At 68.9% G+C, this 57,671-nt stretch carries 35 protein-coding genes (2 of these 35 running past the window's edge); 32 read left to right on the top strand and 3 right to left on the bottom strand.

The genetic code is table 11. From position 1 onward, the window contains the following. Positions 1-94, bottom strand: the 5' end (the start) of a protein-coding gene (locus KHF85_RS12850; RefSeq protein ID WP_284566963.1) for an AraC family transcriptional regulator. The gene continues 614 nt to the left of window position 1, outside the view; only the first 94 of its 708 coding nucleotides appear in the window; it begins with the start codon at positions 92-94; its stop codon lies beyond the left edge, outside the window. 177 nt (positions 95-271) lie between these two features. Here KHF85_RS12850 and KHF85_RS12845 point away from each other — a divergent pair, with 177 nt between their 5' ends. From KHF85_RS12845 to KHF85_RS12725, 25 genes are all read left to right on the top strand, one after another. Beyond that, complete coding sequence (locus tag KHF85_RS12845) at positions 272-1,213, top strand: 4-hydroxyproline epimerase (protein ID WP_284566962.1); 942 nt, start codon at positions 272-274, stop codon at positions 1,211-1,213. Beyond that, positions 1,210-2,310, top strand: coding sequence for an NAD(P)/FAD-dependent oxidoreductase (locus KHF85_RS12840; protein WP_284566961.1), 1,101 nt, complete (start codon positions 1,210-1,212; stop codon positions 2,308-2,310). The genes KHF85_RS12845 and KHF85_RS12840 overlap by 4 nt, the downstream gene beginning before the upstream one ends. Before the next feature lie 8 nt (positions 2,311-2,318). Continuing rightward, on the top strand, positions 2,319-2,555 hold the full coding sequence (locus KHF85_RS12835; RefSeq protein ID WP_284569553.1) for a (2Fe-2S)-binding protein: 237 nt from the start codon (positions 2,319-2,321) through the stop codon (positions 2,553-2,555). Further along, on the top strand, positions 2,548-3,888 hold the full coding sequence (locus KHF85_RS12830) for an NAD(P)/FAD-dependent oxidoreductase (protein ID WP_284566960.1): 1,341 nt from the start codon (positions 2,548-2,550) through the stop codon (positions 3,886-3,888). The genes KHF85_RS12835 and KHF85_RS12830 overlap by 8 nt, the downstream gene beginning before the upstream one ends. 4 nt (positions 3,889-3,892) lie before the next feature. After that, positions 3,893-4,798 (top strand): dihydrodipicolinate synthase family protein, encoded by a 906-nt coding sequence (locus KHF85_RS12825; RefSeq protein WP_003475399.1) that lies wholly within the window; start codon positions 3,893-3,895, stop codon positions 4,796-4,798. A 1-nt stretch (position 4,799) separates the two neighbouring features. Then, positions 4,800-6,392 (top strand): aldehyde dehydrogenase family protein, encoded by a 1,593-nt coding sequence (locus KHF85_RS12820; protein WP_284566959.1) that lies wholly within the window; start codon positions 4,800-4,802, stop codon positions 6,390-6,392. Next, a complete protein-coding gene (locus KHF85_RS12815) occupies positions 6,389-7,600 on the top strand; it encodes a M24 family metallopeptidase (protein WP_284566958.1) in 1,212 nt (403 codons plus the stop codon). The genes KHF85_RS12820 and KHF85_RS12815 overlap by 4 nt, the downstream gene beginning before the upstream one ends. Before the next feature lie 64 nt (positions 7,601-7,664). After that, on the top strand, positions 7,665-9,494 hold the full coding sequence (locus KHF85_RS12810) for a DUF885 domain-containing protein (RefSeq protein WP_284566957.1): 1,830 nt from the start codon (positions 7,665-7,667) through the stop codon (positions 9,492-9,494). A gap of 38 nt (positions 9,495-9,532) precedes the next feature. Beyond that, positions 9,533-11,326 carry a DUF885 domain-containing protein gene (locus KHF85_RS12805; RefSeq protein ID WP_409976704.1) on the top strand — a complete coding sequence of 598 codons (1,794 nt, stop codon included), beginning with the start codon at positions 9,533-9,535 and terminating at the stop codon, positions 11,324-11,326. A 115-nt stretch (positions 11,327-11,441) separates the two neighbouring features. Further along, positions 11,442-13,019 (top strand): APC family permease, encoded by a 1,578-nt coding sequence (locus KHF85_RS12800; protein ID WP_284566955.1) that lies wholly within the window; start codon positions 11,442-11,444, stop codon positions 13,017-13,019. Between the two features lie 114 nt (positions 13,020-13,133). Beyond that, positions 13,134-15,464, top strand: coding sequence for a S9 family peptidase (locus tag KHF85_RS12795; protein WP_284566954.1), 2,331 nt, complete (start codon positions 13,134-13,136; stop codon positions 15,462-15,464). 134 nt (positions 15,465-15,598) lie between these two features. Beyond that, entirely contained in the window at positions 15,599-17,152 is a 1,554-nt protein-coding gene (locus tag KHF85_RS12790) for a DUF5597 domain-containing protein (protein ID WP_284566953.1), read from the top strand. A gap of 40 nt (positions 17,153-17,192) precedes the next feature. Then, positions 17,193-17,501, top strand: coding sequence for a flagellar basal body rod C-terminal domain-containing protein (locus KHF85_RS12785; protein ID WP_284566952.1), 309 nt, complete (start codon positions 17,193-17,195; stop codon positions 17,499-17,501). Between the two features lie 261 nt (positions 17,502-17,762). Next, positions 17,763-20,132: a Tat pathway signal protein gene (locus KHF85_RS12780; protein WP_284566951.1), complete on the top strand. Its 2,370-nt coding sequence runs from the start codon at positions 17,763-17,765 to the stop codon at positions 20,130-20,132. Positions 20,133-20,542: 410 nt separating this feature from the next. Then, the gene (locus tag KHF85_RS12775; protein ID WP_284569552.1) at positions 20,543-23,278 is read left to right on the top strand and encodes a TonB-dependent receptor domain-containing protein; all 2,736 of its coding nucleotides are present in this window, start codon (positions 20,543-20,545) and stop codon (positions 23,276-23,278) included. After that, positions 23,275-27,609, top strand: a complete 4,335-nt coding sequence (locus KHF85_RS12770; RefSeq protein WP_409976616.1) for an Ig-like domain-containing protein — start codon at positions 23,275-23,277, stop codon at positions 27,607-27,609. Before KHF85_RS12775 ends, KHF85_RS12770 begins: the two co-directional genes overlap by 4 nt. Next, positions 27,606-29,198: a family 43 glycosylhydrolase gene (locus tag KHF85_RS12765; protein ID WP_284566950.1), complete on the top strand. Its 1,593-nt coding sequence runs from the start codon at positions 27,606-27,608 to the stop codon at positions 29,196-29,198. The genes KHF85_RS12770 and KHF85_RS12765 overlap by 4 nt, the downstream gene beginning before the upstream one ends. Positions 29,199-29,217: 19 nt before the next feature. Beyond that, entirely contained in the window at positions 29,218-31,536 is a 2,319-nt protein-coding gene (locus KHF85_RS12760) for a S9 family peptidase (protein WP_284566949.1), read from the top strand. Continuing rightward, entirely contained in the window at positions 31,533-31,835 is a 303-nt protein-coding gene (locus tag KHF85_RS12755) for a hypothetical protein (RefSeq protein WP_284566948.1), read from the top strand. Before KHF85_RS12760 ends, KHF85_RS12755 begins: the two co-directional genes overlap by 4 nt. A 60-nt stretch (positions 31,836-31,895) precedes the next feature. Beyond that, positions 31,896-34,943 (top strand): TonB-dependent receptor, encoded by a 3,048-nt coding sequence (locus tag KHF85_RS12750; RefSeq protein ID WP_284566947.1) that lies wholly within the window; start codon positions 31,896-31,898, stop codon positions 34,941-34,943. A 362-nt stretch (positions 34,944-35,305) separates the two neighbouring features. Beyond that, on the top strand, positions 35,306-38,311 hold the full coding sequence (locus tag KHF85_RS12745; RefSeq protein WP_284566946.1) for a TonB-dependent receptor plug domain-containing protein: 3,006 nt from the start codon (positions 35,306-35,308) through the stop codon (positions 38,309-38,311). 658 nt (positions 38,312-38,969) lie between these two features. Further along, entirely contained in the window at positions 38,970-40,829 is a 1,860-nt protein-coding gene (locus KHF85_RS12740) for an Svx/AvrXca family virulence/avirulence protein (protein WP_284566945.1), read from the top strand. Between the two features lie 405 nt (positions 40,830-41,234). Continuing rightward, positions 41,235-43,649 (top strand): beta-L-arabinofuranosidase domain-containing protein, encoded by a 2,415-nt coding sequence (locus KHF85_RS12735; RefSeq protein ID WP_409976615.1) that lies wholly within the window; start codon positions 41,235-41,237, stop codon positions 43,647-43,649. A 74-nt stretch (positions 43,650-43,723) separates the two neighbouring features. Continuing rightward, the gene (locus tag KHF85_RS12730) at positions 43,724-45,316 is read left to right on the top strand and encodes a glycoside hydrolase family 27 protein (protein ID WP_284566944.1); all 1,593 of its coding nucleotides are present in this window, start codon (positions 43,724-43,726) and stop codon (positions 45,314-45,316) included. Between the two features lie 582 nt (positions 45,317-45,898). After that, the gene (locus KHF85_RS12725; RefSeq protein ID WP_409976614.1) at positions 45,899-48,808 is read left to right on the top strand and encodes a TonB-dependent receptor; all 2,910 of its coding nucleotides are present in this window, start codon (positions 45,899-45,901) and stop codon (positions 48,806-48,808) included. 145 nt (positions 48,809-48,953) lie between these two features. On the opposite strand, the gene KHF85_RS12720 is transcribed toward KHF85_RS12725, so the two are convergent. Then, positions 48,954-49,979: an Ldh family oxidoreductase gene (locus KHF85_RS12720; protein ID WP_284566942.1), complete on the bottom strand. Its 1,026-nt coding sequence runs from the start codon at positions 49,977-49,979 to the stop codon at positions 48,954-48,956. Between the two features lie 180 nt (positions 49,980-50,159). Next, the gene (gene htpG, locus KHF85_RS12715; RefSeq protein ID WP_284566941.1) at positions 50,160-52,064 is read right to left on the bottom strand and encodes a molecular chaperone HtpG; all 1,905 of its coding nucleotides are present in this window, start codon (positions 52,062-52,064) and stop codon (positions 50,160-50,162) included. 215 nt (positions 52,065-52,279) lie between these two features. Between htpG and rsmD the strand changes: the two genes are divergently transcribed. The 7 genes from rsmD to KHF85_RS12680 all read left to right on the top strand — a co-directional run. Beyond that, positions 52,280-52,885: a 16S rRNA (guanine(966)-N(2))-methyltransferase RsmD gene (gene rsmD, locus KHF85_RS12710; RefSeq protein ID WP_284566940.1), complete on the top strand. Its 606-nt coding sequence runs from the start codon at positions 52,280-52,282 to the stop codon at positions 52,883-52,885. Further along, complete coding sequence (gene coaD, locus KHF85_RS12705; RefSeq protein ID WP_003466012.1) at positions 52,882-53,388, top strand: pantetheine-phosphate adenylyltransferase; 507 nt, start codon at positions 52,882-52,884, stop codon at positions 53,386-53,388. Before rsmD ends, coaD begins: the two co-directional genes overlap by 4 nt. A 37-nt stretch (positions 53,389-53,425) precedes the next feature. Continuing rightward, complete coding sequence (locus KHF85_RS12700; RefSeq protein ID WP_284566939.1) at positions 53,426-53,920, top strand: hypothetical protein; 495 nt, start codon at positions 53,426-53,428, stop codon at positions 53,918-53,920. A gap of 315 nt (positions 53,921-54,235) precedes the next feature. Continuing rightward, positions 54,236-54,520, top strand: coding sequence for a YfhL family 4Fe-4S dicluster ferredoxin (locus tag KHF85_RS12695; protein WP_003466018.1), 285 nt, complete (start codon positions 54,236-54,238; stop codon positions 54,518-54,520). Then, complete coding sequence (ggt, locus tag KHF85_RS12690; protein WP_284566938.1) at positions 54,517-56,262, top strand: gamma-glutamyltransferase; 1,746 nt, start codon at positions 54,517-54,519, stop codon at positions 56,260-56,262. Before KHF85_RS12695 ends, ggt begins: the two co-directional genes overlap by 4 nt. 47 nt (positions 56,263-56,309) lie before the next feature. Continuing rightward, the gene (locus tag KHF85_RS12685) at positions 56,310-57,218 is read left to right on the top strand and encodes an MBL fold metallo-hydrolase (RefSeq protein WP_284566937.1); all 909 of its coding nucleotides are present in this window, start codon (positions 56,310-56,312) and stop codon (positions 57,216-57,218) included. A gap of 53 nt (positions 57,219-57,271) precedes the next feature. Beyond that, positions 57,272-57,671 carry the start of a glycoside hydrolase family 9 protein gene (locus KHF85_RS12680; protein ID WP_345782160.1) on the top strand. 1,334 nt of this gene lie beyond the right edge of the window, so 400 of the gene's 1,734 nt are visible here — the first part of the coding sequence; its start codon is at positions 57,272-57,274; its stop codon lies off the right edge, out of view.

Raw genomic sequence — 57,671 nt, 5'->3', positions numbered from 1 at the left:
TATAGCGGCCGTCGCGGTCCTTGACGAAGAACACCACGTCCGGCAACGCGTCGAACAGCGTCTGCATTTCCAGCGCGGAAATCAAAGTATCCATCTGCACTCACCGGGCGGTAGTAGGCTGCGGCGGCAGGCAAGCCGCGGCAAGCCCACCCCTGTTTGTCGATCCTAGCCTAAGTCGGGCCTTCCAGGACGTTCGGGTTGTGCGAACTTCCGCATTTATGACAAACAAACGCTGCTAGCCGCCAGTGGCCCGGAATGTGAGCATGGACCAATGCATACACTCGATGTGATCGACTCGCATACCGGCGGCGAACCGACCCGTGTCGTCGTCGCTGGCTTCCCCGACCTGGGCACCGGCCCGCTGGCACAGCGGCGCGATCTGTTCCGCGAGCGCTTCGATCGCTGGCGCAGCGCCATCGCTTGCGAGCCGCGCGGCTCGGACACCATGGTCGGCGCGCTGCTGCTGCCGCCGATCGCGGCCGATGCCTGCGCCGCGGTGATCTTCTTCAACAACGTCGGCTACCTGGGCATGTGCGGCCACGGCACCATCGGCCTGGTGCGCACGCTGGCCGAACTGGGCCGGCTGGCGCCGGGGAAGCACCGCATCGAGACCCCGGTGGGGACGGTCGGGGTGGAACTGCACGGCGACGGCCGGGTCTCGGTGGACAACGTGGAAAGCTATCGCCACGCCGCCGGCATCGAGGTGCAGGTGCCCGGCTACGGCCGCGTGCGCGGCGACGTGGCCTGGGGCGGCAACTGGTTCTTCATCACCGAGCAGACGCCGTGCGCGCTGGAGCTGCGCAACCAGCGCGCGCTGACCGCGTACACCGAAGCGCTGCGGCTGGCGCTGGAGGCGGCCGGCATCCGCGGCGCCGACGGCGGCGAGATCGACCATATCGAGATCAACGGCCTGGCGCCTGGCGCCGGCGCCGATGCGCGCAACTTCGTGCTGTGCCCGGGCCTGGCCTACGACCGCTCGCCGTGCGGCACCGGCACCAGCGCCAAGCTGGCGTGCCTGGCCGCCGACGGCAAGCTGGCGCCCGGCCAGGTATGGCGCCAGGAAGGCATCCTCGGCAGCCTGTTCGAAGGCAGCTACGTGCCTGGCAGCCGCGGCGTGCTGCCGCGGATCACCGGGCAGGCGCATCTCACCGCGCGCGCGCAGTTGCTGATCGATGCGCAGGATCCGTTCGCCTGGGGCATCGGCGCCGGATGAGCGGCTTCGACCTGATCGTCGTCGGCGCCGGCATCGTCGGCGCGGCCTGCGCCGATGCGGCCGCGGCGGCCGGGTTGCGGGTGGCGATCGTCGAGTCGGGCACGATTGGCGGCGGTTCCACCGCTGCGGCGATGGGCCATCTGGTGGCGATGGACGAGGATCCCGCGGAACTGGCGCTGTCGGCGTATTCGCTGCGCCTGTGGGAAGAATTCGCGCACTTGCCGGCGGCCGAGTTCAGCCGCTGCGGCACGCTGTGGGTGGCGCGGCAGGCGCATGAGCTGGAGGCGATCCCGGCCAAGATCCAGCGCCTGGCGGCGGCCGGCGTGCACGCCGAGGCGATCGATGCCCAGGCGTTGTACCGGCTGGAACCGGCGCTGGTGCCGGGGCTGGCCGGCGGCATGCGGGTGGCCGCCGAAGCGGTGGTGTATCCGCCGCGGATGGCGCGGCACCTGGTCGAGCGGGCGCTCGCCGCCGGTGCGCAGCTGTATGCCGGGTACCGCGCGCTGACGCTGGCCGGCGGCGGCGTGCTGCTGGACGACGGCAGCCGGCTGAGCGGGCCGGTGCTGGTCGCCACCGGCTGCGCGTTGCCGGAGTTGCTGCCGGAATTGCCGATGCGTGCGCGCAAAGGTCAACTGGTCATCACCGACCGCTATCCCGGCTTCGTCGGCCACCAATTGCTGGAGCTGGGCTATGCCGATAGCGCGCACGGCAGCGACGGCAGCAGCGTGGCATTCAACGTGCAGCCGCGGCCGACCGGGCAAATCCTGATCGGCTCCTCGCGCGAGTTCGATGCCAACGACCGCAGCGTGTCGATGCCGATGCTGCAGCGCATGCTCGAGCGCGCGTTCGGGTTCCTGCCGGCGTTGCGCCAGCTGCAGGCGATCCGGGTCTGGACCGGGCTGCGTCCGGCCACGCCCGACGGCCGTCCCTACCTGGGCGCGGTGCCGGAGCGCGACGGCGTCTGGGTCGCGGCCGGCCACGAAGGCTTGGGCGTGACCACCGCGCTGGGCAGCGCGCGCTTGCTGCTGGATCTGCTGCTGCAGCGCACCCCTACGCTGGATCCGGCGCCGTTCGCGCCGGCACGGGCGCTGTCGTGAGCGCGCCGATGCTGCGCCTGCACGTCAATGGGCAGACCGTCGAGGTGCTGGACGGTAGCAGCGTGGCCGCGGCGGTGGCGCAGGTGGCGGTGCATTTCCGCCGCTCGCGCAGCGGCCAGCCGCGCGCGCCGCTGTGCGGCATGGGCGTGTGCAGCGAATGCCGGGTGCGCATCGACGGCGTCGGCCAGTTGCGCGCCTGCATCACCCCGGTACGCGCCGGCATGCAGGTGTGGACCGATGGCTGAGCCGCGCGCGCTGCACTACGACGTGGTCGTGGCCGGTGCCGGTCCGGCCGGACTGGCGGCGGCGCTGGCCGCGGCCGGGCATGGCCGGCGCGTGGCTCTGGTCGATCTGCAGGCGCGTGCCGGCGGCCAGATCTGGCGTCACGACGTGGCCCATGCGCCGCCGAAGCTGGCTGCGCGCGTGCTGGCGCAGCTGGCGGCGAGCAAGATCGAATTTCTGGCGCAGACCCAGTTGCTGATGGCGCAGGACCGGCAACTGCTGGCCGATGGCCCGCAGGGCGCGCGCTGGATCGGTTACGACGCGCTGGTGCTGGCCACCGGCGCGCGCGAATTGCTGCTGCCGTTCCCCGGCTGGACCCTGCCCGGCGTCACCGGCGCCGGCGGCGCGCAGGCGCTGGCCAAGCAGGGCTGGCCGCTGGCCGGCAAGCGCGTGTTGGTGGCCGGCAGCGGTCCGCTGCTGCTGGCCAGCGCGGCGACGCTGCGCCGCCACGGCGCGCAGGTGCTGGGCATCGTCGAACAGGCCTCGCTGCGCAACCTGGCCGGCTTCGCCGCGCAACTGCCGTGGCGCTGGCCGGACAAGGCGCTGCAGGCGCTGAGCGTGCGCGCGCAGTTGGCCGGCGTCGCCTATCACAGCGGCAGCGTGGTGCTGTCGGCGCATGGCGACGGCCAGCTGCAATCGGTGCAGATCGACGGCCCGCGGGGCCGCCGCCGCATCGACTGCGAGCAGCTGGCGGTCGGCTATGGACTGGTGCCGAACGTGGAGCTGGCGCAACTGCTCGGCTGCCGGCTGGCGCGCAGCGGGGCGCATCCGTGCGTGGCGGTGGACGCGTACTTGCAGACCAGCGTCGCCGGCGTGTACGCCGCCGGCGAGGCGCTGGGCATCGGTGGCCGCGATTGCGCGCGCGTCGAAGGCGCCATCGCCGGGCATCTGGCGGCCGGTCAGGGCGCCGCGGCGCAGGCCTTGCAGCCGCAGCGGCGGCGCGCACGCGCGTTCGCCGCGCTGCTGCAGCGCCAGTTCGCGCTGGACCCGCGCATCCACGCGCTGGCCGCAGCGGATACGCTGGTGTGCCGCTGCGAAGACGTGCCGCTGTCGGCCTTGCGCGGCCATGCCGACCTGCGCGACGCCAAGCTGGTGTCGCGCTGCGGCATGGGCGCCTGCCAGGGCCGCATCTGCGGCAGCGCGCTGACCGAGCTGGGCCTGGCGCCGCGGCACGACGATTTTTCCGACGACGGCCGCCGGCCGCCGCTGTTCCCGGTGCGCCTGGACGCGCTCGCCCGATCGCTTCCCGATCCACTGCTTCCCGAACCTCCACTCACAACCCTCGACAAGGTGTAATCCCATGAGCAAGGCTTCTTTCTGGTACGGCGTGCTGCCGGCCATCACCACTCCGTTCAACGCCGACGGCAGCATCGACCACGCGTTCCTTGCCAAGCATGCGCAGGTCATGGTCGACGCCGGCTGCACCGCGATCGTGCCGCTGGGCTCGCTCGGCGAGGCCGCCACGCTCAGCTTCGACGACAAGGTCGCGATCCTGAAGACCCTGGTGCAGGCGCTGGACGGCCGCATCCCGGTGGTGCCGGGCATCGCCGCGCTGTCCACCGACGAGGCCGTGCGCCTGGCGCAGGCGGCTAAGCAGGTCGGTTGCGGCGGCATCATGGTGCTGCCGCCGTACGTGTACTCCACCGACTGGCGCGAGATGGGCGCGCATGCGCGTGCGGTCATCGCCGCCACCGACCTGCCGGTGATCCTGTACAACAACCCGGTCGCCTACAAGACCGATTTCAGCCCGGCGCAGATCGCCGAGCTGGCCGCCGAATTCCCGAACCTGCAAGCGGTCAAGGAATCCTCCGGCGACGTGCGCCGTTTCGCCGCGCTGGGCGAGCTGCTCAACGACCGCCTGGTGCTGCTGGTGGGCATGGACGATGCGATCGTCGAAGGCATCAGCATGGGCGCCCAGGGCTGGATCGCCGGCCTGGTCAATGCGTATCCGAAGGAGTCGGTGAAGCTGTTCGAGCTGGCCCGCGACGGCGGCTACCCGGCGGCCAAGGCGCTGTACGACTGGTTCCTGCCGCTGCTGCGGCTGGACACCGTGCCCAAGTTCGTGCAGTTGATCAAGCTGGTGCAGGAGAAGGTCGGCCTGGGCAGCGAGCGCGTGCGCGCACCGCGCCTGGTCGTCGACGGCGCCGAGCGCGAAGCGGCGCTGAAGGTGATCGACCACGCCATCGCCACCCACCCCGGGCTCTGAGATGAGCATGCAGCCGCTGTTGCTTGCCGGCCGTTGGCAGCCCTCGCTTGAAGCGCGCGGCAGCTTCCGCGCCGAAGATCCGCGCGACGGCAACGCGTTCGGCCCGGAGTTCCCGGTCAGCGGCGCCGCCGACCTGGAAGCGGCGTTGAGCGCGGCGGTGCTGGTCGCCGACGCGCTGGCCGCGGCCGCGCCCGAGCGCATCGCCGGCTTCCTCGACAGCTACGCCGCGGCGATCGATGCCGACGTGGAGCAGTTGGTCGCACTGGCGCATGCCGAGACCGGCTTGCCGGTCGAACCGCGCCTGGCCAAGGTGGAGTTGCCGCGCGCCAGCGGCCAGCTGCGCCAGGCCGCGCAGGCGGTGCGCAGCCATAGCTGGACGCAGCCGGTGATCGATACCGCAGCCGGCCTGCGCGCGCAGCTGGGGCCGCTGCACAAGCCGGTGCTGGTGTTCGGCCCGAACAATTTCCCGTTCGCGTTCAATGCGGTGGCCGGCAGCGATTTCGCCTCGGCCATCGCCGCGCGCAATCCGGTCATCGCCAAGGCGCATCCGTCGCATCCGGCCACCAGCCAGCGCCTGGCCCAGCTCGCGCACCAGGCGCTGCTGGACAACGGCCTGCCGGCCGCGGCGGTGCAGTTGCTGTACCACTTCGACAACACGCTGGGCCTGGAACTGGCCGGCGATCCGCGGCTGGGCGCGGTCGGTTTCACCGGTAGCCGTGCCGGCGGACTGGCGCTGAAGGCCGCGGCCGACCGTTCCGGGGTGCCGGCCTACGTCGAGCTGTCCAGCGTCAATCCGGTGTTTTTGCTGCCGGGCGTGCTGGCCGAACGCGGTGCGGCGCTGGCACAGGAATTCTTCGCCTCGTGCACGATGGGCAGCGGCCAGTTCTGCACCAATCCGGGCATCGTGGTGGTGCCCGAGGGCGAGGCCGGCGATGCGTTCGTCGCCGCGGCCAGCGCGCACTTCGCCGCCGCTGCGCCGAGCCTGCTGTTCTCGCGCGGCGTGCTCGAGCACCTGCAGCGCGGCGTGCTCACGCTGCGCAATGCCGGCGCCAGCGTGCTGGCCGGCGGCGAAGCCGCGCCGGCGCCGGGCTACCGACATGCGCCGACCCTGCTGGCGGTGTCGGCGCAGGCCTTCCTGCAACAGCCCGAGGCGCTGCAGACCGAGGCGTTCGGCCCGGTCAGCCTGGTGGTGCGCGCCGCCGGCCTGGCGCAGATGACCGCGCTGGCGCACAGCCTGGAGGGCAACCTCACCGGCACCGTGTACCGTGCCGCCGACGGCAGCGACGACGTACTATTCGCCGCGCTGGCCGCTGCGCTGCGGCCGCGGGTCGGACGCCTGATCTGCAACAAGATGCCGACCGGCGTGGCGGTCAGCGCGGCGATGAACCACGGCGGGCCGTACCCGAGCACCGGCCATCCGGGGTTCACCGCGGTCGGCATGCCGGCCGCGATCCGCCGTTTCGCCGCGTTGCACAGCTACGACGGGCTGCCCGATGCGCTGCTGCCGGAACTGCTGCGCGACCGCAATCCCGGCGGCGTGCAACGGCTGATCGACGGCCAGTGGAGCAGTGCCGACGTGGAGCGCACTGCATGAGCGCAACCGCGCAGCAGATCGGCGGGCTGAGCCTGGCCATGGCGCATGCGCAGCTGGCGCCGTGGCCGACGCCGGCGCCGCCGATCCAGCCGCAGGAATACCAGCAGCGGCTGGCACGGGCGCGCGAGTTGCTGCGCGCGCAGGGCGCCGATGCGCTGCTGATCGGCGCCGGCGCCTCGCTGCGCTATTTCACCGGCGTGGCGTGGGGCGCCAGCGAGCGCCTGGTGGCGATGCTGCTGACCGCCGAAGGCGATCCGCTGCTGATCTGCCCGGCGTTCGAGGAAGGCTCGCTGGACGCGGTGCTGCGCATTCCGGTGCGCAAGCGGCTGTGGGAAGAACACGAGGACCCGCACGGGCTGGTCGCCGAGGCGCTGAGCGAACTCGGCGCGCAGGCGCTGGCGCTGGATCCTGGCATCGCTTTCGCCGTGCACAGCGGGCTCAGCGCGGTGCTGGGCCGGGTCGCGATCCGCGACGCGACGCCGATCGTGGATGGCTGCCGCATGCGCAAGTCGGCGGCGGAACTGGCGTTGATGCAGCAGGCCTGCGACATGACCCTGCAGGTGCAGCGGCTGGCCGCCGGCCTGATCCACGACGGCATCACCACCGCCGAGCTGGTGCGCTTCATCGACCAGGCGCATCGCGCGCTCGGCGCCGACAACGGCTCCACCTTCTGCATCGTGCAGTTCGGCCATGCCACCGCCTACCCGCACGGCATTCCCGGCGTACAGGCCTTGCGTGCGGGCGAACTGGTGCTGATCGATACCGGCTGCACCGTGCACGGCTACCACTCCGACATCACCCGCACCTACATCTTCGGCGAACCGAGCGAGAAGCAGCGGCGCATCTGGCAGCTGGAGCACGACGCGCAGGCGGCCGCGTTCGCCGCGGTGCGTCCGGGCGTGAGTTGCGCGGCGGTGGACCAGGCCGCGCGCGAGGTGCTGCAGGCGGCGGGCCTGGGCCCGGACTATCGGCTGCCGGGATTGCCGCACCGCACCGGCCACGGCTGCGGCATGAGCATCCACGAGGCGCCGTACCTGGTGCGCGGCAATGCCTTGCCGCTGGCGCCGGGCATGTGCTGCAGCAACGAGCCGATGATCGTGGTGCCGGGCGAGTTCGGCGTGCGCCTGGAAGACCATTTCTACGTTACCGAACACGGCGCGCAGTGGTTCACGCCGCCGTCGCCGGCGATCGACCGGCCGTTCGCCTGATGCGCGCGGCGGCCGCCGGCGCGGCGCCGCCGCAGAGGTTCCATTCGCTTACCGGAGTCCGTCGATGAGATTCGCCCGCCTGTTCGTCCCCTGCGCGCTGGCTGCGGCATTGCTGGCCGCCTGCCAGCCGGCCACGCCGCCCGCGTCGCCGCAGCCGGCGGCCGCGGCGGGCGCACCGGCACAGCAGCCGGGCCAGGCCTTCGCCGCCTTGCTCGACGCGCAGTGGCAGTACCAGCTCGAACACCATCCGGAGTTCGCCAGCATCATCGGCGACACGCGCTACAACGACCGCTGGAGCGATTATTCGCCGGCGGCGCTGCAGGCCGAGCGGCAGGCCACCGCGGATTTCCTGACGCGTTTCGAGGCGATCGACGGCAAGGCGCTGTCGGCGCAGGACCAGCTGAGCCTGCAGATGATGCTGCGCCAGTTGCGCGACCGGCTGGAAGCGATCGCGCTGAAGAACGACGAGATGCCGCTGGAGCCGGTCGGCGGCATCCAGCTTGCGTTGCCGGGTTATGCGCAGGCGTTCCCGTTCGCCAGCGTCAAGGACTACGAGGACTACATCAAGCGCCTGCAGGCAATCCCGGCCTTGCTCGACCAGGTGGTAGCACTTTCGCGGGCCGGCGCCAAGGACGGGCTGGTGCAGCCGAAATACCTGCTCGAGCGGATCCCGGCGCAGGTGCGCGCGATCGCCGCGCCGGCCGGCGCCGATAGCCCGTTCGCGCTGCCGCTGAAGAATTTTCCCGACACGGTGCCGGCGGCCGAGCGCACGCGCCTGCGCGCGGCCATGCTCGCGGCGATCGACCAGCAGGTGCGTCCGGCCTACGCCAGGCTGGCCGATTTCGTCGCCGACGAATACGCGCCGCAGGGCCGCGCGCAGGAAGGGCTGTGGTCGCTGCCCGATGGCGAGCGCCGCTACCGCTATGCGATCCATACCCAGACCACCACCGACAAATCGCCCGAGCAGATCCACCAGATCGGCCTGGCCGAAGTGGCGCGCATCGAGGGCGAGATGAGCGCCATCGCCAGCCAGCTCGGCTATGCCGACCTGGCCGCGCTGCGCAAGGCGGTGGCGCGCGACCGCAAGTTCTTCGCCAGCTCGCGCGAGCAGATCCTGCAGCGCTACCGCGACGACATCGCGCAGATGCAGCCGCAACTGCCCAAGCTGTTCGGCCACTTGCCGAAGACGCCGCTGGAAGTGCGTGCGATGGCCGAGTTCCGCAGCACCGCGCCGGGCGCCGAGTACTGGCAGAGCGATGCGCAGGGCAGCAAGCCGGCGCTGGTGATGGTCAACACCAGCGACTACGCGCAGCGTACCCTGGTCAACATCGAGGCCACCGCGTATCACGAGGGCGTGCCCGGCCATCACCTGCAGATCTCGCTCGCGCAGAGCCTGCCGTTGCCGCCGTTCCGCCAGCAATCCAGCTACAACGCCTACGTCGAAGGCTGGGCGCTGTATGCCGAGCGGCTGGGCAAGGACGTGGGGTTCTACAAGGACCCGTACAGCGACTACGGCCGCCTGTCCGGCGAACTGCTGCGCGCCAACCGCCTGGTGCTGGACACCGGCGTGCACTACAAGCGCTGGACCCGGCAGCAGATGATCGCGTTCTTCCACGCGCATCCGTCCGACGACGAGCCCAGCATCCAGGCCGAGACCGACCGCTACATCGTGTGGCCGGGCCAGGCGCTGGGCTACAAGCTCGGCGAGCTGGACATCCTGGCGCTGCGCGAGAAGGCCAAGCGCGCACTCGGCGCACGCTTCGACATCCGCGCCTTCCACGACCAGATCCTCGGCGGCGGTGCGCTGCCGCTGGATCTGCTCGACGCCCGCATCGACGCCTGGATCGCGCAGGCCAAGGCCGGCGCATCCGCCACTCCGGAGAAACCGCAATGAGCCCGACCTCCCGACGCCGTGCGCCGCTGCTGCTGGCCATGCTGTGCGCGCTGGCAGGGCAGGGCGTGGCCACTGCCGCCGAACCCGCGCGACCGGCGGCCGCAGCGGCCGGCAGCGACGCCGCCGCACGCTTCAAGGCGCTGTACCTGCGCGAGTGGACATGGCGCCAGCAGCAGTCCGCCGGCGCCGACGACGAAGACAGCCAGGGCCAGGCCGCCGACCATTTGCCGAAGGTGGATCCGGCCACCCAGGACCAGCGCACCGCGTACTGGCAGCAGGCGCTGCGCGAACTGGAGGCGATCGCCCCGGCGCAGCTGTCGGCGCAGGACCAGGTGAACTACCAGGTCTACCGCCAGCAGTTGCAGGTGCTGCTCGACCAGCAGCATTTCCGCGCCTGGGAGATGCCGTTCAACAGCGACAGCGCGTTCTGGAGCGACCTGGGCTTCACCGCGCGCAGCACCCTGCACAGCCGCCAGGACTACCAGCGCTACCTCGGCCAGCTGGCCGACATTCCGCGCTACTTCGACGAGCAGATCGCCAACATGCGCGCCGGCCTGGCGCGCGGTTTCGCGCAGCCGAAGGTCACCCTCGACGGCCGCACCGAGTCGATCGCCGAAGTGGCGCAGGCGCAGGGCGAGGACAACCTGTTCTACGCCCCCTTCAAGCAGATGCCGGCGACGATTCCCGCCGCGGTGCAGGCGCAGCTGCGTGCGCAGGCGCAAGCGGCCATCGCCAAGCAGGTGGCGCCCGCCTACGCCAAGCTGCTGCGCTTCATGCGCGAGGAATACCTGCCCAAGACGCGCCCGGCGCTGGCCATCGAGTCGGTACCCGACGGCGCCGCCTACTACCGTGCGCAGATCCGCGAATACACCACGCTGGACATGACCCCGGAACAGATCCACGAGGTCGGCGTTAAAGAAGTGGCGCGCCTGCGCAAGGAGATGGACCAGACCATCGTCGACAGCGGCTTCAAGACGCCGGCCGGGCAGCAGACCTTCCCCGCGTTCCTGAATTACCTGCGCACCGATCCGCGGTTCTACGCCAAGACCCCGCAGGAACTGCTGAAGGACGCGGCCTGGATCGCCAAGCGGGTGGACGCCAAGGTCGGCGACTACATCGGCCGCCTGCCGCGGCGCCGCTTCGCGATCGAACCGGTGCCGGCGGAACTGGCGCCGTTCTACACCGGCGGCCGCGGCGGCCCTGGCATCTACCTGGTCAACACCTACGACCTGCCGTCGCGCCCGCTATACAACCTGACCGCGCTGACCCTGCACGAGTCCTCGCCCGGCCACGCGCTGCAGATGCCGCTGGCGGCCGAGCAGGACAACCTGCCGGACTTCCGCCGCTACACCTTCATCTCCGCCTACGGCGAAGGCTGGGCGGTGTATTCGGAGTACCTGGGGCAGGAGATGGGCCTGTACGACACGCCGTACGACCGCTTCGGCTACCTGACCTACCAGATGTGGCGCGCATGCCGGCTGGTGATCGACACCGGCATCCACCACTACGGCTGGACCCGCGAGCAGGCGCAGGCGTACCTGCGCGACAACACCGCGCTGAGCCAGCATGAGGTCACCACCGAAGTCGACCGCTACATCGCCTGGCCGGGGCAGGCGCTGTCCTACTACCTGGGCGAACTGAAGATCATCGCGTTGCGACGCAAGGCCGAGGCCGCCCTGGGCGAGAAATTCGACATCCGCGCCTTCCACGACGCGATCCTGGAAACCGGCTCGGTGCCGCTGCCGGTGCTGGAGCAGCGCATCGATCGTTTCATTGCAGAGGGCGGGAAGTCGCCGTGGGGCGCCGCCACGGACACACCGATGGCGCCATGACGAACGCGTCGCCACGCGCCTGGATGGCGAACGGCCCTTGTCGCGGTTCGCTGCCATGGTGCGTGCCGCGTCGTACCGGCGATCAGCCACCTCAACCACGAGCAGCGGGGGCACCATGACCACACAAGGCAAGTTCCACAAGCGTCTGAGCCTGACCGACCTGACCTTCATCGGGCTCGGTTCGATCTTCGGCTCCGGTTGGCTGTTCTCGGCCAGCCATGTGTCGGCCATCGCCGGCCCGGCCGGCATCGTGTCGTGGATCGCCGGCGGCGTGGCGGTGCTGCTGCTGGGCCTGGTGTATTGCGAACTGGGCGCGGCGCTGCCGCGTGCCGGCGGGGTGGTGCGCTACCCGGAGTATTCGCACGGCGCGCTGCTCGGCTGGCTGATGGGCTTCATCACCCTGATCGCGTTCTCCAGCCTGATCGCAATCGAGGTCGAGGCGGCGCGGCAGTACGCCGCGGCCTGGTTCCCCGCGTTGAACCAGGCCGGCAGCACCCATCCCAGCGTGGCCGGCTGGCTGCTGCAGCTGGCGCTGCTGCTGGCGTTCTTCCTGCTCAACTACTTCAGCGTCAAGACCTTCGCCACCGCCAACAACATCGTCAGCGTGTTCAAGTTCCTGGTGCCGCTGCTGGTGATCGTGCTGCTGATGGCCCACTTCAATCCGCAGAACCTGCATGTGCAGGGCTTCGCGCCATCGGGCGCGTCCGGCGTGGAGGCGGCGATCTCGGCCGGCGGCATCATCTTCGCCTACCTGGGGCTGACCCCGATCGTGTCGGTGGCCAGCGAGGTGCGCGATCCGCAGCGCAACATCCCGATCGCGCTGATCCTGTCGGTGGCGCTGTCCACGGTGATCTACGTGCTGCTGCAGCTGGCGTTCCTGGGCAGCGTGCCGACCGCGTACCTGAGCCAGGGCTGGGGTGGCATCGACAAGGCGTTCGCGCTGCCGTACCACGACATCGCGCTGGCGCTGGCGCTGGGCATGGGCTGGCTGGCGGCGCTGGTGATCTGCGATGCGATGATCTCGCCCAGCGGCACCGGCAACATCTACATGAACGCCACGCCGCGCGTGGTCTACGGCTGGGCGCGCAGCGGCGGCTTCCTGTCGGTGCTGACCCGGGTCGATGCCAAGTCCGGCATTCCGCGTCCGGCGCTGTGGCTGAGCCTGGCGCTGTCGGTGTTCTGGACCCTGCCGTTCCCGTCGTGGGACACGCTGATCCAGGTGGTATCGGCGGCGCTGGTGCTGAGCTATGCGGTGGCGCCGGTGACCGTGGCGGCGTTGCGCCGCAGCGCGCCGCAGTTGCCGCGGCCGTTCCTGCTGCGCGGTTTTGCCCTGCTCGGGCCGCTGTCGTTCATCGTCGCCGCGCTGATCGTGTACTGGTCCACCTGGAGCACGCTGTCGTGGCTGCTCGGCCTGCAGGTGGCGATGTTCGCGCTGTACGTGCTGTACAAGCTGCCGAGCGCGGCCGGACGCGCACAGCTGTGGCGGCAGGTGCGCGGCGCGCTGTGGCTGATCGGGTTCTTCGTGCTGGTGCTGCTGGTGTCCTACCTGGGCAGCTTCGGCGGCACCGGCCAGATCGCGCATCCCTGGGACACGCTGAGCGTGGCGGTGATCGCGTTCGGTTGCTACCACTGGGGCGCGCGCACCGGCTTGCGCAGCGACCAGCTGGCGCTGGAAGAGGACGACGGGGAGTAGGGGGCGCTCGCTTGTGTAGGAGCGGCTTCAGCCGCGACAGAACGTGCTGACACATCCTGTCGCGGCTGAAGCCGCTCCTACAGAAGACGCTGTATCAGGGGATATCGGAACGCAATGAACAGATTCGCTGCATCGATCGTGCTGGCCGCGGTGTCCTTCGCCGGCCACGCCCAGGCCGCGCCGAGCGTGGCCGACTACCAGCGCTCGCTCGGCCTGCGCGAGGCGTGGATGACGCTGACCGAGAACGTCGCCTGGCCGGCGCAATGGCGCGACGATGGCACGTTCTATTACCGCAAGACGGTGCCCGGCGGCTTCGCCTTCGTGCGCGAGGACGTGGCCACTCAAAGCAAGCAGCCGGCATTCGATGCGCTGCGGCTGGCGCGCGGGCTGAGCGCCGCGGCCGGGACCGAGTACCCGGCGCTGCGCCTGCCGTTCGAGCGCTTCGGCTATGCGGCCGATGCCGGCCGCGACAACGCCGCGATCGCGTTCCAGATCGACGACGCGGCGTGGCGCTGCACGTTGACCGACTACGTGTGCGCGCGCGCGGACACCGGCCCGCAGCCGCGGCCGCGCGGCTTCGGCGTGGTCCGCGATCCGGCGGTGGCCGCCGACAACACGCCGCGGCGCTCGCCGGACGGACGCTGGGACGCGTTCGCCGACGGTCACGATATCGTGCTGCGCAGCGTCGCCGACGGCCATGTGCTGCGCCTGAGCGCCGACGGCCGCGCCGACGATTTCTACGATCCGGAAACGCTGGCCTGGTCGCCGGATGCGCAGCGGCTGGCGGTGTACAAGGTGCGTCCGGGGTTCGCGCGGCGGGTGACCCGGGTGGAGGCGGCACCGCCGGGTGGCGGCCAGCCGCGCGTGCGCACCCAACTGTATCCCAAGCCCGGCGATGCGGTGGATATCGAGCGGCCGGTGCTGTTCGATCTGGCCGGGCTGTCCGCCAACGCCGGCGCGCGGCGTATCGTCATCGACGACGCGCTGTTCGCCAATCCGTACCAGCTGTCGCCGATTCAGTGGCGCACCGACGGCCGCAGCTTCGTGTTCGACTACGTGCAGCGCGGTTTCCAGCGCATGCGCGCGATCGCGGTGGACGCGGCCAGCGGCCGCGCACATGTGGCGGTGGGCGAGGACGCCAGGACCTTCGTCTACGCCGACCGCAGCTACCGCCACGACGTGGACGGACTCGGCAAGGAAATCCTGTGGATCTCCGAGCGCGACGGCTGGCGCCATCTCTATCTGTTCGATGGCGAAAGCGGCAAGGTCAAGACGCAGATCACCAAGGGCGCGTGGATCGTGCGCGACGTGCTGCGCGTGGACGATGCGCAGCGCCGTATCTGGTTCTCCGCCAGCGGCATGGACGCGGGCAAGGACCCGTACTACCGGCAGCTGTTCGCGGTGGATTTCGACGGCCGCCACCTGACCCGGCTGACCACGGCCGACGCCGACCACGACGTGGCCATCGCCGACGACGGCCGCCACTACGTGGACACCTATTCGCGCCCGGACCTGCCGCCGCTGATGGAGCTGCATGCCATCGACGGCACCCTGCTGCAGGTGGTGGAGCGCGGCGACATCGGCAAGCTGCAGGCCGCCGGCTGGCGCGCGCCGCAGACCTTCGTGGCCAAGGGCCGCGACGGCCGTAGCGACATCTGGGGCATGGTGGTGCGCCCGCGCGACTACGACCCGCACAAGCGATACCCGGTGATCGAGAACATCTACGCCGGCCCGCACGACAGCTTCGTGCCCAAGACCTTCTGGCCGTTCGGCTACCACTCCGGCGGCGACAAGCAGATCGGCATGCAGGCGCAGGCCGACCTGGGTTTCATCGTGGTGATGATCGACGGCATGGGCACCGCCAACCGCTCCAAGGCGTTCCACGACGTGGCCTGGAAGAACCTCGGCGATTCCGGTTTCCCCGACCGCATCGCCTGGCACAAGGCGCTGGCGGCCAAGGACCCGTCCTACGATATCTCCCGCGTCGGCATCTACGGCGCCTCGGCCGGCGGGCAGAGCACGCTGGGCGCGCTGGAACGGCATCCGGACTTCTACAAGGTGGGCGTGGCGTTCGCCGGTTGCTACGACAACCGCATGGACAAGATCAGCTGGAACGAGCAGTGGATGGGCTGGCCGGTGGACGCCAGCTACGCTGCCGCCTCCGGCGTGGACAACGCGGCCAGGCTGCGCGGCGAACTGCTGTTGATCGTCGGCGAGCAGGACAGCAACGTCGATCCGGCCTCGACTGCGCAGGTGGTGGATGCGCTGATCAAGGCCGGCAAGGAGTTCGACCTGTTGAACGTGCCCGGCGGCGAGCATACCGTGGGCCGTTCCAGCGGTCCGATCGACTACGTGCAGCGGCGCCAGTACGACTTCTTCGTGCGGCATCTGCTGGGCGTGCCGACGCCGCGCTGGAATGGGATGTCCCCAGGAGACGCGCAATGACCGAACGCCATCCGCACGCCCTTGTAGGAGCGGCTTCAGCCGCGACAAATGTTCCCGAAATCGGAATCTCCCCGGCGCCGGTGTCGCGGCTGAAGCCGCTCCTACATAAAGCGTCGTCAATTGTCCGGTACGCCATGCTGGCCATGCTGCTGCCGCTGCTAGCCCACGCCGAAGAAATGCCCCGCTACGTCAGCCGCGACGGCCACCACGCGCTGTTCGTCGATGGCGCGCCGTACAGCATCATGGCCGCGCAACTGCACAACTCCAGCGCCTGGCCGCAGGTATTGCCGCAGGCGCTGGATGCGGTGCAGGCGCTGCACGCGAACACGGTCGAGGCGCCGGTGTACTGGGAACAGTTCGAACCGGCGCCGGGCCGCTACGACTACCGCAACGTCGATGCGCTGGTCGAGCAGAGCCGCGCGCGCGGGCTGCGCCTGATCGTGCTGTGGTTCGGCACCTGGAAGAACGGGCAGATGCACTACGTGCCGGAATGGATCAAGCGCGATCCGGCCACGTATCCGCGCATGCGCGATGCCAAGGGCGAACCGGTGGACGTGCTGTCGCCGCATGCGCCGGCCAACCTGCAGGCCGATGCGCGCGCCTTCGCTGCGCTGATGCAGCACCTGCGCAAGATCGACGCCGGCCGCTACACGGTGATCGCGGTGCAGGTGCAGAACGAACCCGGCGCGATCGGTACCGTGCGCGACCATGGCGCCGCCGGCGAGCGTGCGTTCGATGCCGCAGTGCCGGCGGAAGTGCTGCAGCGGCTGGGCAAGCCGGCCGGCAGCTGGCGCCAGGTGTTCGGCAGCGATGCCGAGGAAATGTTCAGCGCCTGGAGCAACGCCAGCTACATCCAGCGGGTCGCCGCCGCCGGCAAGGCCGCGTATCCGCTGCCGCTGTACGTGAACACCTGGCTGCGCTACAAGGGCCGGACCAAGCCCGGCGAGGAATACCCGGCCGGCGGCGCCACCTGGAACGTGTTCGACCTGTGGCGCCTGGCCACGCCGGCGATCGACTTCATCGGCACCGACATCTACACCAGCGACTACGACGAATACACCAAGGTGGTCGGCCAATACGCACGCGCCGACAACCCGGCCTGGGTCTCGGAGACCGGTTTCGAGGCGGCCACCGCGCCGTACCACTTCCACGTGCTCGGCCGCGGCGGCATCGGCTTCTCGGTGTTCGGCATCGATGGCAACCAGGACACGCCGGAGAACCAGGCCGCGATCGCCGCGCATGCGGCCGGCTTCGGTCTGCTGGCGCCGCTGCAGCGCGAACTGGCCGCCGGCGCCTTCGCCGGGACGTTGCAGGCGGCGGTGGAGAAGCAGGGCATGCCGAAGCAAAGCCTGCGCTTCGGGCCATGGCAGGCGCAGGTGTCGTTCGGCGCGCCGGGCTGGGGCGAGGCGCCGGCGATCCTGCCTGGCACGGCGCAGCACGACGGCCGCGCGCTGGTGCTGGAACTGCAGCCGAACGTGTTCCTGGTCACAGGATTAAATTCCCGCGTTGAATTTGTGCGCGACCGGGCCGATGGCAAATACGGGCAACTGCTGCGCGTGGAGCAGGGCCGCTACGTCGATGGGCAGTGGCGGTTCGTGCGCCTGTTGAACGGCGACGAGACCGATTACGGGCTCAACTTCCGGCGCCGCGATCCCTACGTGCTGCGGGTGACCTTGGGAACCTACTGACCTTGCGGCCGCGCTGCGACCGCCCAATGAGCAAACGCGCATGAGTTCCATCGCCTCGGTGTCCTCGATCGCCCTGTCCGGCATGCGCGCCGCCGCATCCGGCCTGCAGGCGCGTGCCAACAATGTCGCCAACGCCGCCACCGAAGGCTTCCAGCGCCAGGTCACGGCCAACCAGGAAACGCCCGGCGGCGGCGTGAGCGTGCAGGTGCAGGCCGCGGGCGGCGAGGGCAGCGACCTGGTCGACGACATGGTCGGCGGGCTGTCCGCGCGCAACGATTTCCAGGCCAACGCGCGGGTGCTGCGCGCGGCCGACGACACCGTCGGCAGCCTCCTCGACGTCCTGGCCTGAAGCCGCGGCCACTCCCTTCTCCCTCCGGGACCATGGCCCCCTTCTTGGCGGATGGTGTCCCGAAGGGGCGGATGAGGGTATGGGCGCAGCCTCGCGCACCTGCTCCTGTGCAACCCCCACGAGCAAGCACGAAGCCCAGCGAAGCTCCTGGGCCGCACCCAACGCTATGCAATTTTCCGCACCGATCCTCGACACAGCGCACAAGACGTGGCTGCGCCTGCGGCGCACGATGATGCGCTATTGCTCATCGGGGGACGGTACATGGATCGCAGAGATTTCCTGCGTCAGGGATTGGCGGTCGGCGCAGTCGCCGGTGTCGAAGCCCTGGCCGGCGGCATCTCCGCGCCCGCCAACGCCGCGCCGTCCACGCCGCCAGCGCCGGCGGCGCCACGCCTGCAGCCGCTGGCCGCCGATGCGCTCGCCGGCCACACCCTGCAGTGCCGCTTCACCGAGGCCGGCGCGCAGTGGCAGGTGTACGAAGACCTGCGCCGCGCCGACGGCGACCTGACCCTGCTCGGCCCCGGCGGCGCGCTGGTGCTGGGCAAGCGCACCGAAGCGGTCTACCCCAGCGCGCAGGCGCCGTACTTCGGCATGCAGCTGGCCGAGGTGGCGATGGCCGAGGCCGACCTGCTCGCCGACCGCCTGCTGCGCGACGGCGACCCGCGCGCCGACGAAGTGCGCGACGCGGCGCCGCCGCCGGCCTCGCAACTGGATCCCAAGGACTACAACGGTCGCCTGCCGTGGACCACCTTCGTCGGCACCCGCGAATGCGCCGACACCATGCCGGTGTATCCGGACGGCCGCACCCGCTGCTATCGCGCGCTGCACGCCTTCCCCGAGCTGGGCAAGGCCGAGCTCGTCGCCCGCCGCCACGAGGGCCTGATCGGCGGCTGGATGCCGGCGGTGCGCAAGGTGGTGCCGGCCGGCGAGGGCCGCTACTACGACGTGCTGCTGTTCGCCGACGTGCTCGCCAGCGATCGCTTCATCGTGCAGACCTGGCATCGCAGCGCGCTGGTCGAGCACGGCCAGGTGACCAAGGTGGTGTACGGCTACAGCTATCCCGACTATCCGCCGCGGCGCGGCCCGCGCAGCGCCGAGGACTTCTACCGCGGCCTGCTGGCCTTCGCCGGCTACTGGCAGGGCCTGCTCGCCGACACCGTGCAGGCGCGGCTGCCCGACGCCAGCTGGAGCGACATGGCGCGCTTCGCCTTCGCCCGCGAACTGGTGGTGCGCCCCGGCGGCACCTATCCGAAGTACGGCGCGGTCGATCGCGACTACTACGGCAATGAATACGACGGCTTCCAGGACACCTTCACCAGCTCGCTGTATGCGAACCTGGAGTGGGGCCGCTTCGCCCAGGCCGCGGCGGTGCTGGACGGCTATTTCAGCGACTTCGTGCAGGACGACGGCATGGTCAACATGCGCGGCGCGGAGACCGGCCAGTTCGGCCTGACCCTGTCGCTGCTGGCGCGCTACCTGCACTACACCGGCGATGCGGCACTGCTGCGCAAGCACCGCGGCAAGATCGCCGCCACCGCGCAGATCTTGCTGGAGCTACACGAGGCCAGCCTGCAGCTGCCGGCCAAGGCGCCCGGGCATGGCCTGATCCACGGCTGGAACGAATCCGACGCCTGTCTGTTCCCGGATCCGACCCTGTGGTGGAAGCCGTACTACGCCAACAGCGCGCTGGCGATCCGCGGCTGGCAGGACATCGCCGCGGTGTGGACCGCGATCGCCGGGCCGGGCGCACAAGCTGCCGCGGTGCAGTGGCAGCGGCGCGCGCAGCAACTGACCGCGCAGTTGCACAAGACCCTGCGCGCCAATATCCGCCGCGACCTGAAGCCGGCCTACATCGGCCCGCTGCCGGGCGTGAAGCTGACCTTCCGCCAGTCGCTGCAGCAGGAGAGCCCCAGCGAGCAGGGCTGGCCGCACCGCGCCTACGCCGAACTGCTGCAGGCCGACGTGCTGCCCGCCGACCTCGCGCACCTGGTCATCGACTGCGTGCGCGGCCATGGCGGCACCAGCCTGGGCGTGGTCGGCAACATCGCTCCGCCCACCCCGGAAGGGCGCGACCTGCTCGGTTTCATTTCCTACGGCTACGCGCAGCAGCTGCTGCGCCTGGACCGGATCGAGGAATACCTGCTGTTCCTGTACGCGCACCGCTACCACGTGCATACGCGCGGCAGCTGGACCGCGGGCGAGGTCAGCGGCATCACCGGCGGCATGCCGCTGTTCTGCATCCCGGCGCAGATGACCATCCCGCTGCTGCTGCGCTGGATGCTGGTGTTCGAGGACAGCGCCGGCGAGGCGCTGTTCCTGGCGCGCGCGCTGCCGCGCGACTGGCTGGGCAGCGGCGAGCCGATCGCGATCGCCGCCGCGCCGACCCGCTGGGGCGCGGTGTCGCTAAGCCTGCGCGGCGATCCGGCCAGCAAGCGCATCGACGGTACGCTGACCCTGCCGGCGCAGGCGCCGGCGCGGACCTGGCTGACCCTGCGCGTGCCGGCCGGCACGCAGTTGCGCGAGGTGCTGATCGACGGCCGCGCGGCGGCCTTGTCCGGGCCGCGCAAGGAACGCGTGCAGGTGCCTGCCGGTGCGGCGCGGCAAATGACGATTTCAGCTGTCTACGGCTGAGTGGTGAAAAAGTCGGAAACGTGCCGTCGGGCGTCGCGAAGTGCGATATTCCGCACGTTTGACCGATAAATAAGACAAGACGAAGCCGTTACGATACGCGCACATTGTGTCGGTGCAATGAAGCCTCCGGGGGAGATTCCTGCACGATGCAGCGCCGCACGCAGCGGCGACGGCAGCAGCTTGCGCTGCCGCCACGCACTGCGCGCGACGCCCTATTCCGTCTCGCCAACGATCGCTGGCGATGGGGACGGCGGCCCGGGGAAGGGCAGCCGTCCCTGCTGCCGCCATGCATCGCCGCTCAGGAGAATCCGATGACGTCTTTGTCCGAACGCGCTGCGCCGCTGTTTCCGTCTGCATGGCGCCGCGCGCAGCGGCCTGGTCCGCTGGCAGCGGCGATCTGCACCGCACTGATGCTGGCCGCGACCGCACCGGCCGCGCTGGCGCAGGACGCCAGCGCCGACAACGCCGCCACCACCACGCTGGAAAAGGTCACCGTGACCGGCAGCCATCTCCGCCGCGTCGATGCGGAGACCGCCAGCCCGGTGATCACCATCGACCGGCAGCGGATTCAGGACAGCGGCCAGGACACGCTGGGCCAGCTGCTGCAGCAACTGCCGGCGATGGCCGGCAACATGCCCAACATCTCGCTCAATTCCGGCTTCAGCCACGGCCGCGCGCTGGTCTCGCTGCGCAACCTCGGCGCCGAGCGCACTCTGGTGCTGGTCAACGGTCACCGCATGGCCGGTCCGGCCAGCAGCGTGTCCGCCGCGCCCGGCGTGGACATCAATGCGATTCCGGCGGCGATGGTGGAGCGCATCGAGGTGCTGACCGACGGCGCCTCCTCGGTCTACGGCTCCGATGCCATCGCCGGCGTGGTCAACATCATCCTCAAGGACAAATACGACGGCGCCGCCGCCACCGTCGACTACGGCCAGAGCACGCACGGCGACGGCAACCGCCGTTCGCTGGGCGTGGAGTGGGGCAAGACCTGGGAGCGCGGCGGGCTGATCCTGGGCCTGAGCCGCAGCTCGATGAACGCGCTGTACGACGCAGACCGCAGCTACGCCAGGACCGCGGTGGACTACCTCGACGGCCAGGTGGTGGAACGCCGCGGCAACGGCACCCGCGCGATCCTCGGCGACGACCGCGTGCTGACCCCGAACAGCGGCCTGGCGCCAGGCGCGGTCGATGCCGGCGATTTCCATAGCAACAACATCGCCACCGATGGCTATAACTCCTATTACGGCCAGTACCTGATCACCCCGGTGCAGCGCACCAACTTCTCCGCCCACGCCAGCTTCGATTTCACCCCGAACGTGCAGGGCTACCTGGACATGTTCTGGACGCGCAGCGAGACCACCTCGCAACTGACCGCGTACGGCCTGGAACAGCCCAACGCCGCGCAGAACTACTACAACCCGTTCGGCAGCCAGCTGTTGCGCTACCTGCTGCGCTCGGAGGCGGCCAACACCCGCGTCTACACCTCGACCATGTACCAGACCAACATCGTGGCCGGGTTGCGCGGCAAGTTCGCCGACACCAGCTGGCAATGGGATGCGGCGGCCGGTTATGCGCGCTACAAGGACACCCTGGTGCGCAACGGCTTCTCGATCGCCTCGGCGCTGAACAACGCGGTCGGCGCCTCGTTCCTGGACAGCGACGGCGTGGTCAAGTGCGGCACGCCGGGCAACGTGATCTCCGGCTGTACTCCGATCAACGTGTTCAACCCGGACGATCCGGCGACCATCGCCGGGATCAAGGCCACCCAGAGCGCGGTCGACCTGATCGACGAGAGCACGATGAAGTTCGCCGAGGCCAGCGTCAACGGCGACCTGTTCGCGATGCCGGCGGGGATGGTGCAGGCCGCATTCGGGTTGTCGTTCCGCAAGAACGGATTCGCGCAGGGCACCAGCAATCCGGTCGCCGCCGCCGATCCCGAAGGCAACTGCGATTACAACGACGGCTGCATCATGAACCAGGGCCACGACGAGACGATCAAGGAAGCCTACGCCGAAGTGCTGATCCCGCTGCTCAAGGACGTACCCGGCGCGCAGGCGCTGAACCTCAACCTGGGCACGCGCTATTCCAAGTACGACTACTGGGGCAACACCACCAACAGCAAGGTCGCGCTGGAATGGCGCCCGATCGACAACCTGCTGATCCGCGCCACCGGCTCGGAAGTGTTCCGCGCGCCGGCGCTGGGCGACCTGTACGGCTCGCCGTACAACTCGGTGGTCGATGCCAGCGGCGACTACCGCGATCCGTGCAAGGGCTACACCGGCGGCCGCAATGCTGCCGCCTGCGTCAACGTGCCCACCGACGGCAGCTTCGTCAACACCTCCTCGTTCACCGTGCTGACCACCGGCTCGGCCAATGCCGGTTTTGCGATCAAGCCCGAGCAGGGCCGGTCCTACAACGTCGGCGCGGTCTACGATCCGGGCTGGGCGGACGGCCTGTCGCTGAACCTGGACAGCTGGCGGGTCACCCTCGACGACATGATCGGCGGCAGCGGCCTGAATCAGGTGCTGGGGACCTGCTACGGCGGCGATAGCGCGTACTGCCCGTTGATCCAGCGCAACGCCAGCGGGCAACTGGTCAGCGTGACCGTGCCGTTCGCGATCAACAGCGGCAAGGTCGATATCCGCGGCTACGACATCGGCCTCAAGTACGCGTTGCGCGATACCGCTTGGGGCAACTTCCAGGCCGGCGTCGATGCCACGTTCCTGTCCAGCTACAGGTTCAGCGGCGACGAGCACAACTACGTCGGCGAGATGTCCAGTTACGGCAACATGCCGCGCTGGCGCGCCAGCTTCAATCTGGGCTGGGACAACGGGCCGTGGCACGCCAGCTGGAACACCCGCCTGATCGGCCCGACCACGGTCGGCAGCGCCTACGAGGACTTCTGCTTGAACACCGCCGCCGACGGCAGCTGCGTCTACTTCAAGGTCGGCACGGTGACCTACCACGACGTCTCGCTGAGCCGGAAGTTCGAGAGCCTGCACACCACGCTGTCGGCCGGCGCCGACAACGTCGGCAACCGCAAGCCGCCGCAGTACTACGGCTATGCGAGCGCGGCCAATACCGACGCATTCACCTACGACACGCTGGGGCGCTACTTCTGGGCGCGGCTCAGGACCGAGTTTTGAGGTTGCCGGCAGGCGGCGCGGCCGCGGCATGGCGGCGGCCGCGCGCCGCCGCCGCGTTGCTCGCGGTGGTGCTGGGCGCGGCGTGCGGCGCGGTGGCGGCCAGCGCCGTCGCCGCGGCGGATGGCGAAGCGTTGCAGGCCAGCAACGCCGCGCTCGGCTATCCGCAGTTCAAGGGCACGCCGACACCGATTCCGGACAGCGGCGTGGCCTTCGCGCCGGGCGGCCATCTGCAGCGGGTGTTCGCCGCCGATCTGGCGGCCGGCGCCGGCACGGCGCCGGGCAAGGATTTCTGGATCGACCGCATGCTCGCGCGCAGCGGCACCGGCGGCGGCTTCGACGACGACAACAATTGGCTGTTCAGCCGCGGCCGCGCGGCCTACATGTACACCCACCAGCCGCAGCAGCCGGGCTTCGTCGGCGATGTCGCCTATGCGCACAAGACCGGCCACGATGCGCTGTTCCGGCTGCAGGCAGAGATCGACGGCAAGCCGCTGCAGCTGCTCGAGGACAGCACGCAGCGGCGGCAGACGCCGAGCTATTTCAGCAGCGTCTACGCCGATGCCGGCGCCGGCGTGCGGCTGCGCCTGGTCAAGTTCATCAGCGAGCAGAACGTGGCCGTGGCCGAGGCCACGCTGTCCAGCAGCGACGGCGTGGCACGCACGCTGACCCTGCGCGCGATCTCGCCGATGGCCACGCATGCCGACGGCGCCGAGCTCAGCGGCGCGTTCGCCACCCACAATACGATCACCACGGTGTTCCCGCGCTTGTCCGGCGACGGTTTCGCGGTCGAGGGCGGTTCCATCGCGCGCCGCGTGGCAGTGCCTGCGCGCGGCGAGGCGGCCACGCTGAAGGTACAGCTCGGGCTGGTCACCCGCGAGCTGCCAGAATCGCTGCAAGAGTACCGGCACATCGCCGCGCAATCGCCGCAGCAGGCCTACACCGAGCACGTGGTCGCCTATAACCGCTGGTGGGCCGACAACCTGCCATACCTGGACACGCCCGAGGACAACATCGACAAGACGTTGTTCTATCGCTGGTGGCTGCTGCGCTTCAATTTTCTCGACGCCGCGGTGCCCGGCAACGACTACCAGTTCCCGGTGGCGATCGAGGGCGTGCTCGGCTACGACAACGCGATCGTGCTGACCACCGGCATGTTCATCGACGACCTCAAGTACCTGCGCGATCCCAGCTACGCCTACGGCTCGTGGCTGGGCGCCGGCGAGACCGCCGGCGGCGGCAAATACGTGGACAATCCCGGCGCGCCGGAGAACTGGTCCAATTCCTACGCCCAATACCTCAGCGCCGCCGCCTGGCGTGCCTACCAGCTGCACGGCGGGCCGCCGGCGGTGGCGGCCACGCTGGCGCGCTACGCCAGCGCCGACGTGGATGCGTTGCTGCGCGCCTACGACCGCAACGGCAACGGCCTGATCGAATACGACTGGGCGGCGATGACCGGCAACGACGCCGATGCGGTGTCCTTCGACTGGGCAAAGCAGCACGGCCAGATCCGCATGGACCGCAGCGAGAGCGCCTACGTCTACGCCAACGCGCTGGCCGCGGCGCAGGCCGCGCAACTCGCCGGCGATGCGGCCACCGCTGTGCGCATGCAGGCGCTGGCGGCGAAGATCCGCCGCGCCGTGCTCGCCGTGCTGTGGCAGGACCACAGTGCCAGCGCCGACGGCATGGGCCTGCACGGCGACCTGCTCAAGCAGCGCCAGGCCGATGGCGCGCGGTTGCCGGTGGACTGGAAGGAGACCAACAACTACTACCCGTTCAGCGTCGGCCTGATGCCCAGGCACGGCGATGCCGAGTACGATCCGAAGTACGTGCGCGCGCTGCGCCTGTTCGCCGACGCGCGGCAGTATCCGATCTTCCCGTTCTATACCGCCAACCAGGCCGACCGGCAGGCGCGCGGCGCCGGCGGCAGCAACAATTTCTCGGTGATCAACTCCACCGTCGCCTTCCGCCTGCTCGGCAGCGCGCTGCGCGACTATCCAAGTCCGTATCTGGACGCGGACAGCTACCGCAAGCTGCTGTACTGGAACGCCTGGGCGCACTACATCGACGGCGACAACCGCTATCCGGACCAGAACGAGTTCTGGGCGCAGGGCAGCGCCGCCGACGGCGGCAGCATCGGCTACCGCTCGTGGATCCACCACACCCAGCTCGGCGCCACCAACTTCACCGTGATCGAGGATGCGATGGGCCTGCGTCCGCGCAGCGACGCCATGATCGAGCTGTCTCCGATCGACATCGGTTGGGATCATTTCGCCGCCGATGCGCTGCGCTATCGCAACCGCGACCTGGCCATCGTCTGGGACCGCGACGGCCGCCACTACGGCGGCGCGGTGCCCAAGGGCTATTCGCTGTACCTGGACGGGAAGCTGGCGTTCACCGTCGATCGCCTGGCGCATGTGCTCTACGACCCGGCCAGCGGCCGCGTGCAGGCGCTGCCGGATGCGGTCAATGCGGATGCCGCGCAAGTGCGGGTACTCAGCGCAACAGCCATCGCGCTGCAGACGCCAGCGCAGGTGCGCTTCGCTGCCGATGCGCGCATCACCGCGGTGCTGGCCGACGCCGGCGTGGACACCAGGCTACCGGCAACCGCGCGCAACCTCGCGCAAGGCGCGACGGTCAGCGCCAGCTATGCCGCCGACGGTTTCCCGGCCACGGCGGCGGTGGACGGCAGCACCGCCAACGAACCGTTCTGGGGCACCGTGGGGTCGCCGTCGCGCAGCGACTGGATCGAACTCGACCTGGGCCGGCCGCAGTTGCTGGACGACGTGCGCCTGTATTTCTACCGCAGTTCCTCGCCGCCCGGCGAGCAGCACGGTGTTCCTTCCGGCACCCGCGCCGGTTACTCGCCGCCGTGGCTGTACCTGCTGCAGTATTTCGACGGCCACACCTGGAAGACCGTGCCCGGCCAGGTGCGCGATGCGCCGATCGCGCAGGGCAACCGCAACCGCGTGCGCTTCCCGGCGTTGCGCGTACAGCGCTTGCGCGTGCTGGTGACCCATGCCGGTACGCTGCGCACCGGGATCAAGGAAATCCAGGCCTATGCCAGCGGCGCGCGTGTGCCGGCAGCGACGCCGAATCAGGCGCCGCAGGTCGAGGCCTGGCAACAGGACGGTGGCGGCGGCGCGCTGCGTGTCGTTGGCCGCGTCGGCGACGACGCGCTGCCGAACGGCAGCTTGGCGCTGCAGTGGCGCGTGCTGCAGGCGCCGCCGGGCGGCGCGGCGATCTTCGATGCGCCGCAGGCGGCCAGCACCGGCGTGCGCTTCACCGCGCCCGGCGCCTACACGCTGCGCTTGCAGGCCGACGATGGCGCGTTGCAAGGCCATGCCGACGTGGCCGTGGTCGCCGCGCCGACGCCGGTGGGGCAGGGCCTGGACGTGCAGGGCGAGGCCGAGGCCAGCGCGCAGGTCACCGCCGGCCATCACCGGCTGCAGGCGCTCAACGACGGGCTGCTGCCTGCGCCGGATCAACTTCCGTCCGCGGACCGGCGCTGGGGCAGCTGGGGCCGCGCACAACCGGCTTCGGTGTGGGTGCAGTACCAGTGGCGGCAACCGCAGCGCTTGAACGGCGCCGCGCTGTACTTCTGGGACGACCAGCCCGATGGCGGCGTGGCACAGCCGCGTGCGTGGAAGCTGCAATACCGCGATGGTGAGCAGTGGCGCGATATTGCGGTGCGTGGCGGCTATCCGCTCGCCGCGCGCGGCGAAGCCAGCCGCGTGGCCTTCGCAGCGGTGACCACCAGCGCGTTGCGTGCGGTGCTGGAGACCGCTGTGCAGGGCGACGGCCACGCCGCGGTCGGCATCGACGAATGGCAGGTGTTCGCCGAGCGCGCCGATGCGGTGGAGCCGATCGATGTGCGCGTGGCGCCGGGCCAGACGCCGGCGCTGCCGCAGCGCATCGCCGGCTATTTCGCCGACGGCAGCTGGGCGTGGCTGGGCGTGCGCTGGCCGCAGCTGGATGCCTCCACGCTGGCCGGCGAAGGCCGCGTGCAGGTGCAGGGCCTGGCCGATGGCGGCCTGCCGGTGAGCGCCAGCATCTGGGTGCGCGCCACCGCGCCGGGCCAGATCAATACGGTGCAGGCGCCGCCGCCGCTGCACGTGCGCGCCGGGCAGGTGCCGGCGCTGCCGGCGTTCGTCGGCGTGCAGTACAACGACGGCTCGCGCGAACGCGTGCCGGTGCAGTGGCCACCGTTGGCGCCGGCCGCGTATGCCGCGCCTGGCACCTCCAGCCTCGTCGGCAGCGCGCAGGGGCGCGGCGGCAGCGGGCAGTTGCCGGTGCGGCTGCAGATCGTGGTCGATGCCGCGGTGGCGCCATGAGCCTGCGCTGGGCCATGCGACGTGCCGCGCGCGTCGGCGCCTGCCTGCTGTTGGCGCTCGCCGTTGCCGGGGCGCAAGCGGCACCATTGCGCGCACGCAGCGTGCACAGCGCCGGCAATCCGATCCTGGCCGACGGCCGCGGCTATTCCGCCGATCCGGCGCCGCTGGTCGCCGACGGCAAGCTGTACATCATCGCCGGCCGCGACGAGGCGCCGCCCGACCTCAACGACTTCGTGATCCAGCGCTGGCAGCTGCTGGTGACCGACGCTGTCGGCAGCGGCAACTGGACCCACTATCCGGCGCTGCTGCGCCCGGAACAGGTCTTCGCCTGGGCCGCCGCGGGCCGCGCCTATGCCGCGCAGATCGTGCAGGGACCGGACCGACGTTACTACCTGTATGCGCCGGTGGAGGAAAAGCACTCGCCCAATGCCGATCCGTTCGCGATCGGGGTGGCGGTCGCCGATAGCCCGCTGGGGCCGTGGCGCGATGCGCATCCGCAAGGGCCGATCCTGTCGCAGTCGCTGCCGGTCAGGAACACCATCCAGAACATCGACCCGACCGTACTGGTCGACGACGACGGCCGCGTGTACCTGTACTGGGGTACCTTCGGCAAGCTGTTCGGGATCGAACTGGAACGCGACATGGTCACGCCCAAGGGCGCGGCGGTGGCGGTGACCACGCTGGACGGCTATTTCGAAGCGCCATGGCTGTTCAAGCGCGACGGTACCTACTACATGGCCTATGCCGGCAACCGTGCCGGGCCGGATTCCGACTGTACGCCGACGCTATACCACGCCTGCATCGCCTACGGCACTGCGCCGTCCCCACTGGGGCCGTGGACCTACCGCGGGGTGATCCTGCCGCCGGTGTCCTCGACCACCTCGCATCCCGGCATCGTGCAGTTCAAGGGCCAGTGGTATCTGGTCTACCACACCGCCGATGCCAAGGGCGGCGGCCACTTCCGCCGCAGCGTGGCGATCGACCGGCTGGACTGGGACGACACGCAACAGCCGGCGCGCATTCGCCCGGTGCTGGCCACGCGCGCGCCGCAGCCGCCGCAGCCGGTTGAGCGCAACGTCGCCCGCTACGCAGCCGCCAGCGCTTCCAACGGCCCGGACATCCCGCATCAATACTGGATCGCCGCGCTCAACGACGGCGTGGTCAAGCGCAATCCGCTGCCGCCGCAGATGTGGGGCAGCTGGACCGCGCACAATCCGCCGCAGCAGTGGATCCAGTACAGCTGGGCGCAGCCGGTGACGCTGCAGCGCAGCCGCATCGTGTTCTGGGCCGACCATCCGCCCGGCGCCAACGAAGGCGTGGCGCCGCCGGCGCGTTGGCACCTGGAATACCGCAAGGACGGACACTGGCTGCCACTGGCGCAAGCCGCGAACCGTCCGCTCGCGGACCGGGTGCAGACGCTGCGCTTCGCGCCGGTGACCACGCGCTGCGTGCGTGCGGTGTTCGATGCCTCCGGCGGCGACGGCGGCTATGCCGCGCTGGCGGTGCAGGAATGGGAAATGTGGGCCACGCGCGCGCAGCGCCTGGCCCAGGCCGGTGCTGCGGATGCGCAGCGCTGCGACACGCTTTGATGCATCGGGTGATTGACGGATGAAGACGGATCGAAACGGGCGGCGCGGCGCGGCGCCGGGTGCACTGCTGCTCGTATTGGCGGCGCTGGCGCCCTGCGCGCTGGCCGCGCCGAGTGCGGACGACTATCAGCGCGCGCAGGCGCTGAGCCAACGCTACGAGGCGCTGGTCGATCGCCAGCCGTCGGAGCCGGTGTGGCTGGATGCCTGGCATTTCCTGTATCGGCGTTCGCTGGCGCGCAGCGGCGCCGCACCGGCGATCGAGTACCGCCGGGTCGCGGTCGCTGACGGCCGCAACGAACCTGCCTTCGATCACGTGCGGCTGGCGGCGGCGATGTCCGCGGCCAGCGGCAAGCCGGTCGATGCGGCGGCGTTGCAGCTGCAGGAGGTGAAGCTGGATGCGCAGCGGCTGGTCTTCGAGAGCGATCGCGTGCGCTGGCAGTGCGATCTGCCGCAGTACCGCTGCACGCGCACCGAGATGGGCGCATTGCCGCCCGATTCCTACGACATGAGCATCCCGCTCAGGCAGGGCCCGGCGTATGCGCAGGCGTCGCCGGACGGCAAGTGGCGGGCCTGGGTCGACGCCGGCAACCTGGTGGTCACGCCGGCCGCTGGCGGCAGCCCGGTCGCGCTCAGCCGCGACGGCAGCGCCGCCGAGTACTACGCGGTGGAAAGCATCGCCTGGTCGCCGGATTCGACCCGGCTGGTCGCCTACCGGGTCACGCCGGCGCCGCTGCGCACGGTGCACTACATCGAGTCGGCGCCGCCGGACCAGTTGCAGCCCAAGCTGCACCAGCAGGTCTACGCCAAGCCCGGCGATCCGCTGCCGGTGCTGCAGCCGGTGCTGTTCGACCTGGCCTCGCGGCAGGCGCAGGCAGTACCGACGGCGCTGTTCCCGAACGCGTTCGCGCTGGGTTGGCCGCAGTGGCGCCGCGACGGCAGCGGCTTCACCTTCGAGTACAACGAGCGTGGCCACCAGCGCTACCGGGTGATCGAAGCGGATGGGCGCAGCGCGCAGACGCGCACCTTGATCGAGGAAACCTCGCCGACCTTCATCGAGTATTCCGATCTCAGCGGTAGCCACGAGGACGGCGGCAAACGCTATCGCCACGATTTCGCCGATGGCGCGCGCACCCTGTGGGCCTCCGAGCGCGACGGCTGGGAACAGCTATACCTGTACGACACGCGCAGCGGCGGCGCTCCGCGCCAGGTCACGCGCGGCGAGTGGGTGGTGCGCAAGGTCGAGCGCGTCGACGAGGCCGCGCAGCAGATCTACTTCACCGCCTCGGGCATGAACCCGGGCGAGGACCCGTACTACCGTCACGCCTATCGCATCGGCCTGGACGGCCGCGGGCTGACCGCGCTGACCCCGGCGCAGGCCGACCACGAGGTGGTGCTGTCGCCCGACGGCCGCTGGCTGCTCGACCTGTATTCGCGGGTGGACCTGGGGCCGGTGCTGGAATTGCGCCGCACCGACGACGGCACGCTGGTGCAGCAGGTCGAGCGCACCGACCTGACCCGCTTGCGCGCCGCCGGCTGGGTGCCGCCGCTGCCGTTCCACGCGCCGGGCCGCGACGGCAAGACCGAGATCTGGGGCGTGATCCATCGGCCGCAGGCGCAGGTGGACGGGCAGCGCTACCGCGTGGTCGAGAAGATCTACGCTGGGCCGCACGGCTCGTTCGTGCCCAAGGCCTTCAGTGCGCGCGTGCCGGCGCTGACCGCGCTCGGCTTCGCCGTGGCGCAGATCGACGGCATGGGCACCAACAACCGCTCGCGCGCGTTCCACGACGTGGCCTGGCGCAATCTCAAGGACGCCGGTTTTCCCGATCGCATCGCCTGGCACCGTGCCGTGGCGGCGCAGTATCCTTGGTATGCGATCGCGCAGGGCGTGGGCATCTACGGCACTTCCGCCGGCGGCCAGAGCGCGCTCGGCGCGTTGCTGTTCCATCCCGAGTTCTATGTCGCCGCGGTGGCCAATTCCGGCTGCCACGACAACCGCATGGACAAGATCTGGTGGAACGAGCAATGGATGGGCTGGCCGGTCGGGCCGTGGTATTCGGCCTCGTCCAATGTCGACAACGCCTGGCGCCTGCAGGGGCATCTGCTGCTGGTGACCGGCGACATGGACCACAACGTCGATCCGGCCAGCACCTTCCAGGTCGCCGATCGGCTGATCAAGGCCGGCAAGGATTTCGATCTGCTGGTGGTGCCGGGCGGCGACCATGGCGCCGGCGGCGACTACGGCCAGCGGCGGCTGGCGGACTTCTTCGTGCGTTGGCTGCAGCAGGTGCCGACGCCGGACTGGAATGGCGCGCCCGCCATGCCGCACGCCGGGACATGAGCGGCGCCGCCGCGCCGCAAGCACGGCAAGAAACATCGCATTGCGGTACCGGCGGCACATTCAAAACGGATGCGGTGATCGACCCTGAAATGGCTGCCCGGCAGGGCGTTGCCTGCGGCGTGGCGGATGCAACGCATTTTCGAACACGACGCTGTCGCGATCCGGCGCATGCGGCACGGACAGCGGATCGCGTTGTCGTGCTCGTCGCGGCGATGAGCGAGGGAACGTGTGTGGCCGCGCCTGACGGCGGATGGCGATGGTGTTGGGTGTCGATGCCGGATGTTCCTTCGTGTCTATGATTTAGGAGAGCTCCAATGAGCAAGGCGGTCTTTCGGAAGTCCTGTGTTGGGCGTCGCTGCATGGGCCGGTCGCTGTTGTTCAGTGCGATCCTGGCGGCCACGATCGCCATTCCCGCGGTACATGCGCAGGAGTCCAGCGGGGGGCTGTATGGCGCCGTCGCGTTGCAAGGCCGAATCGCCGATGCGCAGGTCCTGATCCGCAACCTCGATACCAATGCCACGCAGATCCGCAAGCCCGATGCGTCCGGCAAGTATTCGATCGCCGGACTGAGCCCGGGCAAGTACGAGATCGTGCTGAGCTGCGCCGAGCAGCGGCTGGCGAGCACGCAGGCGATCGTGCGCCCGGGCAGTTCCACCGCGGTGGCGCCACTGGCCGACCGGCGGGCCGCCGCCACCGAGCTGGGCGAGGTCAAGGTCAGCGCCGCCGGCATCAACAATGCCGCCGACAACACCGCGCCGATCGACGTCAGCACGCCGCAACTGGTGCGGCAGTATTCTCAGGAGCTGTTGCGCAAGACGGGTGTGGATACCAGCGGCAACAACGGCAGCAGCGGGCCGTACAGCAATCTGCTCACCGCGCTCCCGCAGCAATTCATGTCGCAGGTCGCCTCGCAACCCTCGGGCGGATCCGGGTACGCGTCCTTCGGCGGCGGTTCCGGCACCGAGACGCGCTACTACGTCAATGAGTTCGACACGACCTTCGACTACAGCGGCGCCGGCGCCAACATGGTGCCGGGCGAGCTGATCGGCTATGCGACGGTCATCGCCAACGGCGCTTCGGCCAAGTACTCCAACGCGATGGGAGGCTCGGTTTCGGCGGCGACGAAATCCGGCGACAACACGTGGCGTGCCGGGTTTTCCTCGTATATCGTCCCGCCTTACTCCAGGCTGCTCAGGCGCCACACCGAAGACGATGCGCTGATCGATGCCGACGGCAACAGGACATGGTTCCTGGAAGGAGGGATCGCCACCAACGGGCAGCAGGACACGGCGTTCAACAATACGTTTTGGGTTTCCGGCCCATTGCTGAAGGACCGCCTGTTCGTCAATCTGGCATACCAGGAGAGCCAGCCGGCGTCGCGCAGCAATTACCTGTACGGCAGCACGCTCGGCTATGCCGCGCAGTTCATGCACAACTACCATAACCCCGCGGCGACGCTGACCTGGAACGTCACCGAAAATCAGACCCTGGACGTGGTGGCGGCAAGCAACAAGACCAAGGACCACACCACGATCTGGAAATTGGACGAGCCGGGGGATGCGCAGTCTGCGAAGCAGTATTTCCGCAACGTGCTGTTCAAAATGGACGAGGACTTCTACGTCGGACGCTACCGCTGGCACATGAACGACAGCATGGACCTGTCGGTGATGGGCGGCTATTTCACCCATTCCGAGCAGAACCTGTTCAACGGCTTCGACATATTCGCGGCGCGCATCACCCGCGACTCCCGCGGCCAGAACGTCTACAACGTCGTTTCCGACGGTTCGCCCGACAGCGAAATCCCCTTCGACTACTCCAAGCGCGGGTTTCGCGCGGACTGGGTCTGGCAACCGGGCAGCCACAAGCTCGGCCTGGGTGCCGAGCGCTACGCGTTCTTCGAGAACAACCAGTCCGCTTATGGAGAGAGCGGCCACTACACCTACTTCGACTATGCGCTGGGATCGCCGAGCAAGGACGACGTCAGCGGCATCGCCATTCCCGCCAATACGCGGTACATGCGTTCCTTCGTGTCCTACTACGGCGGGCCGCTGACCCAGGTCAACCGCGGCGCCTACCTGGAGGATTACTGGCAAGCGCTGGAAAACCTGGTCGTGTACGCGGGCGTGCGCCGCGACAACAACCAGTCCATGTTGGGCAGCGGTCTGAGGGCGCTGAACTTCTGGACCACGTCCCCGCGCTTCGGGCTGTCGTGGGACGTCAAGGGCGACAGTTCGATGAAGGCCGGTTTCACCTATGGCCGCTACAGCATGGCGGTACCCGGGGTGATCCTGGCCAATGCCCTCAACGATTCCACCCAGCAGTACCAGTACTACACTTACGACGGCATCAACGCCGACGGCACGCCGATCGCTCCGCAGCAGTTCGGCAGCTATGCCGTTACCAGCACGGTTTCCGACCCGCGCGTGGTGTCCTCGCGCACTATCAGGACGTCGCAGCAGGAGAACCTGGGGCTGTATTTCCAGGACAACGGATTGATCCCGCACTGGTCGGAAACGCTCGAGCTGAACTATGCGAACGTGAAACGGGCGATTTCGGCCTGGCGCGACCTGAACACTCCCGGCTACAGCAGCGCCGCCTACCGCTATCTGCAGTCGTTGGGATACGAGGACCCATACATCGGCAACATCGTGCTGGTCAATCCGGGCAGGGACATCGTGCTGAGCAACGACTTCGATCATGACGGCAGCCTGGAGACCGTCGTCGTCCCCGCCAGCGCCGCAGGCCTGCCCAAGCCCAAGCGCAAGGCCTATACCTTCAGCGTCGAGATGGTCCACCCGGAAACGCCCGACCAGCCCGTGTTCCTGCAGGTCAGCTACACCTGGAAACACGTATGGGGCAATTACGAGGGCTATTACGCCGAAGGCGATCCGGCCAGCAATCTGCTGGGGTCGCAGGTGTTCCAGTATGCCGCCCTGACCCAGGGCGCGACGGGCAACCTGCCGCAGGATATCCGCCATGCGTTCCTGCTCAACAGCTCGCATACGTTCGGCAGCAGCGGATTCAGTGCCGGGCTGGGGCTGAACTGGCAGAGCGGCGCCAATACATCCTGCTACTCGCAGTATCCGCTGTCGAGCGATGCCGCCAGCACCGCCGGCGAGCATGCCTATTACTGCGCAGGCGTCGCGGTGAGCCGCGGCAGCCTGGGACGCCTGCCGAGCTGGTGGCTGCTCAATATGAATACCGCCTGGGAGCACAGCTGGGGATCGAACCGCCTGCGATTGGAGTTCAACATGGGCAATGTCCTGAACAAAAACACCCTGGTGTTCGTCAGCCCTTATTACGGCTATTACAACGGATCGGCGCTGGTCAAGGAGAGCCGATACGGCGGACAGGCCTATCTGGCGCCGCGTTCGGCGTCGTTCGCCATCCGCTACAACTGGAACTGACCGGGTGTTCGACGGCAATGGCTGCGGCCGGCGCCGGTCGCGCTTGCTGCCGACCTCCGAATCCATTCGCTGAGGCTGGCGCTCAGGCGTGCATGAGGTTGCAGCGAGGTGTGCCGGTTCCTGCAGTCCGTTGCGCTATATGACAAATTTCCACAGCAAAGGCGAAGTTTTTCCACAAGACGTTGCACCTGCCGACGTGAAACCCTGCAATGGCGATGTGCGCAAGCGCACACCGCATTTTGCGCCGTGCGGGGATGCACGGCCCCCATCGTCGATACCGGTTCTCGTTGCGTCGGGCAGCTAGGACGCGGCGTCGTGCGGCCTGGATCTTGCGTGCAGGCCGATCAACCGAGAGAACGCCCATGCATCACGTCCGCTTGCCTTCCATCCATGCAGCTTCGGTTTGCCGCGATCGCCGCGGGCAAGGGCGCAGCCTGCTGTGCGCCGCGATCGCCATGGCGTTGCTCGCGGCGTTGCCGGCGGCGGCGCAGCAAGCCGCCGTGGTGCCCGACAAGGCCGCCGCGGCCGATGGCAGCGGCAGCGACAGCGCCGCCGACGCCAAGACCCTGGACAGCGTGGTCGTCACCGGTTCGCGCATCCGCCGCAACGATGCGCTGGACGGCCCCACGCCGCTGACCGTGATCGGCGCCGAGCAGATCCGTGCGGCCGGCTATACCGAGATCGCCGATGTGGTCAATCAATTGCCGAGCCTGGCGCTGACCCAGACCAGCCAGACCAGCAACCTGGCCGGCAACCCCGGCATCAACGCGCTGGACCTGCGCGGCATGGGCACCCAGCGCACCCTGGTGCTGGTCGACGGCCGCCGCCAGGTGCCGGCGATTCCGGGCACCTCGGCGGTGGACGTGAGCAATATTCCTTCCAGCCTGGTCGAACGCGTCGAGGTCATCACCGGCGGCGCTTCGGCGCTGTACGGCGCCGATGCGGTCACCGGCGTGGCCAACTTCATCCTGAAGAAGGATTTCCAGGGCCTGGACGCCAGCGCCCGCTACGGCATCTCCAGCCGCGGCGATATGCGCAGCAGCAGCGTCGATGCGTTGTTCGGGCGCAATTTCGCCGACAACCGCGGCAACGTCACCGTGTACGGCTTCTACGAGCGCGAGCCCGATTCGGTGTCCGGCCAGGACCGGCCGTGGACCGCCACCGGCTACCCGATGTACACGCGCAACAACCGCAACCAGCGCTACTGGATCTCCGACAACAACCGCAACATCAACAACGCCGAGGACGCGCAGCTCATCCTCGGCGGCCGCCACTACGCGATGACCGGCGACGGCCAGCTGCGCGCGCCGGTGCTCGGCCCGGGCGGCTACGTCAACAGCGTGCCGCTGAGCCTGGCCGATCCGTCCACCGCGCTGGGCAGCCTGCTCACCGACGGCGGCGAGTACGGCGGCCGCTACGACTCGTGGTACCTGGCAGTGCCGTCGGATCGTTTCGCCAGCCGCGCCACGCTCAATTTCGACTTCAGCGACAGCCTGCGCTTCTTCGCCAACGTCGGTTATTCGCGGACCACCTCGCAATCGGCCTGGCGCGCGCTGAGCGCGTTCGGCAGCGAGGCGGTGCCGGCCGACAGCCCGTTCATCACCGACGAAATGCGCGCGGCCAACGGCGGCACGATCACCGACGGGATCTACTTCGCGCGCCACTTCGACGACGAACTGGGGCAGGCCGGCAGCCAGTACCGGCGCCAGCTGCTGCAGGGCGTGGTCGGCCTGGAGGGCGACTTCAGCCTGGGCGGCCGCGCCTGGAACTACAGCGCGTACTACTCCTACGGCCGCACCGAGCAGCGCAACCGCGACATCGATACGGTGTCCTACACGCGCTACTACCTGGCGGTGGATTCCACCGCCGGCGCCGACGGCAGCGCGATCTGCCGCAGCACGCTCACCGACCCGGGCAACGGCTGCGTGCCGTTGAACCCGTTCAAGCGCCTGACCGCGCAGGAGATCGGCTACCTGCGCTACACCTCGGACTGGGCCACCACCACCATGACCCAGCAGGTACTGTCGGCCTATGCCTCCGGCGGCATCTTCGACCTGCCCGGCGGCGAGGCGCAGATCGCGTTTGGCGGCGAGTACCGCAAGGAGCGCAACGACATCGGCGCGATCGCCCAGTACGATCCGGCCAATCCGGCCTACGACGCCAGCCTGGGCACCACCCAGCTGCCGCTGGTCGGCCAGTACGACGTCAAGGAGCTGTACAGCGAGCTGCACCTGCCGCTGCTGGCCGACAAACTGTTCGCGCAGCGCCTGGGCGTGGACGCGGCGGTACGCGTGTCCGACTACAACACCGCCGGCCGCACCGTCACCAACAAGTTCGGCATCGATTGGGCGCCGATCCAGGACATCACCCTGCGCGGCACCTACGGCAAGGCGGTGCGCGCGCCCAACATCGGCGAGCTGTACACCGCCAGCAGCATCGGCGGCATGTGGGTCACCGATCCGTGCAACAGCTACAACCAGCGCTACCGCACCGACCGCAGCCAGTACACCGCGGCCAACTGCGCGCAGCTCAATCCGTCGGACAAGAGCACCTACTGGCTGTACCGCGACATCATCACCAAGGGCAACCTGGACCTGGCCAACGAAACCGCCAAGACCCGCACCGTCGGCATCGTGCTGCGCCCGCGTTTCCTGCCGGATTTCTCGCTGTCGGTGGACTACTACAACATCGACCTGCGCGGCGCGATCGATTCGTTCCCGGCGCAGACCATCATCAACAAGTGCGTGGACGCGCCGACCCTGGACAACCCGTTCTGCTCCTTCGTCAGCCGCGATGCCGACGGCAACCTGCTCAACGCGGTCACCCAGAAGCTCAACCTGTCGCGCTACCTGACCCGCGGCGTCGACTTCTTCGCGCAGTACCGCTACGACCTGGCCGAGCGTTGGGGCCAGAATGCCGGCGCGCTGTCGTTCGACCTGAACTACACGCACCTGATCCGCCAGGACTACACGCTGGATCCGGACCAGCCGGAAGAAGTCACCCGCTTCGCCGGCGTGTTCGGCTCGCCGTCCTGGAAGGGCGTGCTGCGCACCACCTGGTCCAACGCGCACGCCGGCGCGACCTGGTCGCTGCGGCACTTCTCCAAGATGCGCAACAGCACCGAGATCAGCGACACCGACTACCAGAAGGTGTGGACCGGCAACGTGTTCTACAGCGACGTGTCCGGCTACTACCGGCTCAAGTCGGGGCTGGAAGTGTTCGGCGGGGTCAGCAACCTGTTCGATCGCGCGCCGCCGCGGGTGCCGGGCGCGGAGGCGGGCGGCGCCAATTTCGAGCTGGGCTACCACGCCGGCGTGTACGACGTGATCGGGCGCATGTACTACGGCGGGATCCGCCTGGCGTTGTGAGGGCAGGCCGGCGCCGCGTCGGTGAGCGCCGCATCGCTGCGCTGCCGAGGCGGTTGCGGCGAACGGATTTGCAGTCGCGGCGCTTGCGGCGGCCGTGGCTGGACATGCATCGCGCGATGTCTATGCAGCACGCAGGCGATCGTGCGTGCCTGTGTGATGGGCGTTACGCTGACTGCCGTGATCGGCGCTTCACTTCCTCTCTTTGTACAGAAAAAATTTGTAGTTCTGCGAGCGCATGCAGTGCGCCGAATTTCGCGCGCCCCTAGCATCTGCCGGGTCGGTCAGGCGCGCGGGCGGGTAACCAATGGAATTGGGTCGTTGGGGGTGCGCAAAAGCGTTCGATTGGTTTTCCTTGCCTGCCCCGCGCACTAGCGCGGTGCAACGCGGAGGATTTTCCGGACATTGCTGTGCGCTGTGTTCATGCACGGGGATGGACGTTCCTGCCGACGTGACGTTGCCGCTGGTCCGGCCGATGTATGCCCGACGCCGTGAAAGCCACGATCGACCCGACACTGTCGCGTTGCGATGCGCCATGCCGCGCTGGCGTGGTTTCGTCGCACAACGCTTGCGCCGTTTCGATCAGGCGCGCGCGATACCGCGCAACGCTGCCATTGCACGCGTTGCTGCTCCGAATGTGCAGTTCCTTAGGAGAGAGTGCATGAAACGTCCCCTGTCGTCCTTGTTGCGCATCGTCGCGCCCCTCTGCATGTCGGCTGGTTTGGCCCTGGCGTCGCATGTCGCGCATGCGGCGGCCGTCTGCAGCACCGGTCAATGGGTCGCCAATCCCAATGACACCGACATGCCGGCAGTGCGCTACGAAACCACGCACTTCGCGTTCCGCTGGGAAGACGCGGAAAATGTTCCCCGCGCCGATCTGGAAGCGGCAGGCGAGGAACTGGAGCTGATCTGGAACACCTACATCAATCGTATCGGTTTTCCGGAACCCTATTGCGCTTCGGCGACGAAGTACAAGGCCAGCATCTATTTGAAGTCCGACTTCGGCATGCAAGGCGGGCCCGCCGACAGTGGCGGAATGGGCATGTGGATTTCGCCCTCCTTTTTGCAGGATCACTGGGGTCTGGCGCATGAACTTACCCATGCGCTACAAGGCGCCACCGGCGGTTTGACCCGGTCGCAGTACACCGGCTGGATCTGGGAGTCGCATGCCAACTGGATGGCGCACCAGATCGATGAGTACCATAACACCGAGGTTCAATGCTCGACGATGCTTGTGAACTATCCGCATCTCTATCTGGGCTCGACCCGCGATCGCTACTGCAACTGGCAATTCATGGAATATCTCAAGGACCGTTTCGGCTATTCCATCATCAACGACATGTGGGCCAAGGCGCCCAAGTCCGGCGATCCCGGTCTGGCCGATGCGGATCCGTTCTCCGTCATCCGCGACAACATGGGTTGGACCCAGTCGCAGCTCAACGACGTGTTTGGCGACTGGGCGATGCATAACGTGAACTGGGATTACACCGATCCCGATGGTCGCGATCATGGCGTGTTGATGCGCGAACAATACGGCAGTAACGATGCGTTCGATCCCGAAAACACCTCGGATGAGTACAACCGCGATCTCGCCTTGCGTCTGACCCAGCTCGATCAGGTGCCGGGCCAGGAGCGCCGCTACCGCGTGCCGTTCGATTGGGCGCCGCAGCGTTGGGGCTACAACCTGGTACGGTTGATTCCCGCTGCGGGCGCCGCCGCGATCGGCGTCAAGTTCGCAGGCGATGTGCAGACGCAGTCCGCGGTGAACGCATTGCCGGGCTTGTACAACGACCCCAGTGCCATCGCCTCGCCCGATTCGGACTGGCGCTGGGGCGTGGTTGCGATCGATGCGGCGGGCAAGGCGCGCTACAGCCCTTTGCAGCGCGGCGCCAGCGCGTCGCTGCAGTTCGATCTGAAGCGCGGCGATACCGGGCTCTATCTGGTGGTGATGGGGACCCCGAGCAAAATGCACAAGATCAAGTGGGACCAGTCTTATTACTCGATCTATCGCTACCCGTGGAGCGTCACGCTCGACAACGCCTATCCATCCGGCCGCCAGCCGAATGCGCCGACGCCGACGGCGCTCGGCACCCGCCATGCCAACGGTGGCGGCTGGGTCGCGCGCAATGCCTATGTCGCGCCCACCGCCTACGTCGGCCCGGACGCGCGCGTGCTAGGTGGGCAGGTGCTGGGCAATGCCCGGATCCAGGACCATGCCACGATCATGGGCGGCACCGTCCAGGACAACGTCGTGGTCGGTGGCTTGAGCGTAGTGCAGGATGGAGCGAGGATTCGGGACAGCGCCCAGGTGCACACGGTGTTCATGGGGCCGGGCGCGTTCGAAGCATTCACGCTGTCCGGTACTGCCCAGTTGCGCGGCGATGTAGAGGAACGCGGGGCGTCGCTGAGCAAGGGCGTGTTCTACGGCTACGTGGATCCTGGGTTGATCCTCAACCCGGAATACGGTGCGGATCTGACCGGCGCAGTGCCTGAAGTCACCGCAACGCCGCGCTCGCAGTAATCCGCCGGGTCGCGCCATGCGGCGGCGTGCCCGTGCGGGTCCGCCGCCGGTGCCTGCGCGGCGATGGGTGATGCCCCTCGCCACGCCGAAACGGTCATGAGTGCTGCGCAGCATGGCGCTGCCGCGCGCGGCAGCAAAGCACCGCGTCCATGCGCGGTTTGTGCGTAATTCGGCATCCGTTCTTCTGTCTGTGCACAAGACGGCAGGGTGACGCGCGGGGGATGATGACAAATGGCCCGCCTACCTTCGCTGCGCAGGTTCGGTACGGCCAGCCATCATGCCGACAGCGTCGTCGGCCTCGGGGCCGTGGCCGTATTGTCACAGACCGTCCAACCAGGAGCAGCAGATGCCGATACCCATGTTGGTTTTCCCCGGGCTGGGCGCGTCACGTCGCGGTGATCTGCGATGAAATCCATGGAGTGCCTGTCCACCGATCCGCTGCCGCACGCCGATGCCTGTGCGCACGCGCTGGATCCATCGCGGCGGCGCTTCCTGCAGTGGAGCGCGCTGGCGGTGGCCGCGGGGTTGCTGCGCTTCCCGCTGGATGCCGCCGCGTCCAGCGCCGGCGCGGTGCAGGCGCTGCCGCTCAAGCAGGTCACGCTGAAGCCGTCGCTGTTCCTGGATTCGCTGCAGACCAACCGCCGCTACCTGCTGGAACTGGAGCCGGACCGCCTGCTGCACAACTTCCTGCACTACGCCGGCCTGCCAGCCAAGGGCGAGGTCTACGGCGGCTGGGAAGGCGACACCATCGCCGGGCACACGCTCGGCCACTACCTCAGCGCGCTGGCCAAGATGCATGCGCAAACGCGCGATGCGGCGCTGCGCCAGCGCATCGACTACATCGTCGCCGAACTGGCGCGCGCGCAGGCGCGCGATCCGGACGGCTATGTCGGCGGGCTCACCCGCAAGAACGACAAGGGCGCCATCGACAACGGCAAGCTGGTGTTCGAGGAAGTGCGCCGCGGCGTCATCAAGGGCAGCAAGTTCAATCTCAACGGCAGCTGGTCGCCGCTGTACACGGTGCACAAGCTGTTCGCCGGCCTGCTCGATGCGCACGAACTGGCCGGCAACGCGCAGGCGCTGCAGGTGCTGCTGCCGCTGGCCGGCTATCTGGGCGGGGTGTTCGACGCGCTCGATCACGCGCAGATGCAGACCTTGCTGGACACCGAGTTCGGCGGCCTCAACGAGTCCTACATCGAACTGGGCGCGCGTACCGGCGATCCGCGCTGGATCGCGCTGGGCAAGCGCCTGCGCCACGAGAAGGTGATCGATCCGGCCGCCGCCGGCCGCGACGAACTGCCGCACATCCATGCCAATACCCAGGTGCCCAAGTTCATCGGCGAGGCGCGCCAGTTCGAGGTCGCCGGCGATGCCGACGCCGCGGCCGCGGCGCGTTTCTTCTGGGAGACGGTGACCGGCCACTACAGCTATGTCATCGGCGGCAATGCCGACCGCGAGTATTTCCAGGAACCGGACAGCATCGCCGCGTTCCTGACCGAGCAGACCTGCGAGCACTGCAACAGCTACAACATGCTCAAGCTGACCCGGCACCTGTACCAGTGGACGCCGCAGGCGCGCTATTTCGACTACTACGAGCGCACCCTGCACAACCATACGATGGCCGCGCAGCATCCGGCCACCGGCATGTTCACCTACATGACGCCGATGATCAGCGGCGGCGAGCGCGGTTTCTCCGACAAGTTCGATTCGTTCTGGTGCTGCGTCGGCAGCGGCATGGAAGCGCATGCGCAGTTCGGCGATTCGATCTACTGGCAGGACGCGGCGTCGCTGTACGTCAACCTGTACATCCCCTCGACCCTGGACTGGCCCGAGCGCGACCTGACGCTGGAGCTGGACAGCGGCGTGCCGGACAACGGCAAGGTGCGGCTGCAACTGCGTCGCGCCGGCGCGCGCACGCCGCGGCGCCTGCTGCTGCGGCTGCCGGCCTGGTGCCAGGGCGGCTACACGCTGCGCGTCAACGGCAAGACCCAGCGCGGCACGGCCGCCGACGGCTACCTGGCGCTGGAGCGGCAGTGGCGCAGCGGCGATGTGATCGAACTGGACCTGGCGATGCCGCTGCGCCTGGAGCATGCCGCCGGCGACGCCGATACGGTGGTGGTGATGCGCGGTCCGCTGGCGCTGGCCGCCGATCTCGGGCCGGTCGCCGATCCCTACGACGCGCCGGACCCGGCGCTGGTGGCCGTGGCCGATCCATTGGCAGGGTTCGCCGAATTGCCGCAGCCCGGCCATTTTCTGGCCGCCGCCACGCAGCCGCCGGGGCTGACCTTCGTGCCGTTCTACGCGCAATACGAACGCCGCAGCGCGCTGTACTTCAAACGCCTGGCGCCGACGCAGTGGGCGCAGAAAGCGGCGCGGCGCGCGCGCCAGCAGGCCGAGCGCGCGGCGCTGCAGGCCACCGCGGTGGACATGATCCAGTTCGGCGACGAGGCCTCCGAGCAGGCGCACAAGCTGCGCAGCGATACGTCTTTCGGCGGCGCCTACCGCCGCCAGCAATGCCGCGACGTGCGCGGCAAGGGCTTCGTCGAGTTCCAGATGAAAGGCAGCGCACGGCCGCTGGCGTTGCGCCTGCGTTTCTGGGGTAGCGACAAGGGCCGCTTCAATATCCTGATCGACGGCAAGCTGGCGGTGGAAGTGCAGGTGGACCGCAGCCAGGTGATCGACTTCGTCGATCGCGATTACGCGTTGCCGCCGGCGCTGACCGGCGCCGCGCAGCTGACCTTCCGCATCGAGCCGCAGCACGGCGATACCGCCGGGCCGCTGTTCGGCGGCTGGTTGATCCCGGCCGCTAGCGCATTGTGATGGTTGCGGTTGCGGTTGCGGTTGCGGTTGCGCACGCGCGCGGCGCTGGCGTCGCGCCCTGACAGGAACCATCAATGGCGTCACGCCTGCGCTTCACTTTTCCCGCCAGCCGCTGGCTGTGGCGTGGTCTGCTCGCGCTCGCGGTAACCGGCAGTGGCGGCTGCGCGCATGGGCCGCCGCAGACCGCGGCCGTGGCAGCGTCCAGCCCGCTGCAAGGCGTCTGGGTGATTGCGCAGGGGCCGTCGTTTCCCGGTCCGCGTTACCTGCGCATCGTCCAGCGCGACGGTCAGGCGCAGGGCAGCATCACCACCGATTGGTACGGCGATGTGCCGATGCAGCAACTGCGCATCGACGGCGACGTGGCGCACTTCCAGATCGACAACGGCAATCCGCGGCTGCCGGCGCAGCCGTGGACCGCGACCCTGGAGCACGGCCAGCTGCACGTGGCCGGGCGCATCTGGGACCAACAGGTGGACGTGCGCGCCACCCGCGGCAGCGGGGCCGACGCGGCACGGCTGGCGTTTCCGGTCGCGCCACTGCCGCTCTACGCGGCGTTGCCCGGCGACGGCCTGGCGCGGACCCCGCCGCTGGGCTGGAGCAGCTGGAACCGCTTCGCCGAGCACATCGACGACGCCACCGTGCGCCGCATCGCCGACGCCATGGTTGCCTCCGGGCTGCGCGATGCCGGCTACGTCTACGTCAACATCGACGACGGCTGGCAGGGCCGGCGCGACCGCGACGGCGTGCTGCAGCCGAACGCGCGCTTTCCGGACATGCGCGCACTGGCCGACTACGTGCACGGAAAGGGGCTCAAGCTGGGCCTGTACAGCTCGCCCGGACCCAGGACCTGCGCCGGCTACACCGGCAGCTACGGCCACGTCGAGCAGGATGCGCACACCTGGGCCGGCTGGGGCATCGACTATCTCAAGTACGACCTGTGTTCGGGCGAAGGCATCTTCCGCGAACCGCAACAGGTGCGTCGCGCCTACCTGCAGATGGGCCAGGCGCTGCGCGCCAGCGGGCGGCCGATCGTCTACAGCCTGTGCCAGTACGGCCGCGACCATGTCGGCCAGTGGGGCCGCGAGGTCGGTGGCCACCTGTGGCGCACCAGCGGCGACATCGAGGACACCTACGCGAAGATGGCCGCGATCGGCTTCGACCGCAACGGCGATCCTGCCGACGCCGGGCCGGGCGGCTGGAACGATCCGGACATGCTCGAGGTCGGCAACGGCGGCATGAGCGCGGACGAGTACCGCACGCACCTGGCGCTGTGGGCGCTGTCGGCGGCGCCGTTGCTGCTCGGCAACGACCTGCGGCAGATGACGCCGGCGACGCTGGCGCTGCTGCGCAACCGCGACGTGCTGGCGATCGACCAGGATGCGCTGGGCGTGCAGGGCAGGGCGGTGCGCAAGGATGGCGTGATCGAGATCTGGCGCAAGCCGCTGGCCGACGGCGGCGTGGCGCTCGGCGTATTCAATCGCGACACGCAGCCGCATCGGCTGGCGCTGACGGCAGAGGATGCCGGCACCACGCTGCGTGGGCGCCGCTGGCGCGATCTGTGGCGCGGCGCCAGCCGGCCGGCCGGCGAACTGCGCAGCGTGCAGGTCGCCGCGCATGGCGTGGTACTGCTGCGGCTGTCGCCGCCGCCGGCTGCACACCCGCATTGAGTTCGACGGCAAGGCAGGACGCGCCATCCGCGCGCGCGCTGTGCGGCCTGCGCGCCCAGCAGCGGGTGGCGTGCGTGGCGCAGCTTGGCGATGGATCGCAGCCATTGCCGCGGTGCGACACCCGTTGTGCCAGGTTGCACGCAGCGTCGCGCCTGCATGCACCGGCTCCCTGGCTGAACCGAAAGCAATATGTATGCATGCCGATCGGCCGCACGATCGCGCCGCCGCGCCACGACCATGCGTTATTCCGCATGCAGAACCGCTAATTGCGACAAGACGCCGGTCGCAGTTACAGGCACATTGTGATTGCATCGTTAAAACGTGATGACCTTTGGTTTTCCGGCGCAGCGGCCGGTGTGCGGGACAGGATCCGCCACCGCCCTTGGCCACTCACCGCAGGGCCGGGATGAGCGCACGGGCAGCGTGCGAAGGATCGCAGGCATCCCGTAGTGGCGTCCGGCCTTGCCAAAGCCGCGGCGCAGGATGCGTATCACCGGAGTCGCTGTTGCAGCGTCGTCCTCATCGCACCTCCGACCGCTGGCGCGCGCCGGCGCGGATGTGTTCGGCCCATCGTTTTCGCTTATGCCCCGTGTCGCCCTCGCTCAGGAGATCTCCATGTCGTTCCCGCACGCACCCCATCCTTCCCATCGCCCGCAGCCGCTGGCGCTGGCCGTGGTCGCCGCGCTGTCGCTGGGCGCCGCATGCCCGGCGCTGGCGCAGGAGGCGAGCGCGGACGACGGCAAGGCCCAGACCCTGGACAGCATCGTGGTCACCGGCTCGCGCCTGCGCCGCGTCGATACCGAGACCGCCAACCCGGTGGTGACGATCAACCGCGCGCAGATCGAGGCGACCGGCAAGGCCACGCTCGGCGACCTGGTGCAGGAACTGCCATCGATCGCCGGCAACGCGACCAACCCCAACACCAACAACGGCGGCGGCACCGGCGCCTCGACCATCTCGTTGCGCGGCCTGGGCGAGAAGCGCACGCTGATCCTGGTCAACGGCACGCGCCTGGCCAGCAACGACGTCAACGCGATCCCGGCGACGATGATCGAGCGGGTGGAAGTGCTCAGCGACGGCGCCTCGGCGGTGTACGGCTCGGACGCGATCGGCGGGGTGGTCAACTTCATCCTGCGCAAGGGCTTCGACGGCATCGAGGCCAGCACCGACTTCGGCACCAGCTCGCGCAGCGACGGCAACCGCCGCAGCTTCTCGCTGACCGCCGGCAAGACCGGCGAGCGCGGCAGCATCGTCGCCGGCCTGTCCTACCACGACATCGATCCGGTCTCGGCCGGCGCGCGCAGCTACTCGAAGGATGCGCTGTCGCTGATCGACGGCGTGCCGGTGAAGCAGGGCTCCTCGGCCACGCCGACCGGCAGCATCAGCTTCGACGAAGGTTCCGCCCGGTCCAGGGCGCTGGCGGCGAGCAACGGCTGCGCGCGGGTCACCTTCAACGGCGGCAGCGGCAGCCCGACCAATGCCAGCCAGTACCACTGCTACGACGCCGCCAGCGATTCCTACAACTACCAGCCGTACAACCTGCTGCAGACGCCGCAGGAACGCACCAATGCCTTCGTGATCGGCAGCTTCCGCTTCAACGATCACCTGGAAGGCTACGTCAACACCTACTTCAGCAAGACCACCTCGTCCTCGATCATCGCGCCGATCCCGATCTTCGCCAACGGCGACAATTTCCTGGCCTCCGCCGGTAGCTATTACAACCCGTTCGGCGTCAACTTCGGCACCGACCGCAGCACCGCGACCTCGTACAACAGCTTCAACAGCCGCGCCACCGTGCTGGGCAACCGCCGCTACGAATACGACACCTACAATTTCCAGATCAATCCCGGCCTGCGCGGCAGCTTCGGCGACAGCTCCTGGCAATGGGACGCCAGCGTCAACTACGGCAAGGTCAAGCAGAAGTCGATCAACCACGGCTTCCTCGACTACGCCGGGTTCAACGCCGCGGTGGGGCCGTCGTTCCTGGACAGCGACGGCACGGTCAAATGCGGCAGCGCCGGCGCGGCGATCGCCGGCTGCACCCCGATCGACGCGTTCAACCTCAACAGCGAGAGCAACAAGGCGGCGCTGGAAGCGCTGGTGGTCAACCCGATCGTGACCAGCGTCTACAGGGTCAAGCAGTTCGAGGCCAACGCCAACGGCAACCTGTTCGACCTGCCGGCCGGCACGGTGAGCCTGGCCGCGGGCGTGTCCTACCGCAAGGAAAGCACCTCCACCGCCGCCGATCCGCTGTGGACCGGCGACGAGAACGGCATGTGCGGGGTGATCGAATTCTGCGCCAGCGTGCTCGGCGGCAGCTTCAGCGTCAAGGAAGCCTATGCCGAGGCGCTGTTCCCGCTGCTGGCCGACCTGCCGCTGGTGCATTCGCTGAACCTGACCGTCGGCAGCCGCTTCTCCGATTACGACAGCGTCGGCAGCAAGACCAACAGCAAGGTCTCGCTGGAGTACCGTCCGATCGAGAACCTGTTGCTGCGCGGCACCGTGTCGCAGGTGTTCCGCGCGCCGAACATCAACGAACTGTATTCCGGCGTGGTCGGCGACTCGGCCACGGTCAAGGATCCGTGCAACGGCTACAGCGGCGGCCATGCCGCGGCCTGCGCCAACGTGCCCACCGACGGCAGCTACCAGCAGGCCGACAACCAGGTCGGCGCCAAGGCCTCCGGCGCAGTGGTGGCCGGCTACCAGCTCAAGCCGGAGACCGGCAAGTCCTACGATTTCGGCGTGGTCTACGATCCGGGCTGGCTGGACGGCCTGTCGATGAGCGCGGACCTGTGGAAGATCAACCTGCAGGACACCATCACCCAGGTCTCGGCGCAGACCGTGCTCAACCAGTGCTATCCCAACGCGTCCAGCGCCTACTGCGCGCTGATCCACCGCAACGACAACGGCACCATCAATTACATCGCCGAGCCGACCGTGAACCTCGGCAAGCTGTGGGCCAGCGGCACCGACTTCAGCCTCAACTACCGCCTGCCGGACACCGCGTGGGGCAGCTTCAACGCCAGCCTCAACGGCACCTACGTGATCCGCTACGACATCAATCCGGACACTACCGATGCCAGCACCGTCACCATCCATAACGCCGGCAAGTACACCCAGGCCTACGGCAACTTCCCGCGCTGGCGCGGGCTCGGCGCGCTGAGCTGGAACCTGGGCGACTGGAGCGCGTCGTGGCGCATCCGCTACATCGGCAGCACCGAGATCGGCAGCGAAGATACGCGGCAGAGCCTGTCGGCCGATGCCGGCCTGCCGCACGCGGTGCGCCGCATCGGTTCCTATGTCTATCACAACGTGCAGGTCGGCTATAACCTCACGCCCTGGCACACCCGCCTCGAGCTGGGCGTGGACAACCTGGCCGACAAGCAGCCGCCGCTGTACTACGCCAACAACGTCACCAACGCCAACACCGACGTGGCCACCTACGATCTGCTCGGCCGCTACTACTGGGCGCGGGCGACGGTGAAGTTCTAAGCCCGCGTTCGGCCAGCCGAAACGTGACATTGCCGATGCCGATGCCGATGCCGTTCCCGGTCGGCATCTGCTCAGGCGCGGCTTGATGTAATGGTGCGCGGTACTGGCGGCAACCGCGTACGTGCGGCCGCCGTGCTGCGCGTGCTTACTCCAGCAACTTCAGCAGGTCCTGGTGCAGGTCTTGCGGAATCCGCACGCCCTCGCGAAGGCTGCGCGCGCGCGCCTGATAGCGGCGTTGCGAGGGCAACCGCGCACCGGTGTCCTGGTAGGCGGCGAAGAACGCCTCGGCGCGTGCCATGTGCGCGGCCCACTCCGCGCCCAGGAACCGCACCGGGTCCAAGGCCAGGATCAATTCGCCGTGGTAGGGGGAGGCACCGGCGCCGGCATCGTGCGCCAGCGATTCGGCGCTGGTGAGGTCGCCGATCAGCGGCCCGGCGATCAGTTCGATCATGGCGGACAGCGCCGAACCCTTGTGTCCGCCGAAGGTCAGCATCGCGCCACCGCCGCCGGCGACCACGTTCGGATCGGTGGTCGGCCTGCCGCTGGCGTCCACGCCCCAGCCTTCGGGAATCGGCAGGCCCGCGCGGCGGTGCAACTCGATCTCGCCGCGCGCCACCGCGCTGGTGGCGAAATCGAACACGAATGGAAGCGCGTCCACACGCGGCCAGCCGAACGCGAGCGGGTTGGTTCCCAGCAGGGGCGTGTGGCCGCCGGCCGGCGTGACCCAGGCATGGCTGGGATTGCAGATCAGCGCGACCAGCCCCGCTTCGGTGATGCGTTCGACTTCCGGCCATAGCGCGGAGAAATGCACGCAATGGTTGATCGCCAGCGCCGCCAGCCCATTGCCGCGCGCCTTTTCGATCAGCGACGGTAGGCCGCGCTCGAATGCCAGCAGCGAAAAGCCGCCGCATGCATCGACGCGGACGATCGCGGGTGCCTGATCGTGCACGACCGGTTCGGCATCGCCCGCGACCTTGCCGTTGCGCAGCGTCGCCACGCATCCCAGGGTCCGGTACAGCCCATGCGACGCGCAGCCGTCGCGTTCGCCGGCGACGATCGTGGCGGTGAGGGTTCGCACATGCGCCGGACCGAAGCCGGCATGGCGCAGGATGCGTTCGACCAGGGCGGTGGCTTGGTCCAGGGACAGGGTGACGGGATCGCTGGCGTTCATCGAAAAAGGCGCGGACGGGAGTGAACTGGATTCTCGCCCGCGCCGTGCTGTGTGAACACCCTCGGGTTGCCAAAAAACGCTACGGGGTTCTTCAGGGCTGACGATGCAGGGTCGGGACAATAAACAAAGCCGGCAGGATGCCGGCTTCGTTGTTACGCGCGCTTGGCCCGTGCAGCAGGCCTACGCCGACAACTCCAACAACAGCTTGTTGAGCCGGCGCACATAGGCGGCCGGATCCTTCAGGCTGTCGCCGGCGGCCAGTGCGGCCTGGTCGAACAGCACCCGCGCCAGGTCGCCGAAGCGCTCGCCGTCGGCTTCCGCGTCCAGCTTCTCGATCAGCGGATGCGCCGGGTTGAACTCGAACACCGGCTTGCTCTCCGGCAGCTTCTGTCCGCTGGCTTCCAGGATCTGCCGCATCTGCAGGCCCAGGTCGCCCTGGCCGATGGCCAGGATCGCCGGCGAATCGGTCAGGCGGTGCGACACGCGCACTTCCGACACGTCCTCGCCCAGCGCCTGCTGGATGCGCTCGACCAGGCCCTGCTTGGCCTTGGCCGCTGCTTCCATGGCCTGCTTCTCTTCCTCGCTGTCGAGCTTGCCCAGGTCCAGGTCGCCGCGCGCCACGTCGACGAAGGACTTGCCGTCGAATTCGGTGAGGTAGCTCATCAGCCACTCGTCGATGCGGTCGGTGAGCAGCAGTACCTCGATGCCCTTCTTGCGGAACACTTCCAGGTGCGGGCTGTCCTTGATCTGCGCGTAGCTCTCGCCGCTCAGGTAGTACAGCTTGTCCTGGCCGTCCTTCATCCGCGCCACGTAATCGGCCAGCGCCACGCTGTGCTCGGCGTCGCCGCTATGGGTGGAGGCGAAGCGCAGCAGGCCGGCGATCTTCTCGCGGTTGGCGAAGTCCTCGGCCGGGCCTTCCTTCAGCACCTGGCCGAAGTTCTTCCACACGCTCTTGTAGCGCTCGGGTTCGTCCTTGGCCAGCTTCTCCAGCATGTCCAGCGCGCGCTTGGTCAGCGCCGACTTCATCGAGTCGATCACTGGGCCGGACTGCAGGATCTCGCGCGACACGTTCAGCGGCAGGTCGCTGGAATCGACGATGCCCTTGATGAAGCGCAGGTACAGCGGCAGGAACTGTTCGGCCTGGTCCATGATGAAGACGCGCTGCACGTACAGCTTGAGCCCGCGCGAGGCGTCGCGCTGGTACAGGTCGAACGGCGCGCGCCCCGGCACGTACAGCAGCGAGGTGTAGTCGAGCTTGCCCTCGACCTTGTTGTGGCTCCACGCCAGCGGGTTCTCGTGGTCGTGCGCGATGTGCTTGTACAACTCCTGGTATTCGGCGTCCTTGATCTCGGTGCGCGGCCGCGTCCACAGCGCGCTGGCGCGGTTGACGGTTTCCCACTCCGGGGTTTCCGGCTTGTCCTTGTCCTCGCCGTGGTGTTCCTTCGGCAGTTCGATCGGCAGCGCGATGTGGTCGGAATACTTGCGCACGATGCCGCGCAGCTTCCAGCCGTCGGCGAAGCCGTCCTCGCCTTCCTTCAGCTGCAGCACGATGCGGGTGCCGCGCTCGGGCTTGTCGATGGTGGCGACCTCGAACTCGCCTTTGCCGCGCGAGGACCAGTGCACGCCCTCACTGGCCGGCAGCCCGGCGCGGCGGCTGTACACGTCGACCTGGTCGGCGACGATGAAGGCGCTGTAGAAGCCCACGCCGAACTGGCCGATCAGGTGCGAATCCTTCTTCTGGTCGCCGGACAGGTGCTTGAGGAACTCGGAGGTGCCGGACTTGGCGATGGTGCCCAGGTGCGAGACGATCTCCTCGCGGCTCATGCCGATGCCGTTGTCGTCGATGGTGACGGTGCCGGCGTCCTTGTCGAAGCCGATGCGGATGCGCAGCTGCGCATCGCCGTCCAGCAGTTCGGGCTTGACCAGCGCCTCGAAGCGCAGCTTGTCGGCCGCGTCGGAGGCATTGGAGATCAGCTCGCGCAGGAAGATCTCCTTGTTGGAATACAGCGAGTGGATCATCAGTTGCAGCAGCTGCTTGACCTCGGTCTGAAAGCCCAGGGTTTCTTTTTGGGTTTCCACGCTCATCGGTGCTTGCTCCAGGGGGTGGGATGGCTGGCCGCGCGGAGGAGGGCGCGGCTCTGCCTGCGGACATGGTGGCGGGCAGGCCCGGCTTCAAGCGCCAGGTGACGCAAGCGGCGGGCATGGCGCTGGTCTATCATCCTGGCCCCGTTCCTGCCGCCGCCGTCGATGCCGACCCCGTGCCCGTTGCTTCCCGATTCCCGGCCGTTGCGAGGCCGCCGATGAGCCGTGCCGGCGCCGGCCAGGTGCGCATCATCGGCGGCCGCTGGCGCAATACGCGGCTGCCGGTGCCGGACCTGCCGGGCCTGCGCCCGACCTCGGACCGGGTCCGCGAGACCCTGTTCAACTGGCTGCTGCCGGCGTTGCCCGGCGCACGCGTGCTGGACCTGTTCGCCGGCAGCGGCGCGCTCGGCCTGGAGGCGGTGTCGCGCGGCGCGGCCTCGGCCTGCCTGGTCGAGCGCGACCCGGCGCTGGCCGCCGGGCTGCGCGCCAGCATCGCCAGGCTGCAGGCGCAGGCGCAGATCCAGGTGGTGCAGGACGACGCGCTGCGCTGGCTGGCGGCGCCGGGCGCCGACGCCCCGGCCGACATCGCCTTCGTCGACCCGCCGTTCGCCGACGGGCTGTGGGACGCGGTGCTGCAGCGGCTGCCGGCGCGGCTGGCGGCCGACGCCTGGCTGTACCTGGAGTCGCCCGCCGGGCAGGCGCCGGCGCTGCCGGCGCCGTGGGCGCTGTACCGCGAGGGCGGCAGCCGCGAGGTCCGCGCTGCCCTGTACCGGCGCACCGCTGCTACACTTCCCGGCGACCTTAACGCGGTATCCAATGCATGACCGTGGCCCACAGCCGCATCGCCGTCTACCCCGGCACCTTCGATCCGATCACCAACGGTCACATCGACCTGGTCAACCGGGCCGCGCCGCTGTTCGAGCGGGTCGTGGTGGGCGTGGCGCAGAGTCCGTCCAAGGGGCCGACGCTGCCGCTGCAATTGCGCGTGGACCTGGCCCGCGAGGCGTTGGCCGGGCACCGCAACGTGGAGGTGATCGGCTTCGACACGCTGCTGGCGCATTTCGTGCGCTCGGTCGGCGGCGGGGTGCTGCTGCGCGGCCTGCGTGCGGTGTCGGATTTCGAATTCGAGTTCCAGATGGCGAGCATGAACCGGCATCTGATCCCGGAGGTGGAGACGCTGTTCCTCACCCCGGCCGAGCAACACAGTTTCATTTCGTCGTCGCTGGTGCGCGAGATCGCGCGGCTGGGCGGCGACGTGTCCGGCTTCGTGCCGCCGTCGGTGATGCAGGCGCTGGTCCAGGCCCGCCAGGCCGCGGCGCAGCGCTGAGCCGTCCGTCATTCACATACAAACAAGGGAGCCATCCATGAAGAACACCGTACGCGTGCTGCTGATCGCCTCGCTGGCACTGGGCTTCACCGCCTGCAAGAAGGAAGAGGCCGCCGCGCCCGCCGCCGACGCGCAGACGGCGCTGGTTGCGCCGTCCAAGGACGACGACGCCGGCTGGAAGAAGTACCTGCAGGAAGTGGCGTTGCAGAACATGGGCAACATCCCCAACAGCCCGTTCCTGTACTACCTGCCGCCGGAGTCGGATGCGGACTTCCAGGCCAAGTACGATCGCCAGGTCGAAAGCGCCACCACCGCCATCGGCCGCGGCATCCAGCCGGGCAACATGCTGGCGTTCGGCTCCTCGGCCTCGGCCAAGATGGCCGACCTGATCGCCGCGGCCTTCGCCAAGGTCGGGCCGAACACGATGAAGGGCGTGCGCGTGGTCTACATCGGCAGCGCCGCCGACAACGCCCGCGTGCAGGCCGTGATCCAGCCGACCGGCGCCGAGTACATCTTCGTCGAAGCGAAGTGAGGCATCGCCGGCGCGCCTGCCCGGGCGCGCCGGCCACGCCGCCTGCCAGGCGTTCGGCGCGGCGCAGCGGACAGGCGTGGCGGCCTCTGCGGCCGCCACCGATGCGCTGACGCAAGGTCAGTTGCGTGTGGGATCGCCGACTGCCTGGCGAGACCAATCCAGCCATTTTCGAAGCCGAGGCTGTCAGCTGCCGCGGTGCATGCGCGCGCCGCCGCCACGCCAGGCGACGCTGCGTTGCGCTTGCGCGCCGCGCCCTTCGCAGGGGCGCGCCGCGCGATCCGGTAAGATGCCCGGGTTAGCGCCGAATCCAGTGAAATGTCCCTCAAGATCAACGAGCTGTGCGTCAACTGCGACGTCTGCGAGCCGGCCTGCCCGAACCAGGCCATCGCGATGGGCGAGACGATCTATGTGATCGACCCGGCCCGCTGTACCGAATGCGTCGGCCATTTCGACGAGCCGCAGTGCGTGGTGGTGTGCCCGGTCGAATGCATCGATCCGGATCCGGCGATCCCGGAGAGCCACGACCAGTTGCTGGCCAAGCTGTTGCAGCTGCAGCGCGATCATCCCGAGTTGTACCCACAGGAGCCCCCCGCCGCATGAGAACCCTCGTCCGCCGTGTCCTGCTGCTCGCGTTGGTCCTGACGCCGTCGGCGTGGGCCGAGGCGCCGGTCGCTACCGCTGCCGCGCATCCGCCCGGCGCGGCCGTCGCCAGCGGCCACCGCCTGGCCACCGATGCCGGCCTGCAGATCCTGCGCGAGGGCGGCAACGCGTTCGACGCGGCGGTGGCGGTGTCCTCGACGCTGGCGGTGGTCGAGCCGATCAGCTCCGGCTTGGGCGGCGGCGGCTTCTTCCTGCTGCACGACGCCAGGACCGGCAAGGACGTGATGCTGGACGCGCGCGAAGTCGCCCCGGAATCGGCGACCGCCGACAAGTTCCTGGACGCCAAGGGCGCGCTGGACCGCGACCGCTCGGTCAACGGCCCGTGGTCGGCCGGCATTCCCGGCCTGCCGGCGGCGCTGGTGGAGCTGGCGACCCAGCACGGCAAGCTGCCGCTGCAGCAGTCGCTGGCGCCGGCGATCCGCATCGCCCGCGACGGCTTCCCGGTGTACCGGCGCATGGCCCAGGGCTACCAGTCGCGGCGCGAGGTGATGGAGCGCTATCCCGGCACCCGCGAGGTGTATCTGCGCAACGGCAAGCCGATCGCCGAAGGCGACCTGTTCAAGCAGCCGGAACTGGCCAATACCTTGCAGTTGCTGGGCGCCAAGGGCTTCGACGGTTTCTATCGCGGCGCCACCGCCAACAAGCTGCTGGCCGGGGTCAGGCAGGCTGGCGGCCACTGGACCGCCGAGGAACTGGCCGGCTATACGGTCAAGCAGCGCACGCCGATCCGTTTCGACTACAAGGGCTGGAGCATCACCACCGCGCCGCCGCCGTCGTCCGGCGGCATCGCCCTGGCCAGCATGCTGCAGATGCTGGAAGGCTACGACCTGAAGGCCATGGACCCGGTGCACCGCACCCATCTGGTGGTGGAAGCGATGCGCCGCGCCTACCGCGACCGCACCTTCTTCCTCGGCGATCCGGATTTCACCACGGTGCCGCAGCGCGTGCTGCTGAGCAAGGACTATGCGGTGGGCCTGCGTTCGACCATCAACCCGGAGAAGGCCACGCCCAGCGACCTGCTGTCGGGCCAGCCGACCCCGCTGGAAGACGACGAGACCACCCATTTCTCGATCATCGACGGCGAGGGCAACCGGGTCGGCGCGACCCAGACCGTGAACCTGCTGTTCGGCTCCGGGCTGATCCCCAAGGGCACCGGCGTGCTGCTCAACGACGAGATGGACGACTTCGCGCTCAAGCCCGGCACGCCCAACGCGTTCGGGGTGATGGGCTACGCCGCGAATGCGCCCAAGCCGGGCAAGCGCCCGCTCAGCTCGATGACGCCGACCTTCATGGAGAACGCCGACAAGACGATCGTGCTCGGCACCCCGGGCGGCAGCCGCATCATCACCATGGTGCTGCTCGGCATCCTCGGCTACGACGACGGCCTCAGCGCGCAACAGGTCGCCGCGCTGCCGCGCTACCACCACCAGTGGTTGCCGGACGTGATCGAGGCCGAGACCGGCACCTTCGACGCGGCCACCGTGCACGGCCTACAGGCGCTGGGCCACGCGCTCGAGCTGCCCGGCGACAGCGCCGAGGGCGGGCGCGGTTCCAGTCACGTGTGGGGCAACCTGCAGACCGTGGAGTGGGACAAGTGCAACAACGTGCTCAGCGGCGGCAGCGATCCGCGCAACGAGGTCGGCAGCGCCGAGGTCGTGCAACTGGCAGCGCCAGCGCGCTGAGTCGCACGCCGCGCGCTTTTGCGAATCCCCAATCCCGAATCCCGGCAATGAAACTCTGGTCCATCCAAGGCAATTCGCAGAAGCTCGACGGCGGCGCGATGTTCGGCAACGCGCCCAAGGCGATGTGGCAGCAATGGGCCGCGCCCGACGACGGCAACCGCATCGCGCTGGCCTGCCGCGCGCTGCTGGCGCGCCCGCTGGCCGGCAAGACGGTGTTGTTCGAGACCGGCGTCGGCGCGTTCTTCGCACCGGCGCTGCGCGAGCGTTACGGGATCCAGGAAGAGCGCCAAGTGCTGCTGGATTCGTTGCGCGAGGCCGGTGTCGCGCATCCCGATATCGACGTGGTAGTGCTGAGCCATCTTCACTTCGACCACGCCGGCGGGCTACTGGCGCCGTGGCGCGAGGGCGCGGCGCCGGAACTGCTGTTCCCGAACGCGCGTTTCCTGGTGGGTGCGGCGCATTGGCAGCGTGCGCTGCAGCCGCATCCGCGCGACCGCGCCAGCTTCATTCCCGAATTGCCCGGCTTGCTCGAGGCCAGCGGCCGCCTGGAGCTGGTCGACGGCGACTACTCGCGCGCGCTGGGCGAGGCGGTGCGTTTCCGTTTCAGCGACGGGCATACCCCGGGGCTGATGCTGGCCGAAATCGTCGGCGCGCGGCAGGCCGATGGCCAGGCGCATGGCGGCGTCGCGTTCTGCGCCGATCTGATCCCGGGGCGCTCCTGGGTGCATGTGCCGATCACCATGGGCTACGACCGCAACGCCGAACTGCTGATCGACGAGAAGCGCGCATTCCTGGAAGACGCGCTGGCGCGCAACGTGCACCTGTTCTTTACCCACGACCCGGACTGCGCGCTGGCGCAACTGGCGCGCGATGGCAAGGGCCGTTTCGTCACCACGCATGAGCTGCCGGCACTGCAGGCGCGCGTGCTGGCCGCTGGCATCCCGGCTGGCGGCTGAAAGACCTTGGCGCGGCGCTTGCAGCCGTCATCGCGGCCAGCCAGTATCGGCGCATGAACCTGCCTATCGCCTTGCGTTGCCTGCTTTTCGCCTGCCTGCTCGTCGCTGGCTGCGCCTCGCGTTCCGAGGATGCGGCCATGTCGCCGATCCGGCTCAACCAGGTCGGCTACCTGCCGGCCGCCAGCAAGCTCGCGGTGGTGCCCGATGGCCATGGCGACGCATTCGCGGTCGAACGTGCCGATTCGGGCGAGGTGGTGCTGCGCGGCACGCTCGGGCCGGCGGCGACATGGGCGCCGGCGCAGCAGACGGCGCGCATCGCCGACTTCTCCGCGTTGCGCGCGGCGGGCCGCTACCGCTTGCGGGTGGACGGACTGCCGCCGTCGGACAGCTTCGCCATCGCCGCCGATGCCTACGATGGGGTGACGCGCGCGGCACTGAAGGCCTACTACTTCA

The sequence above is a fragment of the Xanthomonas graminis pv. graminis genome, assembly GCF_030168915.1.
Lineage (GTDB): Bacteria > Pseudomonadota > Gammaproteobacteria > Xanthomonadales > Xanthomonadaceae > Xanthomonas_A > Xanthomonas_A translucens.
The sequence above is the reverse complement of the archived record's forward strand: the minus strand, read 5'-3'. Positions and strand labels throughout refer to the sequence as shown.

Excerpts from the sequence above, each read along its gene's own strand:
- KHF85_RS12765 (WP_284566950.1), top strand. The coding sequence starts at position 27,606 with ATGAGCCTGCGCTGGGCCATGCGACGTGCCGCGCGCGTCGGCGCCTGC.
- KHF85_RS12740 (WP_284566945.1), top strand. The coding sequence starts at position 38,970 with ATGAAACGTCCCCTGTCGTCCTTGTTGCGCATCGTCGCGCCCCTCTGC.
- KHF85_RS12820 (WP_284566959.1), top strand. The coding sequence starts at position 4,800 with ATGAGCATGCAGCCGCTGTTGCTTGCCGGCCGTTGGCAGCCCTCGCTT.
- KHF85_RS12785 (WP_284566952.1), top strand. The coding sequence starts at position 17,193 with ATGAGTTCCATCGCCTCGGTGTCCTCGATCGCCCTGTCCGGCATGCGC.
- ggt (WP_284566938.1), top strand. The coding sequence starts at position 54,517 with ATGAGAACCCTCGTCCGCCGTGTCCTGCTGCTCGCGTTGGTCCTGACG.
- KHF85_RS12815 (WP_284566958.1), top strand. The coding sequence starts at position 6,389 with ATGAGCGCAACCGCGCAGCAGATCGGCGGGCTGAGCCTGGCCATGGCG.
- KHF85_RS12790 (WP_284566953.1), top strand. The coding sequence starts at position 15,599 with ATGCTGGCCATGCTGCTGCCGCTGCTAGCCCACGCCGAAGAAATGCCC.
- rsmD (WP_284566940.1), top strand. The coding sequence starts at position 52,280 with ATGAGCCGTGCCGGCGCCGGCCAGGTGCGCATCATCGGCGGCCGCTGG.
- KHF85_RS12780 (WP_284566951.1), top strand. The coding sequence starts at position 17,763 with ATGGATCGCAGAGATTTCCTGCGTCAGGGATTGGCGGTCGGCGCAGTC.
- KHF85_RS12830 (WP_284566960.1), top strand. The coding sequence starts at position 2,548 with ATGGCTGAGCCGCGCGCGCTGCACTACGACGTGGTCGTGGCCGGTGCC.
- KHF85_RS12825 (WP_003475399.1), top strand. The coding sequence starts at position 3,893 with ATGAGCAAGGCTTCTTTCTGGTACGGCGTGCTGCCGGCCATCACCACT.
- KHF85_RS12725 (WP_409976614.1), top strand. The coding sequence starts at position 45,899 with ATGCCCCGTGTCGCCCTCGCTCAGGAGATCTCCATGTCGTTCCCGCAC.
- KHF85_RS12805 (WP_409976704.1), top strand. The coding sequence starts at position 9,533 with ATGCTGTGCGCGCTGGCAGGGCAGGGCGTGGCCACTGCCGCCGAACCC.
- KHF85_RS12730 (WP_284566944.1), top strand. The coding sequence starts at position 43,724 with ATGGCGTCACGCCTGCGCTTCACTTTTCCCGCCAGCCGCTGGCTGTGG.
- coaD (WP_003466012.1), top strand. The coding sequence starts at position 52,882 with ATGACCGTGGCCCACAGCCGCATCGCCGTCTACCCCGGCACCTTCGAT.
- KHF85_RS12750 (WP_284566947.1), top strand. The coding sequence starts at position 31,896 with ATGGGCCGGTCGCTGTTGTTCAGTGCGATCCTGGCGGCCACGATCGCC.
- KHF85_RS12810 (WP_284566957.1), top strand. The coding sequence starts at position 7,665 with ATGAGATTCGCCCGCCTGTTCGTCCCCTGCGCGCTGGCTGCGGCATTG.
- KHF85_RS12835 (WP_284569553.1), top strand. The coding sequence starts at position 2,319 with ATGCTGCGCCTGCACGTCAATGGGCAGACCGTCGAGGTGCTGGACGGT.
- KHF85_RS12840 (WP_284566961.1), top strand. The coding sequence starts at position 1,210 with ATGAGCGGCTTCGACCTGATCGTCGTCGGCGCCGGCATCGTCGGCGCG.
- KHF85_RS12685 (WP_284566937.1), top strand. The coding sequence starts at position 56,310 with ATGAAACTCTGGTCCATCCAAGGCAATTCGCAGAAGCTCGACGGCGGC.
- KHF85_RS12720 (WP_284566942.1), bottom strand. The coding sequence starts at position 49,979 with ATGAACGCCAGCGATCCCGTCACCCTGTCCCTGGACCAAGCCACCGCC.
- htpG (WP_284566941.1), bottom strand. The coding sequence starts at position 52,064 with ATGAGCGTGGAAACCCAAAAAGAAACCCTGGGCTTTCAGACCGAGGTC.
- KHF85_RS12735 (WP_409976615.1), top strand. The coding sequence starts at position 41,235 with ATGAAATCCATGGAGTGCCTGTCCACCGATCCGCTGCCGCACGCCGAT.
- KHF85_RS12845 (WP_284566962.1), top strand. The coding sequence starts at position 272 with ATGCATACACTCGATGTGATCGACTCGCATACCGGCGGCGAACCGACC.
- KHF85_RS12755 (WP_284566948.1), top strand. The coding sequence starts at position 31,533 with ATGAGCGGCGCCGCCGCGCCGCAAGCACGGCAAGAAACATCGCATTGC.
- KHF85_RS12775 (WP_284569552.1), top strand. The coding sequence starts at position 20,543 with ATGCTGGCCGCGACCGCACCGGCCGCGCTGGCGCAGGACGCCAGCGCC.
- KHF85_RS12700 (WP_284566939.1), top strand. The coding sequence starts at position 53,426 with ATGAAGAACACCGTACGCGTGCTGCTGATCGCCTCGCTGGCACTGGGC.
- KHF85_RS12800 (WP_284566955.1), top strand. The coding sequence starts at position 11,442 with ATGACCACACAAGGCAAGTTCCACAAGCGTCTGAGCCTGACCGACCTG.
- KHF85_RS12745 (WP_284566946.1), top strand. The coding sequence starts at position 35,306 with ATGCATCACGTCCGCTTGCCTTCCATCCATGCAGCTTCGGTTTGCCGC.
- KHF85_RS12695 (WP_003466018.1), top strand. The coding sequence starts at position 54,236 with ATGTCCCTCAAGATCAACGAGCTGTGCGTCAACTGCGACGTCTGCGAG.
- KHF85_RS12795 (WP_284566954.1), top strand. The coding sequence starts at position 13,134 with ATGAACAGATTCGCTGCATCGATCGTGCTGGCCGCGGTGTCCTTCGCC.
- KHF85_RS12760 (WP_284566949.1), top strand. The coding sequence starts at position 29,218 with ATGAAGACGGATCGAAACGGGCGGCGCGGCGCGGCGCCGGGTGCACTG.